Below are 57,671 nucleotides of genomic sequence, written 5' to 3'. Positions count from 1 at the left end.
GATGGTAAATATGGTAAAGACGCTAAGTGTAATGACTTCCTGCATCACCTTCAACTGCCAAAGATTAAAAGGACCTCCGTTTTCCTTAAATCCAATTCTGTTGGCCGGAATCTGAAAACAATATTCAAAAAAAGCGATGCCCCAACTGATTAAAATGATGGACACTAATCCGAGATTATGAAACCAGTCCATTTGTTTGAATTTCAAATGACCATACCAGGCCAATGTCATGAATATGTTTGAAATGACAAGTAGAATGATAGTGATTAGCATCTTGTTCATCGATTTAAAATCTAGATTTTAGCTGAATTTTTGTGAAAATTTTCTTGGTATAAAGCGGAAAATCAGCGCTCTGAAGCCAGCCATAATAGCCAAGATCTTTCTGGAAAACATCTTTAACCTTCTGACCTTTGTACTTTCCAAACGCAAATATCTCCTGATTCTTTTCATCTAAATGAATCATACCGGCCAGATCTGCGAATCTGCTCTGGGAAGAAAAATCACTCAGCTCGGCAATTTCGTTTGGTACATCGTCATATCTTCCGACCTGTGCATCCAGCACTTCGAAAGTGGCCATTACATCAGCTTCCGCAGAATGGGCATTTTCTAAAGTCTTCCCGCAATAGAATTGGTAAGCTGCTCCCAAATTCCTTGGCTCTTTTTTGAAAAAAATAGTTTGTGCGTCCACAAAGTGATGCTTGCTAAGGTCAAAATCTATATCAGACCGCAACATTTCTTCTGCTAGGACAGGAATATCAAACCTGTTGGAATTGAAGCCGCCTAAATCTGCATCTTTGATCATCTCCATTACTTTCGGCGCGATTTCTCGGAAGGTGGGCGAGTCTGCAACATCTGCATCATAAATACCATGAATGGCGGAAGATTCTTTCGGGATTGGCATTTCCGGATTGACTTTCCAGGTTTTGCTTTCTCTTGATCCGTCTGGATTGACTTTCAGGATGCAGATTTCTACTATTCTGTCTTTACCGATATTGATTCCCGTGGTTTCTAAATCGAAAACGCAAAGCGGTTTATATAATTTTAAATTCATTTTTTATGGTTGTGATTTTGAATGACTAATTAAATCATTAATAATTTATCATTCATTATTTATAATTATTTAAGTTGTTTTTGAAATATCAGTGAAATCAAAATGTAATATATAATGACTAACGGAATACCGATTGTTTTGAAAATTAACAAAATCAAGATTCCACCAATCAATAAAGCCAGTTTTGGATAGTTGTCTCTCAGTTGTTTTGATTTGAATTTCATTGCAATCATTTTGATCGGAGAAATTAATAGCCAGGAACTTAGTAGAGTTATGGAAATTAAAATCAAATCACTGTACTCAAAAATCAGTCTTAGAATTTTGGACGTTTCCGAGCTTTTCTCGCCAAAAACAAAAAAAGTATAGTAAAGCCCGAAAATTAAAATCGTGTTACTTGGCGTATTCAGACCTTTGAAATAATATTTTTGATCATCATCCAAATTGAAAATCGCTAATCTCAAACAAGAGAAAAGTGTAATCAGAAATCCAAAATATTTGATTTCAAAAGGTAATTGGACTCCGAAAAATTGGTTGCCAAAAGGTTCAAGCATTTTCATCATCACCACGCCTGGCAAAAATCCAAAGCTCACCATATCTGCCAATGAATCCAATTGTCCACCAAGATTACTGCTGGAGTTCATCGCTCTTGCAATAAAACCGTCGAAAAAATCCAGAACAAGCGAAATGATAATACAAAATGCTGTCGCCTGATAATCGCCATTTATTAAGTGTATGATCCCAACGCAGCCGGAAAAAAGATTGCCGAGTGTCAGAATATTTGCAAGATTATTTTTGAAGAAAGTTGTCATTCTTGTGAGTCAGAAAGTGTCAAATTTAGTTTTCTTAATTGGAATATCACACCAAAAACTGAAAAAAATGCAGTAATAACTGTGAAAAGCAATGATGCGGAAACCGAAATCTGCGGATAAAAATGAAAATATTTTGAGGCCTGCAAAAACAATATTTCGCGGACTCCGATCCCGGAAAAAGAAATGAGGCTGAGAACAGAGCTGCAAAGAAAAACAATGCCGTAAATCAGGAAATCGGATTGTAATCCCAGGCTTTTCAGCAGCAAAACAAAACAGATAACCTGCAAACACTGAATAATCAACGAAATAAAAAATGTCCTGAAGAAAACTCCCCGGAAGTCTGAAAATAATTTTTTCGTAGCAAAAAAAGTGATGAAGATCCCTGCAAGAATTAAGATTAAAATCAAGGGCGAAAATTTGATCCCAAACAGCGGAATTAACAAAGTCAGCGCTAATACACAGATTGCCAAAAGCCCGCTAAGCCGGTCGTTGAAAATGGTAGAAGTCAGCTTTTTTACATTCCAACCGAATTTTTTGTTAAGAAGATAGATCTTATAAGCATCGCCGCCGATGCCGCCTGGAATGAAAAAATTGTAGAACATTCCCAGAAAATACAGCTCAAGATTGCTCCAAAAACTCAACTTAAAATTACAAATATGAAGATAGAGCTCTAACCTTTTGACCGAAATAATTTGAGAAGCAAGGAAGAAAATTGCTGCAGAAAAAAGATACAGGATATTCACATTTTTCCATAATCCGGCGACCTCTCGAAACGGTATTTTTCTGAAAACCAGAACCAGAAGAGCAATGCTTATCAATATCTTCGCGATATTGATTGTGATTTTTCTAAGCCTTTGTTTTTCCAAAATCTGTAATGTTTCTGATGTTGAAAGGCCGTTTGTCCTGGGATTCGTAATAAGTTTTCATCAGCATATCGATAATAATTCCCGTTGTGAAAAACTGGATCCCGATGAAAATCAAAAGAACGCCCAGAATCAAAAGCGGCCGGCCGCCGATATCATAGCCTAATATTTTGACGATCAGCAGATAGATATTGATCAAAACACCGATAGAGAAAGTTATCAGTCCAATGTTCCCGAAAAGATAGATCGGTTTGGAAAGGTATTTCTGATTGAACAGAACCAGCAGCAGGTCATTGATCACTTTGAAGGTCCGGTTCATCCCATATTTTGAAACCCCAAACTGCCTTGCGTGATGCTTTACCGGCATTTCTGCGATCTTTGCACCGTTCAGATGCGCCATCAGACTGATGAAGCGGTGGTTTTCGCCATAGAGATTAAGTTCTTTTGCGGTATCTTTTGTGAAGACTTTCAGTGCGCAGCCCTGGTCGGAGATGTTAAGCTTCGTGGTTTTTTTGATGATGAAATTGGCAATTTTGGAAGGAATCGTCCGTATGCTGGAGTCTTTTCTTTTCTGCCTTTTGCCAACAACAAGGTCATAATTTCCGTTTTCCAAAAGCTCTACCATTGCCGGGATGTCAGTTGGGTCATTCTGCAGATCGCCATCCAGCGTTATCACATAATCGCCGGAAGCATAATCGAAACCGGCCATCATTGCAGAGCTTTGCCCATAATTTTTTTTCAGCTCAATCAAAACAACATTCGGATCATTTTTTTCTTTGATTTCTTTCACTGTTCCGTCAGAAGAAGCATCATCGATCAGAATCAGCTCGTATCGGAAACCGGTCATCGCATTCCGGATTTTGTCGATCAGAAGTCCTGCGTTTCCTTCTTCGTTAAACATCGGGATTACCAAAGAATAAAATTTATTTTGATCCATAGGATTGTTTTGAATTGTTATATTTGCATTGCAAACTTTTGCAAAAATACTAAAAACTCCGCTTTTCCAATGTCCCAGAATCAATTGCTTACGACACGCCAGATTTTATTTTTATATGCCGGATTTCTTGCGGTTTATATTTCGGGATTGTTTGTTCCTTTGATGGAAAACGATTCTGCGCAGCACGCCACAATGGCGATGAGAATGGCGCTCAACAATGATTTTCTCAATATTTATAAATGGCAGGAGCCTTATCTCGACAAGCCTCACATGCATTTTTGGCTGGCTGCAATGTCTATGAAATTATTTGGGATCAATCATGTGGCATACAGGATCCCGGCGCTGCTATGCATTTTTCTCGGTGCTTTTTCTACCAAAAAATTAACGGATCTGCTTTACGAAAATCAAAATTTCGGATATCTGTCTTCATTGATTTTCCTGTCTGCGCAAACCATTATTCTGTCAGCTCATGATGTCAGGACGGATGCGGTTCTTACAGGATTTATTATCTTTTCGGTCTGGCAGCTTGTGAGATTTATCAAAAAGCAAAGCTTAGTTAGCATTGTTTTGGGCGGCTTGGGTGCTGCTTTTGCATTTTCCTCGAAAGGACAAATGGCGATCGTTATTATAGGGTTCTGTATTTTTTCTTATTTGCTTTATTCCAGGGAATGGAAACGCTTTTTTAACTGGAAATTATTTTTGGGCCTGTTATCTTTTATTATAGGAATTGCTCCGGTTTTATTTGCATATTACCATCAGTTTGGAGAAGAAGGCTTGAGGTTCATTTTGTTCAATCAAAGCTTCAATCGTCTTACAGCAAGCGGTTTTGAAGAGACAAGCCCGGATTATTTATTCTTTTTTCATACATTGCTTTGGGTTTTTCTGCCGTTTTCGCTGGCTTTTTATGTTGGTGTTTTTGACCGTTCTTATTTTTTTATTAAAAATAAATTCAGAAAGACAGAAGGCAACGAATTTCTGACATTAGGCGGATTTTGGCTGGTAATGCTTTTATTTTCTGCTTCCAAATTCAAGCTTCCGCATTATCTTAACGGATTGATCGCGGTTCTGTCCATTTTCACAGCCGCTTATTTATTCAAAATTTTCCGGGAAAATCAGAAAATGAAAATCAAGGTTTTATGGATTATTCAATTGGTCGTGATTGCCGGAAGTATGATCGTTGTCGGGTTATTGAGCTATTATTTTACGGGGATCAATAATGTTTGGATGTTTGGCTTATGCGGGATTTTGTTTCTGTTTCTGATCTATCAGGTTCTCAGAAAAGAAAATATTTTTCGCAAGTATGTTGTTGCTTCTTTATTATTGATGATAAGCGTGAATATTTTTCTTAACACACAGTTCTATCCGGTTCTTATTAATAATTACGAATCCGGGATTTGTTTGGCAGATTATGTAAGAAAAAATAAAATTGATGAAGAAAAGATAGTAATGTTGCCGGGAGCAGATGCCTGGTCTTTTGATTTCTATCTTCAGAAGAATATTCCCAGGGTTTCGCCGGATGATCTGAAAAAAGATGATTATGTGGTCGTCCATGAGAGTTTTATGAATCAGCTCAGCAGGCAGTATCGGGTTGTTGTTGCCTGGGATTATTATCCGGTCACAAGATTATCGCTTAAATTCCTGAATCCCAAAACAAGAAACGCTCAGCTCGAAACGTATTATCTGATACAAATTTTGTGATGTTTAATTTTGAAAATGTCCGGAAATGATGATTATTTATGCTTCGGATAATAAAAATGTTTGTTTGTTTAAAATTAATTTATATTTTTATCAATGTTAATTTAACGTTAACAGCGATTTCTTATCAAAAACAAAACAACTTAAAATAAAAGACAATGAACAAAGTATTATTAGCATTTGCCTTATCATTCATCGGTGTTCTTTCGTTTGCACAGATCGAAGGAAAATGGAAAACAATTGATGACGAAAGCGGAAAAGCAAAATCCATCGTAGAAATTTGGAAAAAAGCGGATGGTAAATATTATGGGAAAATCTCACAAGTTTTGATAAAGTCAGAACACGCAAACTGTATTGAATGCAAAGATGACAGGAAAAATAAGCCACTGGTAGGCATGGAAATCATCCGCGGACTGAAAAAAGATGGGGCTGAGTTCACAGGAGGCTCAATTACAGATCCGAAGAACGGAAAATCTTATAAATGTACCATTACCAGAGACGGAGATAAACTGAATGTAAGAGGTTATATGGGGATTTCTATTATCGGTAGAACCCAGACTTGGCAAAAAGTTGATTAATCTAATTTAATGATAAATTACAGGCTTCCATTCGGAAGCCTTTTTTGTTATGCGAATAATAAAAAAATTAATACTTTTGTACTTCAATTTTAAAAGAACAGTTTCAAAATGAAAGAATATACATTTCGTGAAGTGATCGCTCAGGCTATGAGTGAGGAAATGCGCAAAGACGAATCCATATTTCTTGTAGGAGAGGAAGTTGCAGAATATAACGGTGCTTACAAAGCTTCCAAAGGAATGCTGGACGAATTCGGTCCGAAAAGAATCATAGACGCACCAATTGCCGAACTTGGTTTTACAGGTATTGCTGTGGGAGCTGCAATGAATGGTAACCGTCCGATAGTAGAGTTTATGACATTCAACTTCTCGATGGTGGCTATTGATCAGATTATTAATAATGCTGCAAAAATCTATCAGATGAGTGGCGGTCAGTGGAACTGCCCTGCGGTTTTCCGTGGGCCAACAGCTTCTGCCGGTCAGTTGGGAGCAACACACTCTCAGGCTTTCGAAAGCTGGTATGCCAACTGCCCTGGACTGAAAGTAGTAGTGCCTTCCAATCCATACGATGCAAAAGGACTTCTGAAAACAGCAATCCAGGATAATGATCCAGTGATCTTTATGGAATCTGAGCAGATGTATGGAGACAAAATGGAAATCCCAGAAGAAGAATATTACATCCCAATCGGGAAGGCCGATATCAAGAAAGAAGGTAAAGATGTTACTTTGGTTTCTTTCGGCAAGATTATGAAACTTGCACTTCAGGCAGCCGCAGATCTGGAAAAAGAAGGGATCTCTGTAGAAGTAATCGACTTGAGAACCGTTCGCCCATTGGATTATGATACAGTGCTGGAATCTGTGAAGAAAACCAACAGACTGGTAATTCTGGAAGAAGCTTGGCCATTTGCTTCTGTAGCATCAGAGATCACTTATATGGTGCAGCAGAAAGCATTCGATTATCTGGATGCGCCAATCAAAAGAATCACTACGCCAGACGCACCTGCGCCGTATTCAGCACCATTATTTGAAGCGTGGTTCCCGAAGTTGGAAAAAGTAAAAGAAGAAATCAAAAATGCAATGTATATCAAAGCATAAAACTAAAAACTCCCGAACGAATTCGGGAGTTTTTTTTTAGAAATTTTTTGAAGCTTAATCCCGCTATCCACTATATCTTTTTCTTTTTTAGCAAAAAAAGGAAAAGGATGCCGTTCCTATCGGGGCTAGGGCTTTGTCAACCCAACAACATTTGCATAATAATAGAATAGACCTATCTCTTTCACTTATAACAGTTTCTACATTCTGAACCTGACAATGTTAAAGAATTGCGGTTAGTATTCGAGCTGTGTCCCTGAGTTTGTCGAATTGTGGATATTATGCCAACTTTTATGAATGGAAGCTTCCCAAATATTAAGCAAAAGAATAAGTATATATTATAATTTGTCATTCTTCCGAAGTTTCAACAAAATATCGTTAATTTTAATAATCCTTTTTCTGAGCACAATCACGTTTACGAAAACTTAAAGGCTTTTTCTAATGTTTAGAAAATTCTATGCATTTATTATCTGTTCAAAGATGAATTAAAAAATTTCTCTGAAATTCTCTTTTAAAATTTGCATTTTAATAAATAATTACTATTTTTGCACTTCAAAATGAGATGTAAAATATGTTAATAATTCCAGTAAAAGACGGAGAGTCTATCGACAGAGCTTTAAAAAAGTACAAAAGAAAATTTGACAAAACAAGAGTTGTAAAAGAGCTTAGAGCTAGACAGCAATTCATCAAGCCTTCTGTAACTTTCAGACAAGCGAAATTAAAAGCAGCTCACAAGCAAAGAAACTTGAGCAAAGAAGAACAAGCTTAAGGTTCTTTTTAGCAAAACATAATAAGAATCACTTCCGAATTTCTATATTTGGAAGTGATTTTGCATTTGTATACATATGATAGAACGTTTCCTGGATTATATAGAAGTAGAAAAAAGATATTCTCCTCATACCGTTACCAACTACAAAAAAGATTTATCCGATTTTTCAAATTTCGTTTTGAAAACAGAATCGTCAGATGATGTTGTTCACATTCACAAAAAAGTAATTAAAAATTTTATTGCGGAACTCAGCCGTTCAGGAATAAGCAAACGAAGCATTAACCGAAAACTATCATCATTACGTAGTTTTTATATGTTTATGCTCAGATTGGGCGAGATCAGAGTATCACCGATGGAAACGATTGATTCATTAAAATTCTATGCAGAGAAACGCATTCCTTTTTCCGAAGACGAAATGGAATCTATAAAAACCCAAGTAGAAGATAAAGGGCAAATAACACTTCTCGAAAAACTTATCATAGAAACACTTTACCAGACCGGAATCCGTAAATCGGAGCTTTGTAATCTTCTGTACTCAAATGTGGACTTTTCCAAAAAAGAAATTTTTGTCATAGGTAAAGGAAATAAAGCAAGAGTTATCCCAGTATCTGATGATTTGATGGCAGATATGAAAGCATATCTTGATGTTAGAATGCCGGACACAGAAAATCAGAAATATTTTTTCGTTAACAAAAAAGGTAAAAAACTAGGTGAAAAGTTTGTTTATTTGGTAGTTAATAAGTACTTTAGTAAAGTCACTTCTAAGCAGAAAAGAAGTCCGCATATTCTCAGACATACTTTTGCAACGCATGTCTTGAATGGTGGGGCAGAGATCTCCAAGGTTCAGAAAATAATGGGACATTCTAGCCTGGCAAGTACGCAGGTTTATACAAGCGCCAATATAGAGGAACTGAAGAAAGTTTATAAAAACGCTCATCCTAGAATGAAGACACCAGACAAAAAACAATAGTATATGGAATAATTTCTACATTTTTTAATTGTTTAACCATTTAAATTACGCATTATGAAAATTACAATTCAGACTGTAGGTGTTACACCTCACGAACCGTTGAAAGAAAGAATTGAAAAAAAATTGAGCAAACTAGAAACATTTTATGATAAAATAGTTGAGGCTGCAGTGTATCTTAAAGTAGAAAACACGTCCGATAAAAACAATAAAACCATAGAACTCGTAGTGAAGATTCCAGGGAATGATATAGTCGTTAAGAAGACTGGTGCCAGTTTTGAGGAAAGTTTGGATGAAAGTGTTGATACAGCTAAGAAACTGTTAATCAAGAAAAAAGAGTTGGCATAGAAAAATAATTGAAATTTTTTTATAAAAATATTTGTAGGTTTCAAAAAAGTGTCTCATATTTGCACTCGCAAAACGGAAGTAACCGCAGCGCAGAAAGATAGTTCTTTTGAAATCTATTTGCCTCCATAGCTCAGTTGGCCAGAGCACGTGATTTGTAATCTCGGGGTCGTGGGTTCGAATCCCTCTGGAGGCTCTATTATAAAAAGTATCGGGGAGATACCAGAGCGGTCAAATGGGGCTGACTGTAACTCAGCTGCTTCGGCTACGTAGGTTCGAATCCTGCTCTCCCCACTTTTTTTAATATAAATTATTTGCAGATTCAAAAAGTATTTTTAAATTTGCAATCTCGTTTACCAACCTTTTGGAAACAAAATGCGGAAGTAGCTCAGTTGGTAGAGCGTCAGCCTTCCAAGCTGAATGTCGCGGGTTCGACCCCCGTCTTCCGCTCAAAAAAATCACAAACCTTACGGAATGTGATTTTTTTTTACGCCGACTTAGCTCAGCGGTAGAGTGCTTCCTTGGTAAGGAAGAGGTCACGGGTTCAAGTCCCGTAGTTGGCTCAAAGTCCTGAAGCAATTCAGGATTTTTTTATTAAACATTTTATTAACTATTGTAAAGCATAAGAAAGCCCCAGACAGATTTTTGTCTGAGGCTTATTTTTTTTTATTCTCTTAATTAGCTAGAATCCTAATCCTACAGCAAAGCCTTTTACCGCATTAGGATAGTTGGCCATCATAGTAGCTGAACCAGTAGTTGTACTGGCAGTGAAAATTTTCGTTTCATTGCCTACAGTGGCTAGAAGATAAGCTTTCTGGCTTCTACTGCCAATATCAAAACCGTTGGAAGATGTAATATCAATCCCTAATGAACCTCTCTCTACGAGTATTCCATCATTTGGTGGATTTTGAAAATATAATTTGTCAGTATTGTGGTCAATTACAAATAGTGAAGTACTAGTGGTTCCCGCAAAATTATCTGTGTAGGCTGCGGCGCCTATCATCGGCATCCCGGGACTTAGATTCATATCCACAGCTACAACAGCGCCTATCATCGGCATCCCGGGACTTAGATTCATATCCACAGCTACAACAGCGCCGTCATTTGGATTGAGACGAAGATTCTGGCCTGTGTTGCTCACCACACGTATTCTGTCAACAGTCGGGTTGAAATCAAAACCAAAATCAGTTCCCATTAGCGGTGTGGAAAGCGTTCCAGATCCTACCTGAGTTGCAGCACCTGTGCCCAGATTGATGGTGTAGATTCTGCTGCTGCTTCCAAGAGCGTACAATTGGCCATTAACAGGTTTAAAGTCTATACCAAGAATACTTTCATTATTTTGTAGTCCTGTTATTGCTTTAGAAACAGGTTCTGGCTTGTTTGGGTCAAAAATCTGAAGGGCATTGGAATTATCGACGGCATAAGCTACTGGGTTAGTAGGGATAGCCAAATCAATAATTTTTTGTGTCAGACCACCAATGTTGGTGGCTTTGCCCGTATTAAGATCAATGGTGTAGAGATTATTTTTAGATTCTGTAGTAGCGGCAACGAGAGCTGTGGAATTGTCAGGATTGATGTCAAAAGCCACTTGGCCAGACACTGAAACGCCTAGACTTCCTACCTCAACTAAGGTTCCATTATTAGGAGGGTCTTGCTTGAATAGTTTCCCAGCTGTAACATCGATGTCGTAAAGTGTTGTAGTAGTTGCACCTGATTTGCTATTAGTATAAGCAATTCCTGTGATAGATGAAGTGGTTGCAACACTACCGTCCGTTGCGGCGACAGATCCGGTTTCTGGATTCAGTCTCAGATTTTGACCAATGTTAGTAACGAGTCTTATCCTGTCCACAGTAGGATTAAAATCAATTGAAGCAATAGTTCCCGAGATTGCAGGTGAAAAGGCATTGTTACCGACTGCTCTTGCTGTGCCGGAAGCGGTATTCACAATGTAAAACTTACTGGCATTGGACAATGCATATAGTTCACCAGTAGCAGGACGGAAGTCAATACTCAGTAATCTCTCACCAGATGGAATGTTGCTGATGGATGTCTTTGAACTAAATGTGCCTGGACTATTTGCATTGAATGATACTAATTCATTGGACTCTGTCAATCCGTAAGCCATAAGATTTGGACCGACTGCGGGATTATCTTCAATAGGGTTTTCCATCATTGTGTCATCATCGTTGCAGGCTAATGCAGTCATCAGCACTAATGCCAGCGAATAAAGTCTGAAATGTTTTTTCATAAGATTATTTTTATAGTTGATAATTACATCTACGAGATAAAATCAATCTTGGATTTACAATCTTTTATTTATCCAAAATTTTCCTTAAATTTGCAAATCCTAAGAATAAACAGGTTGATCTGTATTTGATATATTGGATATAAGAATTTTATTTTTTTTATAAAATAATTTTTAATATCCAAAAAATCGTTATATTTGCAGACCGAAAAAAACAATAGTTAATAAATAAATATTAAAATCATGGCAAAGGAAACGTTTAATCGTAACAAACCACACTTGAACATTGGTACTATTGGTCACGTTGACCATGGTAAAACAACACTTACTGCAGCTATTTCTGCTGTATTGGCTAGCAAAGGTCTTGCTGAGAAGAAAGATTTCTCTGCTATTGACTCTGCTCCAGAAGAAAAAGAAAGAGGTATTACTATCAATACTGCTCACATCGAGTACGAAACTGAAAAAAGACACTATGCTCACGTTGACTGTCCAGGTCACGCGGATTATGTAAAGAACATGGTAACGGGTGCTGCTCAGATGGACGGTGCTATCGTTGTATGTGCTGCTACAGATGGTCCAATGCCACAAACTAGAGAGCACATCCTACTTTGCCGTCAGGTAAATGTACCTAGAATCGTTGTTTTCATGAACAAAGTGGATATGGTAGATGATCCAGAATTGTTAGAGCTAGTAGAAATGGAATTGAGAGACTTATTGTCTACTTATGATTTCGATGGTGATAACTCTCCAGTAATCCAAGGTTCTGCACTAGGAGCTCTTACTGCTGCTACTGCATCTCCTGCAAACTCTGATGATAAGTGGTTTAAATCAGTTGAAGAATTGATGGACGCTGTTGATAACTGGATCGAGCAACCACCAAGAGATACTGATAAGCCTTTCTTGATGCCAATCGAAGATGTATTCTCTATTACTGGTAGAGGTACTGTAGCAACTGGTAGAATCGAGGCTGGTGTTATCAACACTGGAGATCCAGTTGATATCGTTGGTATGGGTGATGAGAAATTGACTTCTACTATTACAGGAGTTGAGATGTTCAGAAAAATCTTAGACAGAGGTGAAGCTGGTGATAACGTAGGTCTATTGTTGAGAGGTATTGAAAAAACTGACATCAAGAGAGGTATGGTTATCGCTAAGAAAGATTCTGTGAAACCACACAAAAAATTCAAAGCATCTGTTTATATCCTTTCTAAGGAAGAAGGTGGACGTCACACTCCATTCCACAACAAGTACCGTCCTCAGTTCTACGTAAGAACAACTGACGTTACAGGTGAGATCTTCTTGCCAGAAGGAGTTGAGATGGTAATGCCAGGTGATAACTTGGAGATTACTGTAGAACTAATTCAGCCAATCGCTCTTAACGTAGGTCTTAGATTTGCAATTAGAGAAGGTGGTAGAACAGTTGGTTCTGGTCAGGTAACTGAAATCCTAGACTAATTTAATCAAATATAAAAAGTTCCGGAAGGAAGCTTTCGGAACTTTTTAATCTACGGGCATCGTCCAATGGTAGGATACCGGTCTCCAAAACCGTTGATCAGGGTTCGAATCCTTGTGCCCGTGCAAAAATAAAATATGAGCTCATTAATTAGTTTTTTAAAAGGTTCTTATACAGAATTTAAAGATAAGGTAGAATGGCCTAAATGGCCAGATCTGCAGTCTTCTACAATTGTTGTAGCTATTGCGACTGTACTTCTTGCTTTATTTACATTTGGAGTAGATTCTTTATTTAGTGTAACTATCAAGAATTTTATTGCGACGTTTATTAATCTATTCAACTAATCCAAATTACTTTCCATATGAGCGATATGAAATGGTATGTGCTGAAAGCTATTAGCGGACAGGAAAATAAGGTTAAGAACTATATTGAGAACGAGATCCACAGATTAGGTATGGATTCTTATGTTACTCAAGTAGTTATTCCTATGGAAAAAGTAATCCAAATCAGAAACGGTAAAAAAGTTCCGAAAGAGAAACCATATTATCCTGGTTATCTTATGGTAGAAGCGAATCTGATTGGTGAAGTACCTCACGTGATTAAAAATATTCCAGGTGTGATTTCTTTCCTTAGTCTGACAAAAGGAGGTGATCCTGTTCCAATGAGAAAATCTGAGGTTAACAGAATGCTTGGAAGGATGGATGAGCTTTCCGAGTTTGCTACAGATGTAGAAATCCCTTTTACTGTTGGTGAAAATGTAAAAGTTGTGGACGGACCTTTCAACGGTTTCAATGGAACTATCGAAAAGATTCTTGAAGACAAAAAGAAAATCGAAGTTTCTGTTCTTATCTTCGGAAGAAAAACACCGATGGAATTGAGCTTTATGCAAGTAGAAAAAGTGTAATTACTTTTACAAAATATAAAAAACACCTAAGAATTTTCTTAGGTGTTTTTCTATTTTATCATCTCATTATTAAATTCAGTAGGTGTTTCGCCAACATATTTTTTGAAAGCTCTATTGAAATAAGAAATATTATTATATCCAGTACTATAACAGCTTTCTGATACACTTTTACCTTGTAGAATATGATGACAAGCTTTTTCAATTCTGTATTGATTGAGAAAATCTGTAAAAGTGATTTTCATTGTTTTTTTGAAAAGTATCATTGCGCAAGGTAAGACTATTCTGATGATATAAAGAGCGAGATTTCTTACAAAAATTTAGAAGATGAGACTTTGTCTGAGATTACATTAATAGAAAAAGAATTGATAAATCAAGTTTTACCAGAATTAGAAAAAGAATTTTTTCTTGCAAAAAAAGCATCGCAGGTTTGTCAAAAGGCAGCTATCAAGCTTTCAAAATTGGGACAGATTATCCAGAAGTGTTTTCAAAAGTTGAGATGTTTAGTCCTGTGCTATACAGTAATGTAATAGAAGATAAGTTCGCTAAAATAAAAACAGAGAATTTTAGTAAACAAAAATTTTTCTTAAGTATTGGGAGTCTTGAGAATGAGCGTTTTATTAATTTTAAAACTATTTTAGAAAAAGAATTCAGGGAGAGAAAGATTCCATTGAAATCTTACATATCTCCAGAAACATATCACGAATGGTTAACTTGGCATAGAAGTTTGTATAATTTCCTGCTTTGGCAAAAATGAAATTAACTTAAATCAAATTTTTTGAGTGGTTGTATTGCACTATAATACAAGTACTTATTTTTTACTAATTTACAATAAATATATAATTTCTGTTTGCAGATTCAAAAAATATTAATACTTTTGCAAACCGAAAAGTGGGTTTTCTAATGTGAGAATGGATAACCTGCTGAATAATAAATGCTTCCAAACTCATTAATTATTCAAATTTAAAAAACAAAAAATGGCTAAAAAAGTCTTTAAAATGGTAAAACTTCAGGTGAAAGGTGGCGCTGCTAACCCTTCTCCACCAGTAGGTCCAGCTTTGGGTTCTGCAGGTGTGAACATCATGGAGTTTTGTAAACAATTTAACGGAAGAACTCAGGATAAGCCTGGGCAGGTTTTGCCAGTAGTAATTACTGTGTACGAAGACAAATCTTTTGAATTCGTAATCAAAACCCCTCCTGCTGCAATCCAGTTGATGGATGCTGCAAAAATCAAAGGAGGTTCCGGAGAACCAAACAGAAACAAAGTAGGTGCTGTAACTTGGGCTCAGGTTCAAAAGATTGCTGAAGATAAGATGGCAGACCTTAACTGCTTTACTTTGGATTCAGCTCTTTCTATGGTTGCAGGTACTGCTAGATCTATGGGATTGAGAGTAACAGGAACTAAACCAACTAACGCTTAAAACTTAGAGAAATGGCAAAATTAACGAAGAAGCAAAAAGAAGCTTTAAGCAAAGTAGAAAAGAACAAAATTTATAATCTTGACGAAGCATCTGCTTTGGTAAAAGAAGTAAATTTCGCAAAGTTTGACGCGTCTGTAGATATCGCTGTTAGACTAGGTGTAGATCCAAGAAAAGCAAACCAAATGGTAAGAGGTGTAGTATCTCTTCCTCACGGAACTGGTAAGGACGTTAAAGTTCTTGCTCTTGTAACGCCGGATAAAGAAGCAGAAGCTAAAGAAGCTGGTGCTGATTATGTTGGTCTTGATGAGTATTTACAAAAAATCAAAGAAGGTTGGACAGATGTTGACGTTATCGTTACGATGCCAGCTGTAATGGGTAAATTAGGACCATTAGGTAGAGTGTTAGGACCAAGAGGTCTTATGCCAAACCCTAAATCAGGTACTGTAACGATGGAAATCGGGAAAGCAGTTTCAGAAGTAAAGTCTGGTAAAATCGATTTCAAAGTAGATAAATATGGTATCATCCACGCTGGTATCGGTAAAGTGTCTTTTGATGCTGCTAAACTTAAAGAAAATGCTCAGGAATTAATCTCGACATTAATCAAGTTGAAGCCGACTGCTGCAAAAGGTACTTATGTGAAGTCTATCTATTTGTCTTCTACAATGAGCCCTGGAATTGCAATCGATACTAAATCTGTTAACTAATTTTAATCCTAAAGACAATGACAAAAGACCAAAAAGTTGTAGCGATACAAGAGATCAAAGATTTGCTTCAGGATGCAAAAGTAGTTTATGTAGCAGATCTAGAAGGTTTGAACGCTGGTAAATCTTCTGATTTCAGAAGACAGGCTTTCAAGCAAAATATTAAAGTGAAAGTTGTAAAAAATACACTTTTGCAAAAAGCAATGGAACAAATTGAAGGCGTAGATTACTCTGAGATGTTCCAGTCTTTCAAAGGTAACTCTGCGATTATGATTGCTGAAACGGCTAACGCTCCGGCAAAATTAATCAAGGATTTCAGAAAGAAAGAAGAGAAGCCTGCACTTAAGTCAGCTTTCGTTCAAGAGACATTCTACGTTGGAGATAACAACCTTGATACTTTAGTTAATATCAAGTCTAGAGAAGAAATGATCGGTGAAATCATCGGATTGCTTCAGTCTCCAATCCAAAGAGTTGTTTCTGCTCTTCAAAACAAATCTGAAGCTTCTGGAGAAGCGGCGACTGAAGAAGTTGCAACTCCTGCTGAAGAAGAAACTCCAGCTACTGAAACTCCAGAAGCTGCTGCAGAAGGAGAAGCTCCAGCTGCTGAATAATTACACTCAAAAAAATAGATAAATAATCAACAAAAAAACATTACAACAATGTCAGATTTAAAAAATTTAGCTGAAACGCTAGTAAACTTAACAGTAAAAGACGTAAACGAATTAGCTGCTATCCTTAAGGATGAGTACGGAATTGAGCCAGCTGCTGCTGCTGTAGTAGTTGCTGCAGGTGGTGCAGGTGAAGCTGCTGAAGAAAAGACTGAATTCGACGTAATTCTTAAGTCTGCAGGTGCTTCTAAATTGGCTATCGTTAAATTGGTAAAAGATTTAACTGGTGCTGGTCTTAAGGAAGCTAAAGATATCGTAGATGGTGCTCCTGCTCCAATCAAGCAAGGTGTATCTAAAGACGAAGCAGAAGCGCTTAAAAAGCAACTTGAAGAAGCTGGTGCTGAAGTAGAATTGAAATAATTCTTTTACTAGATGAAGATTAGGAGGTTGTTACAATGCAATCTCCTTTTTTTTGCTTAAATTTTTATCTATTAAACCTCCGTAACGTTTTAAATGGAGCGCTGCGCAGATCAGTTGATAAAAGAATTTTTGAAAGTTAAAAACTTTAAGGCGCGGTTACATATATTTTACATTGTTTCTTTTATAAAAATATATTAATTTTGAAGAAAAATTTATGATGAAAAAAACATTAACAATTTCAATTATTTCGCTGTCTGTCCACTTCCTGCAAGGGCAAAGTGGTAATGTTGGAATCAACACTACGACTCCAGTTGCAACTTTAGATGTTAATGGATTTGCTGCTGATACTGCGAAGCTTGATGGTATCATAGCTCCAAGAATTACTGGCAATCAACTGCGCGCTAAAAACTATACCACAGCTCAAACCGGAAGCATTGTGTATGCCACATTACCGGATACTTCTCCAGCTGGACAAACTATTAATGTTACTTCTGCAGGATATTATTATTTCGACGGGACTATTTGGCAAAAATTATCTTCTACCGCTAATTATGTGGAGCCTTGGTATAACCAGAAAACCGGACAGCCGGCTACGGCCAATAATCAGGATATTTATCAAAGGGGAAGGGTGAGCGTCAACGGCAACGCTACCAATGGAATTTTATCAGTCTACGACGCTGTGGGATCCACAAACGGGATGATGATTTACGGCTCTTACCGCAATATTGTTAATGGTGTTAACCCCTGGTTCGGATTTGCAGAAAATTTAGGTGGTGGTTCTTTCAGTTCCATTTCTAATGGTGGTGATATGGGTCTAATTTTTAGCGTTGATAATAATCCCAACGTGTTCACGAGTAATTCCTTTAATATCATTCCGCATTCCGGAGCCGGCGGAGCTACATATTATGGGTTTAAAATAACAGATCAGGGCCTTTTCGGATTTAATGTTAAAAATCCTTCAGAAACATTAGATATTGGCGGAGCACTCAGAATTAGAAATTTACCAGTTTCCGGTGCCACTAACAGTATCTATACCACTCCTGGCGGAGCATCTTCCCTGCTCGCTACTACGACGGTAGTTCCTCAACCAACACAAACATTTACAGCTACTAAAACGGTAGTAGTAGATGATAATGGAGTACTTGGCAGTTTTAGAGGTTTGCCAGGTTCTTATAACAATATAGCGTCTAAAAATGGAATGCTTTTATCTACAGACTACACTATTTTAGCAACTGGCAACATCAGTCTGCCTCCCGCTGCTAATACACCTGGAAAAATCTACCATATTGTTTATGACGGAATTCCAATGTCCATCAATTCTCCAATTTTTTTGAACGGTGCCAGCATTACAAATTATCCTTTAAACGGTGCAGCTGGAAACAGTGGAATAACCGTGCAGAGTAATGGAACAAACTGGTATATTATCTCTAAATATTAAATAAAGACGAACAAAGCATTGATAAAAAATTCTTATCACAATAAAATTATTTGCTATGTTTCAGTAAAAACGAAAGCGAAGTTAAATGATTGTTTAGCAAAAATTAGTTAATTTTTTAAAAATTGATTGTCAGCACTGATGTTAGCGCTATTATGAAGCATACAAATTTAGACCGCAATCTGTAGTAATTACTTAATGTTATAATAGTTACAAATACTTATTTGCATATAATTAAAAGGTCCATCATAACTTAATTAGATGGATTTATATTTAAAAAAAATTAAGTTTTTTTGGGCAAATAATCTTAACAGTAAGCCTAAACTTTATAACAGACCATCTCTCCGGAGATGGTTTTTTACTTGTGAAAGCGAATTAATTTTCCTAAATTTGCACTCGTTTTGGCGCTAATAATTATTAATACATCAATAAAATATTGAATATCAACTCTTTCAGTTTTGAAAGAGGTTTCGTGTTTTATAGATGTTGATTCTCATTATCGTCAAAATAAATAAAAATATTTTGCATTACGCCGTGAAAAGATATACCGGCGTTGCAGTTAGAAATTAGATCAAGAATCAAGAATCAAGAACCAAGACTAATTCTGATAGCGCCAAACATCATAGTCTTTCTTTTTTCTCTTTCTCTTTCTTCTTTCTGATATTTTTTTAATCAAAATATTTTTTAACCCATTTTTCTTATAATTTTATGAGTAAAACACAGGCCGCTCCTAAAGTTCAAGGTACTCCGAGAATTAACTTTTCTTCTGCAAAAGGTAAAATCGAAACTCCTGACTTTTTGGACATCCAAATCCAGTCTTTCAAGGAATTTTTCCAGCTAGACACACTTCCTGAAGAGCGACAAAAAGAATCGCTTTACAAAACATTTCAGGAAAATTTTCCAATTACAGATTCCAGAAACCAATTCGTATTGGAGTTTTTGGATTATCTTGTAGATTCTCCACGTTACTCTATTGATGAGTGTGTGGAAAGAGGTTTGACTTATTCAGTTCCTCTTAAAGCTAGACTTAAACTATATTGTACAGATCCGGAACATGAAGATTTCCAGACTGTTGTGCAAGATGTTTACCTAGGTCCAGTTCCTTATATGACGCCAAGCGGATCTTTCATCATTAATGGTGCTGAAAGGGTAATCGTAACGCAGCTTCACCGTTCACCTGGTGTATTCTTCGGACAGACTTACCACGCCAACGGAACTAAACTTTACTATTCAAGAATTATCCCTTTCAAAGGATCTTGGATGGAATTTACAACCGATATCAACAGCGTAATGTACGCCTATATCGACCGTAAGAAAAAATTACCTTTAACAACTTTACTTAGAGCAATCGGTTATGAATCTGATAAGGAAATCCTTCAGATCTTCGATCTTGCTGAGGAAGTGAAAGTTTCCAAAGCTGCCCTTAAGAAAGTAGAAGGCCGAACTCTTGCTGCGAGAGTACTGAACACTTGGTTCGAGGATTTCGTAGACGAAGATACGGGTGAAGTAGTTTCTATCGAAAGAAACGAAATCATCTTGGATAGAGAAACTGTTCTTGAAAAAGAACACCTTGATATTATTTTGGATTCAGGCGTTAAGTCTATCCTGATTCACAAAGAAAATTCTAATGAATTCTCTATCATCCAAAATACACTACAAAAAGACCCGACTAACTCTGAAAAAGAAGCAGTGGAGTACATCTACCGTCAGCTGAGAAACGCTGATGCACCGGATGAGGAAACTGCAAGAGGAATCATTGAAAAATTATTCTTCTCTGAGCAGCGTTATTCTTTGGGTGAAGTTGGTCGTTACAGATTAAATAAAAAATTAGGTCTTAATATTCCGGAAACGACGGAAGTACTGACCAAGGAAGATATCATCGCAATCGTAAAACACCTAATTGAATTGGTTAATTCCAAAGCTGAGGTAGATGATATTGACCACCTTTCTAACAGACGTATCAAAACTGTGGGCGAGCAATTGTCTGGTCAGTTTGGTGTTGGTCTTTCCAGAATCGCAAGAACTATTAAGGAAAGAATGAATGTTAGAGATAACGAAATCTTTACACCGGTAGATTTGGTTAATGCCAAGACTTTGACGTCTGTTATTAACTCGTTCTTCGGAACTAACCAGCTTTCTCAGTTTATGGATCAGACCAATCCATTGTCAGAAATCACGCACAAGCGTAGATTATCTGCGCTAGGACCTGGTGGTTTATCAAGAGAAAGAGCAGGTTTCGAGGTTCGTGACGTTCACCATACACACTACGGACGTATCTGTCCGATTGAAACGCCGGAAGGACCAAACATCGGTTTGATCTCTTCTCTTGGGATGTATGCGAAAATCAACAACCTTGGTTTCATCGAAACACCTTATAGAAAAGTAGAGGATGGAAAAGTAGATCTTCAGGCTAAGCCAATTTATCTTAATGCGGAGGATGAAGAAAACCGAGTAATTGCTCAGGCTAACGTTGCTTTGAGTGATGATGGTAACTTCGAAACGGATAGAATTATCGCTCGTTTGGATGGGGATTATCCTGTAGTAGAGCCTCAGCAAGTAGATTTGATTGACGTTGCCCCAAACCAGATTTCCGGTATTTCCGCTTCATTGATTCCTTTCTTGGAACATGATGATGCGAACCGTGCTTTGATGGGTTCTAACATGATGCGTCAGGCCGTTCCATTATTGAAGCCACAAGCGCCAATCGTGGGTACAGGTCTGGAAAAGCAAGTTGCGAAAGATTCTAGAATCCTTATCAATGCAGAAGGAAATGGAGTAGTGGAATATGTAGATGCTGAAAGAATTGTTATTAAGTATGAAAGAAGCGAAGAAGATGATTTGGTAAACTTCGATTCTGCAACTAAGACTTATAAATTAACTAAGTTCAGAAAAACAAACCAGAGTACAACTATTACACTGAGACCTAACGTAAGAGTGGGGGACACAGTGGAAAAAGGACAGGTGCTTTGTGACGGTTATGCAACTGAAAACGGAGAATTAGCTCTTGGTAGAAACTTAGTAGTTGCTTTCATGCCTTGGAAAGGGTATAACTTCGAGGATGCGATTGTAATCAATGAAAAAGTAGTTCGTGAGGACTGGTTTACTTCAATCCACGTAGATGAGTATTCTCTTGAAGTTCGTGATACCAAACTAGGTATGGAAGAACTGACAGCAGATATTCCTAACGTTTCTGAAGAAGCCACTAAAGATCTTGATGAGAACGGTATGATCCGTATCGGAGCAGAAGTGAAGCCTGGCGATATCCTTATCGGGAAAATCACACCAAAAGGTGAATCTGATCCTACTCCGGAAGAAAAACTTCTTAGAGCGATTTTCGGGGATAAAGCGGGTGATGTAAAAGATGCTTCTCTTAAAGCAGATTCTTCTCTTAGAGGTGTTGTAATCAACAAAAAATTGTTCTCCAGAAACATCAAGGACAAAAAGAAAAGAAGCGAAGAGAAAATCAAACTGGAAGAAATCGAAAATACTTATAAAGCTAAGTTCGATGACTTAAGAAACACTTTGATTGACAAACTAAACACGTTGGTTTCCGGTAAAACGTCTCAAGGGGTGAAAAATGACCTTCAAGAAGAAATGATCGGAAAAGGAACTAAGTTTACTTTGAAGTTGCTTCAGTCTGTTGAGGATTATGTAAACATCAGTGGCGCAGACTGGACTGTTGATGCAGACAAGAATGAATTGATCAAGCAATTGATTCACAACTATAAAATTAAATACAATGATCTTTCCGGGGTTAAAAACCGTGAGAAATTTGCATTATCTATCGGAGACGAGCTTCCGGCTGGTATCATCAAATTAGCTAAAGTTTACATCGCTAAGAAACGTAAACTGAATGTGGGTGATAAAATGGCTGGTCGTCACGGTAACAAAGGTATTGTGTCAAGAATCGTTCGTGAAGAAGATATGCCGTTCCTAGAGGATGGAACACCGGTAGATATCGTATTGAATCCACTTGGGGTACCTTCCCGTATGAATATTGGTCAGATCTACGAAACTGTTCTTGGATGGGCAGGTAAGCAGCTTGGACTAAAATTCGCAACACCGATCTTCGATGGAGCTAGTTTAGATCAAATTACCGAATACACCGAGCAGGCAGCACTTCCTAAATTCGGAAACACACACCTTTACGATGGTGGAACAGGGGAGAGATTTACTCAGCCAGCTACTGTTGGTGTGATTTATATGCTGAAGTTAGGACACATGGTAGATGATAAGATGCACGCACGTTCTATCGGACCGTACTCATTGATTACGCAGCAGCCATTAGGAGGTAAAGCGCAATTCGGAGGTCAGAGATTCGGAGAGATGGAGGTTTGGGCTCTTGAAGCATTTGGAGCATCCAATATCTTGAGAGAGATCCTGACTGTTAAGTCGGATGACGTGATTGGTAGAGCAAAAACTTATGAAGCAATCGCAAAAGGTGAAGCAATGCCAGAACCTGGTATTCCAGAATCTTTCAACGTATTACTTCACGAGTTACAAGGTCTTGGACTTGATGTAAGACTTGAAGAATAATTTTAAATTTTAAATGATGAATTTTAGATGGTCTTAGTTTTTGTGCAGTAGCATTTAATCTAAAATCTAAAATCTAAAATCTAAAATCTGATCAAAAAATGTCAAATAAAAATAAAACAAGTCGATTTAATAAAATCACTATTGGTTTGGCTTCACCGGAATCTATTCTTCAGGAATCGAGAGGAGAAGTTCTAAAACCGGAAACGATCAACTACCGTACGCACAAGCCGGAAAGAGACGGGTTGTTCTGCGAGAAGATATTTGGTCCTGTAAAAGACTACGAATGTGCTTGTGGAAAATACAAAAGAATCCGATACAAAGGAATCGTTTGTGACAGATGTGGGGTGGAAGTTACAGAGAAAAAAGTACGTAGAGAGAGAATCGGACACATCAACCTTGTGGTGCCTGTGGCTCACATCTGGTATTTCCGTTCTTTACCGAACAAAATTGGTTATCTTTTAGGTATTCCTTCCAAGAAATTGGATATGATTATCTATTACGAAAGATATGTAGTAATCCAGCAGGGTATTGCCAAGAAAGCAGATGGTTCTGATTTCGATGATAAGGAATTTTTGACTGAAGAAGAATATCTGGATGTTTTGGAAACACTTCCTGTAGAAAATCAATATCTTGATGACTCTGACCCGAATAAATTCGTAGCGAAAATGGGAGCAGAAGCTGTCGAGGAATTGCTGAAAAGAATCGACCTAGATTCTTTGTCATTCGACCTAAGACACAAAGCTCACAACGAATCTTCTAAACAAAGAAGAACTGAAGCGCTTAAGAGATTGAACGTTGTAGAAGCACTTAGAGCTGCCAATACAAGAATGATCAATAAGCCTGAGTGGATGATTATGAGAGTTCTTCCGATCATTCCACCGGAATTGAGACCATTGGTTCCATTGGATGGAGGACGTTTTGCAACGTCGGATCTTAATGATCTTTACAGAAGGGTTATCATCAGAAACAACCGTCTTAAGAGACTATTGGAGATCAAAGCTCCGGAAGTAATCTTGAGAAACGAGAAGCGTATGCTTCAGGAATCGGTAGATTCATTGTTCGATAATACAAGAAAATCTTCTGCTGTTAAGTCGGAATCCAACAGACCATTGAAATCCCTTTCTGATTCATTGAAAGGTAAACAAGGTCGTTTCCGTCAGAACTTATTAGGAAAAAGGGTAGATTACTCTGCACGTTCGGTTATCGTCGTAGGACCTAGCCTTCAGTTGCACGAGTGTGGTCTTCCAAAAGATATGGCTGCGGAACTTTACAAACCGTTTATCATTAGAAAACTAATCGAAAGAGGAATTGTAAAAACTGTAAAATCAGCTAAGAGAATTATCGACAGAAAAGAGCCTGTAGTTTATGATATCCTAGAAAATGTGATGAAAGGTCACCCGGTTCTTCTGAACAGAGCACCTACGCTTCACAGATTGGGTATCCAAGCGTTCCAGCCGAAGATGATCGAAGGTAAAGCTATTCAGCTGCACCCGTTGGTAACTACGGCCTTCAACGCCGATTTCGATGGTGACCAGATGGCGGTACACTTGCCACTTGGACCAGAAGCAATCTTGGAAGCTCAGTTATTGATGCTAGGTTCACAAAATATCCTAAACCCTGCGAATGGTTCGCCAATTACGGTACCTTCTCAGGACATGGTTTTGGGTCTTTATTTTATGACCAAAGAAGCGCATTCTACCGATGATTATAAAGTAAAAGGAGAAGGCCTGGCTTTCTATTCTCCGGAAGAAGTGGAAATTGCTTATGCTGAAGGACAAGTGTCTCTTAATGCTAAAGTAAGATGTCGTCTTCCAATCAAAGAAAACGGAGAGATTGTTACAAGATTAACAAACACAACGGTTGGTAGAATCCTTTTCAACCAGATTGTACCGAAAGAAGTGGGTTATATCGATGAATTATTGACTAAGAAATCTCTTAGAAATGTTATCGGTCAGATCCTTGCAGATACGGATTTCCCAACTACCGTTAAATTCTTGGATGATATGAAAAACCTTGGATACTCTAATGCATTCAAAGGAGGGCTTTCTTTCTCTCTTGGCGATATCGTAATCCCTGCAGAGAAAAAAGCAATGATTGCTCAGGCTGTTGAGAATGTAGATGAAATCAAGGCTAACTATAACATGGGTCTTATCACAGATACAGAACGTTATAATCAGGTAATCGACGTTTGGACTAATACCAACGCCGGACTTACCGAAATGATTATGAGCAGAATGAAATCTGACCAAGGCGGATTCAACTCTGTATTTATGATGCTTGATTCTGGTGCGAGGGGTTCTAAGGAACAGATTCGTCAGTTATCCGGTATGAGAGGTTTGATGGCAAAACCACAAAAAGCAGGTTCTGTAGGCGCAGAGATTATCGAAAACCCGATTGTTGCAAACTTTAAAGAAGGTTTGTCCATCTTAGAATACTTTATCTCTACCCACGGTGCTCGTAAAGGTCTTGCGGATACCGCTCTTAAAACGGCCGATGCTGGTTACTTAACCAGACGATTGGTGGACGTTGCACAAGACGTTATCATTACAGAAGATGACTGTGGAACATTGAGAGGTACAGAAGTGACTGCACTTAAGAAAAATGATGAAATCGTAGAACGAATCTCAGACCGAATTCTTGGTAGAGTTTCTCTTCACAACGTTTACCACCCAGAAACGGATGAATTATTGGCAAACGCTGATGAGTTAATCGTGGAAGCTGTAGCTAAGCAAATCGAGGAAGCGGGAATCGAAGCTGTAGAAGTTCGTTCTCCATTGACTTGTGAAGCTAAGAAAGGTATCTGTGCGAAGTGTTACGGACGTAACCTTGCAACAGGTAAAGGCATCCATATGGGAGAAGCTGTGGGCGTGATCGCTGCACAGTCTATTGGTGAACCAGGAACTCAGTTAACACTGAGAACTTTCCACCAAGGGGGTACTGCTGGTAACATCTCAGAAAATCCAAGTATTGTTGCAAAACGTGACGGTATTGTAGAGATGGATGAGGTTAGAACAATTAAGTCTGAAGATGAAGAAGGAAACTCTGCAGACATCGTTGTTTCTCGTTCTACAGAATTCAGATTGGTTGCGGATAACGAAGCGAGAACACCAATTATGGTGGCTAACGTTCCTTACGGTTCCGTTCTATCTGTAAAACCAGGTGACAAAGTGAAAAAAGGAGACCTTATCGCAAGATGGGATCCATATAATGCGGTTATCATTGCAGAAACTGCAGGTAAAGTAGAGTACGAAGATATCATCCAAGGGGTTTCTTTCCAATTGGAAATCGATGAACAGACTGGTTTCGAAGAGAAAGTAATTTCTGAATCTAGAAATAAGAAAGCTGTTCCAACATTGAAGGTTGTAGACTCTAAAGGTGTGGAGCAGAAAGCTTATAACTTACCAGTAGGAGCCCACTTAATGGTCAATGATGGTGAGAAAATTAAGGCTGGTAAAATATTAATCAAGATCCCGAGAAAATCTGCAAAAGCAGGGGATATCACCGGAGGTCTTCCGAGAGTAACCGAATTGTTCGAAGCGAGAAATCCTTCTAACCCTGCGGTAGTGACGGAAATTGACGGTGTAGTATCTTACGGTAAAATCAAGAGAGGTAACCGTGAATTGATCGTGGAAGCTAAAACAGGAGAAATCAAAAAATATCTTGTGAAATTATCTAACCAGATTTTGGTACAAGAAAATGACTTCGTTTACGCTGGTGATCCGCTTTCCGATGGTTCTATCACACCAGATGATATCTTGAGAATCAAAGGTCCAACTGCGGTTCAGGAATATTTGGTTAACGAGATTCAGGAGGTTTACCGTCTTCAAGGGGTAAAAATCGATGACAAACACTTCGAGATTATTGTTCGTCAGATGATGACCAAAGTATCGATTGTGGATGGTGGAGATACTCAGTTCCTAGAAGGTGCTTTAGAACATAAATATGATTTCTTGGAAGAGAACAACAGAGTTTTCGGACTTAAAGTGGTTGTAGAACCAGGAGATTCTAAAGAGTTCAAAGCAGGACAGATGATTACTGCAAGAGAATTGAGAGATGAGAACTCCAAGCTTAAGAGAGAAGACCAGGCATTGGTAGAAGTGAGAGAAGCGCTTCCTGCAACTGCAACTCCTGTATTACAAGGTATTACAAGAGCAGCATTACAGACCAAATCATTCATGTCTGCTGCATCGTTCCAGGAAACAACCAAGGTTCTTAATGAAGCGGCAGTTTCTGGAAAAATCGACTTCTTGAATGGTCTAAAAGAAAACGTAATTGTAGGACACAGAATTCCTGCAGGTACAGGTCTTAAGGAGTATCAAAACGTTATCGTGGGTTCTAGAAAAGAATTTGAAGATATTAACTAGTAAAGACTTTTAGGTAATAGACTGATAGATAATTGATTTTAATTTAATAATAATTTCTCTTGTCTATTAGTCTATCATCTATTATCTTGCAATCTGTAATTTAAAATATTAAAAAAACATGGACAACAATCAAAATCAAGATCCAAACAACATCAATATCGAGCTTAACGAAATGGTAGCAGCTGGTGTTTATGCTAACTTAGCTTTAGTAAACCATTCACCTTCAGAATTCGTGGTAGATTTTATCCAACTTATGCCAGGCGTTCAGCAGGCTAAAGTTAGATCAAGAGTAATCTTGGCTCCCCTTCATGCAAAAAGAGTTTTAGCTGCATTGCAACAAAACATCACTAATTACGAGCAACAATTTGGCGAAATTAAAGAAGTTGAGCCTTTCGTATTAGGAGGTAACAACGTTCAAGCTTAAGATTTTTCGCTTAACATACAAATCCCGATTCATTTATTTGAATCGGGATTTTTGTTTAGGTTTAATATTTTATTAACTCAACATTTTTTCCAGTTGGAATCTCAGAAACTACCTTTGTCAAAATTTTTTATAATGAAGAAGATATTAATTTTTCTGCAGCTATTCTTATCATTAATGATATTCTCTCAGAAAGGAATTGTAGATACAACTCAAATCGTCATCTCAAATCGATTCAATAGTGAAGAAGCAATGCAGAAACCTTACGTTATTATGATTTCTACAGACGGTTTCCGATATGATTATGCCAAGAAATATAATGCTGAAAATCTTCTAAAACTATCAAATCAAGGTGTTCAGGCAAAAGCAATGTTGCCAAGTTATCCAAGTATTACTTTCCCCAATCATTGGACTTTGATTACGGGTTTATATCCATCTCACCACGGTTTAATTGATAACTTTTTCTACGATTATAAAAGAAAACAACCTTACGCAATGAGCAATCGCAAGAATGCAGAAGATGGCTCTTGGTACGGCGGAGTTCCTTTATGGAGTTTGGCAGAAAAACAAAATATGGTAAGTGCTTCTTTGCAATGGGTAGGTTCTGCCAGTGATGCAGGCGGCATTAGACCGACATACTATTATCCTTATCATGAAAAATTTTCGCCTTCAGAAAAAGTCAATAAAGTGATTAATTGGTTGAAGCTTCCGGAAGAGATACGTCCGCATTTTATCTCTCTATATTTTCCTGAAGTGGATGGTGCCGGACATCATTACGGTCCAGATGCAAAAGAGACAGAGTCGGCTGTTCATTTGGTTGATGATGCGATTGGAGAGTTAGTTCAAAAAGTAGATGATTTAGGTTTGAGGAATGTCAATTTCATCTTCGTTTCAGACCACGGAATGATACAAGTTGATGGAGGAAATCCGCTTGACATTCCTTCAATTTTATTGGATAAAAACAGATTTGATTATTATAATTCTCAAACTTTGCTGAGAGTTTATGTTAAAAATGCTAATGAGGTAAAAGCTGTTTATAAGGAATTGAAAGCCAATAAACCCGACGATTATGAAGTTTATTTGGATAAAAGATTACCAAAATACCTTCACTTCGCGACAAGAGATGATAAGTACAATAGAATCGGACAAATTATATTAATCCCAAAAGCGCCGAAGATATTCTTAGAAAAAGGAAGAAAAACATCAGTTGGGAAACACGGATACGACCCACGAGCTGTCCCAGAAATGAAAGCGACTTTCTTCGCTTGGGGACCAGCGTTCAAGAATGATTTGATAATTGATGAGTTTGACAATATTAATGTTTATCCTTTGGTTGCTGACATTCTAGGATTGAAAATCGATGAGAAGATTGATGGGAAATTGAAAGTTTTGAAATCAACGCTAAAAAGATAAAATAGTTTTAACAAAAAAGAGAGAACACCAACCGATGTTCTCTCTTTTTATTATTTGTATTGAAATTAATTCTTCAAACTTTTCATATCGATGACGAATCTGTATTTCACATCACTTTTCAACATTCTTTCGTAAGCATCATTGATATCTTGGATGTTGATAATTTCGATGTCAGAAACGATATTCTTCTCTCCACAGAAATCCAACATCTCCTGAGTTTCTTTGATGCCTCCAATCAATGAACCTGCCACAGAACGTCTTTTGGAAATCATCGGCCTTGTACTAACAGCATTATTTTCAAATTCTCCAATAAGACCTACCAGGACTAATGTTCCGTCTAGGGTCAAAGTATTCATATAAGGATTGATATCGTGCTCATAAGGAACTGTATCGATAATCAAATCAAACTTATTGAAAACAGATTTCATTTGATCCTCATCTGTAGAGATAACCACGTGGTCTGCACCCAGTTGTTTGGCATCGTCTGTTTTCCCTGGAGTTCTGGAGAACAAAGTAACTTCTGCACCCAAACCTTTTGCTAATTTGATTGCCATGTGACCTAAGCCTCCCAAACCTACAACAGCAACTTTAGAGTTCTCTGTCACATTCCAATGCTTAAGCGGTGACCAAGTCGTGATTCCAGCACAAAGAAGTGGTGCAGCAGCAGCCATATCAAGATTCTCCTGAAGGCTTAACACAAAATGCTCATCTACAACCACAGACTCAGAGTAACCACCGAAGGTTCTGGTTTCTTTAAAGTATTTATCTTTCCCATTGTAAGTTCCAGTGAATCCATTTTCGCAGAATTGTTCCAAATCCTTTTCACAACTATGACAAGTTCGGCAAGAATCTACCATACAACCTACGGCGACTAGATCTCCAACTTTGAATTTGGTAACATCGCTTCCTACTTGCAACACTTTTCCCACAATCTCATGTCCTGGAACTGCTGGGTAAACCGTTCCACCCCAATCATTCCTTGCTGTATGAAGGTCAGAATGGCAAACGCCACAGTAATAGATGTCGATTTCGATGTCTTTTGGCTGAACTTCTCTTCTTTCTATGGTTAATAATTCCAGATCATTTTCGGCAGCTTGTGTTCCGAATGCTTTTATTGTACTTGTTTTCATTTTTTTTGAATAATTTTATAGGGTCAAATTTATTTTTAATGAGGTTGTTTGTTAATAGGTATTATCCTGTTTTTATTAATGTTTATACAATTTGGATTTTATACCTGTTGTTTTTTGCATCTTTTCGATATTCTCCAACGATACTTTTCGAAATAAAAACTGTACCGTTTGAAACTATCAATGATTATACAACAAATGTCATCAAATGGAATAAGATAGAGTTTATCAAAAATATTTTTGGAAACATCATTCTTTTTATTCCTTATGGTTTTTTAGGCATACTTTATCCAAAATTAAATCAATTCAGATGGATGGTCATCTCTTTTTTTATAATCATAAATATCTTAGAATTTTCTCAGTTCTACTTTAATCGCGGCATGGCAGATATAGATGATGTGATTCTCAATACTTTTGGTGCAATAATAGGTTTTTTCATCTACAAAAAATACTTTTTTATCAAGGACAGATAACTTTCATTTCTGTTCTTCTATTGGTTTGATGTTGTTCTTCTGAACAATCTATGCCATTAGTGCATCGATTCAGAAGCCGAGTTTCTCCATATCCGATTGGCTTTAGTCTCGTGTTACTTATTCCTTTGGAAACTAAATAATCCACTGCTGCATTGGCGCGATTCTGCGAAAGTGTTTTATTATAATCATCAGAAGCTCGCGAGTCAGTATGAGAAGATAATTCTACGCTAATTTTGGGATTATCTTTCATAAACTGAACCAATTTATTAAGCTCGGCTTTTGCATCTTCACGGATAAAATATTTATCCAAGTCGTAATGAATATTCTTCAGGTTAATTTGCTTTCCACACGTAGTTTCTTCCATACAAACTTGGAGATTTAGAAAAAGTGTATTCGTTCTATCTACTTTTTTAGAAGTCACCATTTCTGTTTGGGAAAAGTAATTTCCTTTTTTACCATAAATGGTGTACGTTGAATTCTTGTCTGCTTTGAAATGAAATTTTCCATCAGCATCTGTTTTTATTTCTTGATAGATTTCAGTTTCATTATTTTTTACGACAACAGTTACATCTCGTAAAGGATTTTTGGAATTACAGATAGTCACCTGACCTTTCACAAAGAACATTTCAGCATCGGTTGATATCTCTTTTTTGATGGTGGAATTTCTTACAAATTCATCTTTGTCTGCTTTATTGGAGATGAGGTCTATATTATAAAGACTTCCTTTGATTTCGTAATTATCTGGTTTGATATTTTTGAAAAAAGCGACACCCTGCGAATTGGTTCTTGCAAAATAAATACGTTTCCCGTTTTTAAAAAGTTCTACAAAGGTATCAGGCAAAATTAAACCCGTTTCTTTATCTCGGGCAATAACTGATAAACCATAATTGGGTTCAGAACCACCGGTCGGAATTCTGAAAGTCAAGCCAGCAAAAACTCCAGCTGAATGAATCTCATGTTCAAGACTTTTATTTCTGATTTCAAGAGCTGAAGGATTAATATTATAACGATTGTTGTTTTCCGTAAAAGGAATATATCCCGCAACAGAATTATTTTTAATTTGATCATTAGCTTTAAAATGCTGAATATAATAACCACCAATATTCAGCCCAACATATTCTGAAAAAAACCAATTTAATTCAATCTGACCTTTTCCCGTTAGAATGTTTTTTCCGTTGTATCCATTATGAAAATTAAGATTGTAATTATTTGCCATTAATGATGTTTCGCCACCTTTGATATTAGAAATTCCACCTTTTAATTTGAAAGCTAGACTCAGATTATCATTCATCACATATCGGAAGTTGGGACCAATTCCAAGAAATAACCTTTCAACATTATTCTCATTTAAATGGATATTAGAAAGTGGAGTAGTTCCGTTGTATACATTTTCTGTTGGATAAGTGTTCTTCGGTTTGTTTTTAAGATAATCGAAATCAATTCCAAGTCCAATCCAGTTGAAATAATAGTCAAAAGAGGTTCCTAGATTTAGATTGTACTTGTAATCTATGAATTTGGATTGATTGTCATAAGAAGGAAAATCCAAGCCGCCTTTTAAAGAAATATTTAGCTGTTGGTTATCGTACAAAGAATTCCTGAATTGACCGTTGATAGCTTGGAATAAAATGATAAAAACTAAAGTAATTAATTTTCCCATAATTTAATTTTCTTGGTTACGGCAAATTTACGCAACTGAAAGATGAATTAAAAAATGCCGGCTAAAAAACCGGCAATATATTTTAAAAACTAAACTTACTGTTTGATGATCTGTGTGATTTTCTGTGTGTTATCATCCAAAAGATATCTCATTAGATATTTTCCCGGACGTAATTTGTCCAGCCTCAACTCGGCATTGTTACTGTTTATTGCATATTCTGCAACCTGTGCACCCAAAATCGAAAAGAAAGTGACGGTTTTGATTTTAGCAGAATCATCTTTTGATTTTAGGATTAGGACATCTTTTGTAGGATTTGGATAAGCTACAAGAATACCGTCATCCGATCTTTGTCCTCCGATGATACGAGTAGACTGAGCCTTCATTTCTCCCGAAAATCCAATTGAAACTACCGTAAATATAATAAAGAATAGAAATTTTTTCATTCGCTTTGGCGTGTATCTAAACAATTAATACAAATATATTTTAAATAAAATTTATATGCAATAGTCTATCCGCGAAAGTATAAGTAAATTTGCATAAAATTTTAAAAAATGATTTCAAGAAACAGAAGACTAAGAGCCAACGATTCTATCAGAAGTCTAGTTCGTGAAACTAACCTTACAACAAACGATTTGGTGTTGCCAATGTTTGTTATGGAAGGTAATAACAAAAAAGAAGCCATTTCCTCGATGCCTGGTGTTTTTAGGCAAAGTTTAGATTTAACCGTACAAACTGTTAAAGAAAATTATAATTTGGGAATCAAGGCGGTCAATCTTTATATGAAGGTTTCAGATAACTTGAAAGATAATACAGGAAAAGAAGCTTGGAATCCAAACGGATTGATGCAAACCACTATCAAAGCTATCAAAGATGCAGTTCCTGGAGTTGTAATAATGCCCGATGTAGCGCTGGATCCATATTCAATGTATGGTCACGACGGGATTATCAAAAACGGAAAAATTGATAACGATTCTACGGTAGAAGCACTCACAAAAATGGGAATTTCTTTAGCAGAAGCCGGAGCAGACATTTTAGCACCAAGCGATATGATGGACGGCCGCGTTTTGGCAATGCGAGAAGGTTTGGAAGAGAACGGATTTACAGATGTTGGAATTTTATCTTACGCAGCCAAATATGCAAGTGCTTTTTATGGACCTTTCAGAAGTGCTTTGGACAGTGCGCCTGTTGATGCCCAAGAAATTCCTGCTGACAAAAAAACTTACCAGATGGATTTCCATAATTCCCGTGAAGCGATTGATGAAGCTTTGAGAGATGTAGAAGAAGGTGCAGATATTATTATGATAAAACCCGGAATGCCTTATCTGGATATCGTTTCAAAAATCCGTGAACTCATCACGCAACCAATCGCTGTTTATCAAGTCAGTGGAGAATATGCAATGCTGAAAGCGGCTGCCCAAAACGGTTGGTTAGATAATGATAAAGTATTGATAGAAAGTTTAACCAGCATCAAACGCGCTGGAGCAGATATGATTTTCACTTATGCAGCACCAGAAGTTGCCAAACTTTTGAACAGATAAAAAACAAAAACTTTCCGTTAGTCCGACAAGACGCTGTTAACTTAACGGAAAGTTTATATTCTAGATTGTAAATTTATTTTCTTCTTCTGAGTAATAAAACGGCGTTCAGAAAAATCAGAAGCAGATCCAAAGTTACCCAGATGCTCAGCTTTATATTATCGTATTTAAGTTTTGATACATTATCTGCCGCAATGGCTGACAGTTTCAGACTGTGATTGATGTAATTTCTTACCTCCACTATTTTATCCTCATTTTTATTGGGAACAGCAATCTGCGAAAAATAAACCATCTTTTCTTTTCCGATATATCCAGCGACCCAAAATTCGTCGGATTTTTGCATATTAAGATATTCTATTCGGAAATATTCCGGACGGATCTGCCCTAGGTGTTTAGAACTGTAACTTTGGACACCATTATCATCCTGAACCCGAATAATATAAAAATCAATAGGCTGGGGAAGATAATTAATGACCTGTACGGCAAGCGAGTTTTCCAAAAACTGGGACACGCTTTTTTCTACAAACCAAAATGTAAAATAAGCAGCAGCAGAAATTGTAATTATAATTCTGGCGACCTTGCTCCACAGATTCCACTTTTCTGAACGAATCCCGGACAGAAAAAGCGCAATAATCAGAAAAATTAGTATGAGGAATATTATCATCCCCGCAAAGATAATAGTTTATCTCCAATTATAAATTGACATTCCACTCATTATAAAATTCTTCCAGAAATTGCAGCATAAACTGATGTCTATGATCTGCAATATTTTTTGCAGTATCTGTATTGAGAAGATCTTTCAGAAGGAGTAGCTTTTCGTAAAAATGGTTGATGGTAGTTCCGTTCGATTTTTTATATTCTTCCTTTGTTTGATTAAGTTTGGGTTTGATGTCAGGATGGTACATCAGATTGTTTTTATAGCCACCAAAATTGAAAGTCCTAGCAATGCCAATAGCGCCGATTGCATCCAGCCTATCGGCATCCTGCACTATTTTCAGTTCTAGAGGCAGGTTTTCCGGTGCGTCATTTCTGTTTTTGAAAGACATATTTTCTATGATAAAAATAACCTTCTCCATAACACTAGGATCTAGATTCTGTTCTGTAAGAAAATTACGAACAATTTTTGAAGCCAAAGTTTCATCACCATTATGGAATTTGGCGTCTGCGATATCGTGAAGAAGTGCAGCTAACTCAATTATCAGTTTATCTCCACCTTCCTTTTCCTGGATTTTAAGACTTAATTTCCATACACGTTCGATGTGAAACCAATCGTGTCCGGATTCTGTCCCTTCCAGTTTTTCTTTAACCAAGTTAATTGTTTTGTGTATTAACTCCATTTTAAATTATTAGATTAAATTACAAATGTGGAGAATCCTTTTTGTACTAAATAATTGAAAAGTGTTTAATGATATTTTTTCAAATCTAGGTCATTGATGTTAAAATTGATGCCTAAGTTTTAATATCTGGTGTCTACTTCTAATCTTTCTAGAAGGATTTTCCAGAGTTTCCTGTTGTAGCTTCTGAAAAAGTTGACATGTCCTATTTCACCTTTCTCAGACTCCGAGGTATAAATGTGTCTGTAAGTAGGGCGGAGATTTGCGTAAGTATTTTCGAGAAGAGATTTTACTCCCTTTTCGGTGAGCCACGCATCATCTTCTGCCCAGATGACCAAAACCTTTTGTTTCAATTTTTTTGAAAAATCCGCAGATTTTTCCAACAGATTGTTCGTTGATTTTTTATTCAGGATCAGGATTCTCCAATCAAAAGCGCTTCCGGAAGGCAAGCTTTCACCTAAGCCAAACCAACTGGCGGGAAAATAGCCTAACAATACTGTAAACAGAGGTTGTACGATTCCGAAACCCAAATAAGCTTCTATTTTTGTTTTTAATCTGAGATTTCCTACAAAAGCATTTTGGGTACCGACAAAAATAAATTCTTCAAATATTTCCGAGTCTGGATTCATGCCTAAGATCAGTGCACCCACGGAATGTCCGAGACAGTATTTTTTATAATCCTCAAAATTACTCTTGATATAATCGGTCAAAGCTTGGTAATCTGTAGTTCCCCACACTCTCATAGATGCTTCGAAACCACGCATCTTGTGAGGCTTGGAAAGCCCGATGCCTCGATAATCATATGTAATTACAGTAAAACCGTGATCTGCAAAAAACTGCGCCACTGAAAAATAAATCTGCTGTTTAACACCAGTGGCCGAATTGATCAGTAAAACTTTTTGATTTGAAATCTGCGGTTCGAAAAGATGCGCTGCTAAGCTGTAATGGTCTTTTGTTATAATGTCAATACGTTTCATCTAAAATGATATGAGCTAATCATTTTATAAAAGTAAAAAATATGATTGGCTAACAGGTTAGAATTTGATATGCAGGCAATATCAGTTTTGGAAATCTTCCAAGTATGGCAATCCTTTTTGAGAGCCTCTGTAATCTGCTGCCTTTAGCGCAACATCGTTCCCAAACTTTACGCAGTCTTCGATTGAGTTTCCGTGAAGTAGTGCAATAGAAAATCCCGATGTAAAAGCATCTCCCAATCCCATATTATGAGCTTCGGTGCTTGGATTTTTGCGGAAGTATTTCATTTCTTTGCCATCAAAATAGCTGGTGCTGTTGGCACCGTCTCTTACAAAAAGTTTATTTGGCAGATGTTTGATGATGTCCTCCCGGTTACCTTCTCCGAAAATTATTTCCAGATCCGTACTTTTGGCTACGATAAAACTTGCATACTGAATGATTTCGTCAGAAAGGCGGCTTGCAGGAGCTGCATATATTCCTATTTTTTTATTTAGAGTCTCCGCTTTTTTGAATAAAAATTCAACAGTTTGCATGGGTATTTCCAGCTGAGTCAAAATCAGATCTGCGGCTAGTAAATATTTTTCTGCTTCCGCTATATCTTTGGGAGATAATTTATAATTAGCAGCAGGCACTACTGTTATAGCATTCCCTTCGTCAGATGCTGTGACATATGCTGTACCTGTGTCCTCATCTTCATCTTCTACCACATAAGCTACATTTACCGCTTCGTCATTCAGGTTTCTGAGTACCTGTTGCCCGAACGGATCCATGCCGACACGGCTTATAAAGTAAGTCTGAGCTCCTAAACGTGAAGTCGCAATGGCCTGGTTTGCACCTTTGCCACCTAAAAAACTTTTTAGACTCTCTGCCAGAACCGTATTATTGGCGGTCGGGATTTTTGAAGTCTTCAGAACAAGATCTATAGAAGAACTCCCGACAACTACTATATTTGGTTTTATGTTACTTAGTTTCATTTGTAATTGGCATTATTATCATCAGAACGCAATATTTGCAATTTCATCTTGGCTAATGTAATCAATTAATCTGCTTTGATTTCTATAAATTCTGAAATTAATTTAACTGGCTGATTATCTTTAGAATAACCAATATACGTTGCATAAAATCCTTCACCATAACCCGTTTCAAATGCGACAATATTTTCCGGTTTGTTATCATAAGGTTTCAAAACCGCAAACTGATCTATAGCACCTTTTTCATCAAAAAAATGAGAATGGAAAAATTCTTCATAAATTCCCATAAAATCAGCGCCTTTTTTATGAAAAAGATCTTGCTCTAAAGCATTCAGAGAAACTTGAGCTTCCTTATCCATAAAAGTTCCCATTCCGGACTCTACAAGGAAACCGTAGATTTCTTCGTCTTTCAGATCGTTTATATTTTGATTATCACAAAGAGCCAAAGCCCAATTTTCAGCCAATTGATTTTTATCAAATACAATTTCTGCGTAAGCAATACAATTGGATTCTCTTTCTTTATGAACCAAAACCGTAAAATCACCTTTTGGAAATTCCTGATTAAAAGCCGAATGATCAGGCGAAATCAAAGCATCACTAGCTACAATTTTCCCTGATGATATATGAATTTTCCCGGCTTCGTAGGTTTCCAACAATGGATTTTCTACGAAGTCGCGGGAGAATAATTTTTTAATGTTTTCTATGTGAGTCATTTTATAAAATCGGAAGTCAAAAATTAATGTCCGAAGTTTTTTTAAATTTATAAAAAGAAGTCTATTCTACCTCAACGATTATTGTGTTCCTGACAACAACATCAGCGCCTTTTCTATATTCAAAAACAATCGAATCTTTTCCAATTTTAAAGGCTTTAAAATTCCATATTTCTGAGCAATTTTGATTTTGTTGAATTTTTTCTAAAAATCTGATATTGTTAAATGCTTTTTCATTTTTAATACTCCAACTATATCCATTAACAGAACAATTTAAAACTTTGTTAAAGTCTTCATTCAATTTGACTATCAAATAAGAATTATATTTAGGATAATTATTCCATCCTCGGTAATCATAACCTTTGCAAGAATGTAAAAAACTACATACTATAAAACTTATAATGGAGAGTGATAATCTATTTTTCATTATAAGTTTTATAAGGTTATTCTAATTTTTACAAATTAGGTATTAATAAAAATTACAAACTTTTCAGTTTTTCTTCAAGAAGCGCAATTTTATCCAGCGCATCTTTTTGTTTTTTACGCTCGATTTCTACCACTTCTGGTTTTGCGTTCGCAACGAATTTTTCATTCGATAATTTCTTATCAACAGAGATCAAGAAACCTTTCAGATATTTGATTTCTTCTTCAGTTTTTTCTTTTTCTTCGCCCAGATCAAGATTTTCACTCAATGGAATAGAGAATTCATTCGCTCCAACTAAAAATGTAAAACTTGGTTTATCTGTTTTTTGATTGAAATTAATTTCTGAAATATTAGCCAATTTCTGAATTACCTCAGCATTTGCCAATTCGGAAACATTCGTAAAAACTTCAACAGTTTCTCTTGGCGAAATTCCTTTGGATTGACGATAATTTCTAACGCCAGAAATTACTTCTTTAGCAAAATCAAAATCCTTAATTTTATCTTCATTATAAGGTTCTGATTTTTTCTGTTGCGCAATGACCAATGCTTCGGAAACACTTCTTTCTGAGATATTTTGCCACAATTCTTCTGATAAGAAAGGCATAAATGGATGCAACAGTTTCATCAATTCTTCGAAATAAGCAATCGTTTTTTGATAAACTTCTTCGCTGATTGCTTCCCCGAAATTTGGTTTGATTGCTTCCAAATACCAAGCACAGAAATCGTCCCAAATCAGTTTATAAACCAAATGCAATGCATCGGAAATCCTGAATTTTGAGAACTGATCTTCAATTTCGCCAATTGTTTTGTTCAATTGTTCTCCAAACCAATTAATCGTCTGTTTATCAAACTCTTTTGCTTTGATATTTTCGTTACGCTTCCAACCTTGGATTAATTTGTAAGCATTCCAGATTTTCGTAGCGAAATTTCTTCCTTGCGACATCAAATCTTCATCAAACAAAAGATCATTTCCTGCTGCAGAACTCAACAAACTTCCTACACGAACGCCATCTGCTCCATATTTTTCAATCAAATCGATTGGATCTGGCGAATTTCCTAGTTGCTTAGACATTTTTCTTCTTTGCTTATCTCTCACGATTCCGGTGAAATAAACATTCTTGAACGGAACGTCTTTTCTATATTCCAATCCAGCCATAATCATTCTGGCAACCCAGAAGAAAATAATATCCGGACCTGTTACCAAATCTGAAGTTGGATAATAATAGTTGATGTCTTTATTTTCTGGATCTAAAATACCTTTAAAAACCGAAAGCGGCCACAACCAAGATGAGAACCAAGTGTCTAATGCATCCTCGTCTTGCTTCAGGTCAGAAGCCTGAAGTTGGAAGTTGGAAGTTTTTTCTTGAGCTAATTTTACAGCGTCGTCAATATTTTCAGCGACTACGAAATCATTTTCGCCAGTTCCATAATAGAACGCCGGAATCTGTTGTCCCCACCAAAGCTGACGAGAAATGTTCCAATCGTGAACATTTTCCATCCAATGACGGTATGTATTTTTGAATTTGTCAGGATGGAATTTGATGGTATCATCCATCACAACATCCAAAGCAGGCTTTGCCATTTCGGACATTTTCAGGAACCATTGGACAGAGATTTTCGGTTCGATAACAGCGCCTGTTCTTTCAGAAGTTCCAACTTTATTCACATAATCTTCGGCTTTTAGCAGAAGTTCATTTTTTTCTAGTTCTTTAGCTATTTCTTTTCTTACTGTGAATCTTCCCATTCCCTGATAATGCATTCCGTGTTCGTTAAGAACTGCGTCATTATCCATAGAATCGATGATTGGCAAATTATGCCTTTGTCCGATTTCGTAATCATTAATATCGTGAGCCGGAGTAATTTTCAAAGCTCCAGTTCCGAATTCGATATCAACATAATCATCCTCGATAATTGGAATTACACGATTTACAATTGGAACAATTACGTTTTTACCTTTCAAATGCTGGTATCTTTCGTCATTTGGATTAACACAAACTGCAACATCGCCAAAAATAGTTTCGGGACGAGTCGTTGCAACAGTTAAGAAATCTTCTGTGCCTTCGATTTTATATTTGAGATAAAATAATTTTCCATTTTGCTCTTTGAAAATTACTTCTTCGTCAGAAATATTCGTTTGAGCTTCTGGATCCCAATTAACGACTTTGTAACCACGATAAATTAATCCTTTGTTATAAAGATCAACAAAAACCTTGATTACAGATTTGGACAGATTATCTTCCAAAGTAAATCTGGTTCTGTCCCAATCACAAGAACAACCTAATTTTTTCAGTTGCTCAAGAATAGTTCCTCCGTATTTATCAGTCCATTCCCAAGCATGCTTTAGAAATTCTTCTCTTGTAATATCTTTCTTATTGATTCCTTCAGCTTTCAGCTTCGCTACAACTTTTGCTTCTGTTGCAATAGATGCGTGATCTGTTCCCGGAACCCAACAAGCATTGAAACCCTGCATTCTTGCTCTTCTGACCAATACATCCTGAATGGTGTTGTTCAACATATGTCCCATATGAAGAATCCCCGTCACATTTGGTGGTGGAATTACAATCGTATAAGGAGGTCTGTCATCTGGCTCCGAGTGGAAAAATTTATTTTCTAACCAGAAGTCATACCACTTTTGTTCAGTTTCCTGTGGATTGTATTTGTCAGCAATCTGCATTTTAAAAATATTTTTAAGCTTGTAATTTGCAAAAATAAGACAATGTGAAAAAATTAACATCACATATTCAAATTATTTATAACTTTGTTATTCAAAAATTTAATTATTTAAATCAAAAAAATATGAAAAAGATTCTTGCAGGATTGTTTATGACAGGAGCTATCGCTTTTGCATCTGCTCAAACAATCTCATTTGATAAAACAACTTTTGACTACGGAAATGTAAAAGCTGGATCAGACGGTCACAGATTCTTTACCGTAAAAAATACAGGAGATAAACCATTAATTATTAGTGAAGTAAAACCTTCTTGCGGATGTACAACGCCAGAATGGAGCAAAGATCCTATCTTGCCAGGTAAATCTTCTCAAATCAAAGTTGGATATAATACTGGAATCAAAGGAGCTTTCAATAAATTGATTGAAGTTTATTCTAATGATCCGCAGAACAGCAGATCTGTTCTTTATATCAAAGGAAATGTAGAAGATGTTGCAAATGCACAAGCTGTTTCTGTTGCACAAGAAGCTAAATTGGTTGCAGCTCCTGTCGCTACAGCAAAAGCTCAGCCAGCGGCAGCGGCTAAGAGAGTTGCAAAAAAGAAAGCTGATGTTCAGAAAGTTGAGTCAGTTGCTAAATAATTAAGGAATTTCTAAAAATAATTTCGCCGTCCCGTTCGCAAACGAGGCGGTTTTTTTTATCTTTACAATAAATCAATTTTTATGGATTACAATTTTTCAGACGACTTTTTGATTAAAGAAAATTCAAAATTCGAAATCAAAAAACATAATACCAGTTATAAAGGAAAAATCAATAAAGATGAAGCGAAAGAACTTCTCGAAATTGAAAAAGAAAAACTCCGTTTGCTACAGGAAAAACTATATGCAGATGGAAGTCAGTCCTTGTTAATTGTTCTTCAAGCGATGGATGCAGCAGGAAAAGATAGTTTGATAAAACACGTTTTCGGGGGCGTGAATCCGCAAGGTTGTGAGGTAACAAGCTTCAAAGGTCCGAGCACAAAAGAATATTCTCATGACTTTATATGGCGACATTATTTAGCTCTTCCAGCTAAGGGAAAAATCGGAATTTTCAACCGTTCGCATTACGAAAGTGTTTTGGTATGTAAAGTTCACCCGGAATATAATCTGAGCGAAAAAGTATGGAAAGATGTAAAACAATTTGACAAAAAATTCTGGGGAAACCGATATGAAAGTATCCAGAATTTTGAAAAGCATTTGGCCAACAACGGAACCAAAATTGTCAAAATTTTCCTAAATGTTTCTAAAGAAGAACAAAAGCAACGTTTTCTGGACAGAATCAATGAGGATGATAAAAATTGGAAATTTTCTTCTGCAGATGTTACAGAGAGAGGATTTTGGAACGATTATATGAAAGCGTATGAATCGGCCATTAATAAAACTTCTACTGAATATGCACCGTGGTATGTGATTCCTGCAGATCAAAAGTGGTTTTCTAGAGTTGCAGCTATCCAGATTATTATTGATAAGCTGGAAGAAATGAATCTGCAATATCCTGAAGTTTCTGCGAAAGAAAAGAGCGCTCTTGAAGATTTAAAAATTAAATTAGAAAGTGAAAAATAAAGCAGTTTTATAATATGATGGTATAATTACTGCAAAGAGATACGTCAAATATAAAAATAATGGATATTACAAAACATATTAATTCAGCTCATAAAGCCTTTGAAGACTGGAAAAAAGTACCGTTTGAAGAACGACAAAAGTTATTGCTGAAACTGGCAAAAGTTCTTGAGAAAAACAAAGAACAATATGCGGAAACTATCACCAGAGAAATGCATAAACCAATCACCCAGTCTTCGGCAGAGATTGAAAAAAGTGCTGGTATGATTACATATTATGCCGAGGCTGAAAATGTTCTGAAACCAGAAAATATCAAAACCGAGTATGATGTTAGTGAAGTGCATTATGATCCGATGGGAATTATTCTCGGAGTGATGCCTTGGAATTTTCCGTTCTGGCAGGTTCTAAGATTTGCAATACCTACACTCCTAGCAGGCAATGTGGTGATTCTGAAGCACGCATCTATCTGTTTTGAAAGCGGTGATGAAATAGAAAATGCTTTCTCCGAGGCTGGTTTCCCAGAATATATTTTCAAGAATCTAAGAATCGGACACAATGAAATCCAAGATATCTTGGAAAATCCGTTGGTGAGAGGGGTAAGCCTTACAGGTAGTGAAAAAGCTGGCGGAACTGTGGCCGCACTGGCAGGGAAAAATATCAAAAAGTCGGTTTTGGAACTTGGTGGCAGCGATGCTTTCATAGTTCTGGAAGATTCCGACTTCGAAAAAGCGGCAAAAGAAGGACCTTGGGCAAAGTTACAGAATACAGGACAGATATGTAATGCGGCAAAACGCTTCATTGTACATAAAAAAATTGAGAAGGAATTTGTTCCGAAATTTATTGAAGAGTATAGTTCCTACCAACCTGCTGATCCTATGAAAAAAGAAACTAGATTGGGTAAAATGGCAAGACCTGATTTGGCTGATGATCTAGAAAATCAGTATAAAAAAGCTTTGAAGAATGGAGCAGAAGTAGTTCTACCACTTGAGAGAATTTCAGAAAACGAATTTCGTCCGGGAATTATCTTGGTAGAAGAGGGAAATCCAATTCTGCAGGAAGAGTTATTTGGACCGCTTGCAATGCTGATGATTGGAAAGGATGATGAGCATATTTTGAAACTTGCCAATGATATTCCTTTTGGATTGGGAAATGCAGTTTGGACAAAGGATAAAAAAAGAGCTCAATTCTTTATTGATAATTTACAATCCGGGACAGTGTCTATTAATAAAGCAACAAGTTCCGATACAAGACTGCCATTTGGTGGTGCAAAATCCTCTGGATATGGCGTGGAATTATCTCTGCACGCGTTGAAAGAGTTTACACAAGTCAAAACCGTAGTAGGAAATATTTAAACAAAATCGGGTAAGAAAACTTACCCGATTTTTTATTTTATTTAATTCAGATTCGACGAATCTTTTGTTTTTAAGGCTAGTAAAGAGTCTGCTTTCGCTTTTTTCTCTTGTTCAATCTGCTGAACAACATTGTCCCTGATTTCCTGTTCCTCCATAATAGTTGCGAGCTGAGGTTCAATAATTTTATTCATCTCATCTTCAGAAATATTATTAGCATCAGGGGAGTCGAGCAGTTTTTTCCACGGCCTGCGTTTTCCCCACGGATAGTCTCCGTACACAATCACTGGTGTTCCTTTGGCTCTGGTAGTTTGTCCGCCTTTATTCAGAATCCAAGTATCTACCCAGCTATACATCCATTTGGCATCTTCTTCCAACATTCTTAAACAAGAGTGAGAAGCAGGATAGCCGGGCATTGCATACTGGTGCCAACCTATACCGTCAAAATTGGCAACATTAACATTCCAACGCAGTTTCCACTCATCACTGACTGTGGAAATGGCAACTTCTTTTTTCCAATTTGCAAACATTAGACCTCGTTTTGTCTGCGTAGCCTTTTTACCCATACTGGTTGGTCCCCATTTTACAAGATTACCATATTCATAGACGCCAAAAGCCTGGATTGGATATGAGAAGAAAACAAATTTCTTTACATTTTCCAATGTGCTTACGTGACCAGGAAAAGGGGAATAAATAAGAAAATCCTCCTCTATTTTGGCAGGCACTACAAGCGTGTCCGCTGCTCCGATATTAGCTTTGTCTAGTCTATTAAGCGCCAGAATTGTGTATAGAGCTTTGCCTGTAAATTCTTTCTTATTACGGATTGAAACAGAATCTGTGTTTTTATATATCCAAGGATAGAAACCAAAATCTTTTCTCGGGATAACAACATCTGGAACTTTTGGTTTTTCATCCTCTACTATTTCTTCATAATCTTCATCTTTTGCATTAGAAGAGATTTCGGCTGTAGGATTGTTTTTTCTATCAGTGAGTGGACCTGATTCATCTTTTTTGCAATAGATTAAAGATGCAGATAGAATAATTAATGTAAATAAATTTTTGATTTTAAATAGGGTCATGGTTTCTTATTAACATTCAAAAAATTACAAAAAGAATACCATTTTACAATTATTCTATTCAGGAATTTTTTCTGATTCTTTTTTCTGAATAATATTGCTGATAATTTGCTTGGCGTGAATCCTAGAATTTTCTATAAACCAAAGATGTGTATCTCTTCCTCCGCATACAACACCAGCCAGATAAATACCAGTAATATTGGTTTCCATGGTGTCGGTATCGTAATGCGGGTTTTGGCAATTGTTTTTCAGATCGATTCCGATAGCATTGAGAAAATCAAAATCCGGCAGATAACCAGTCATTGCCAGAACAAAATCATTTTCAATTTCTTTGATTTCGCCGACATTGGTTTTCAAAATTACAGAATATGGTTTTACTTCCAAAAGTTCAGCCTCAAAAAAAGCTTTGATGCTTCCTTCTTTGATTCTGTTCTCTATGTCGGGCTTTACCCAGTATTTTACACTCTGCGAGATTTGGCTGCTGCGAATTACCATGGTAACCTTTCCGCCTTTTCTACAGATTTCCAAAGCAGCATCTACAGCAGAATTACTGGATCCAACCACCAGCACCTTTTGAAAAGAATAGGGATAAGGCTCTGTGTAATAATGGCTAACCTTGGGCAAATCTTCTCCTGGGATATCCATCAAATTAGGAATGTCATAAAATCCAGTAGCGACAATAATATTTTTAGCTAAATATATCTGCTTACTGGTTTCAACCTGGAAAACTGTAGATTTTTGAATGTTGATGACCTTTTCGTAAGTCTTAATATTGATCTCTTTTGATTTTGCAATACCTTGGTAATATTCCAAAGCATCTTGTCTCCCCGGTTTTGGACTGGTTGTAATAAATGGAATATCATCAATTTCCAAGCGGTCGGCCGTTGAAAAAAAAGTCATGTATAAAGGATAATTGTAGATGCTGTTTGCAACAGTTCCTTTTTCTATAACGATATACTTCAGATTATTTTTCCGGGCTTCCAGAGCACAAGCTAAACCAATTGGACCACCACCAACAATAAGAACATCAAATAATTCCATACCACAAATTTACAAAAATATTATCTACAGATCGGCATCTTCCCAATCCTCGTATTTTAGTACATTCTGAAGCAGGCGTCTGTTTTCATTTCGTAATTCTTCCATTTGATTCAGAAGTTTATGGATGATTTCAATGCCAGGGAGATTGACGTCTAGATCATAATGCCAGTTAGCGAAGCGTTCGAGATGTGGCAATTCTTCGTAAATAATGTAGCGGATGCTGTTTTCAGTTTGCGGATGCAGCAGTTCCGAATCGATCAGCTGATCCAGAAACGTGTAATCTATTTTGTATAACCGGATAATTTCTTCTAATGAGATTCTTTCGTTCATAGCTAAGAATTTTTGAGTTGCTGAAACAGTTCTTTTTGTTTTTCTGTAAGGTGAGTTGGGATTTTTACGTTGTACGTCACATAAAGATCGCCAAATTCATTTTCTTTTTTATAAATAGGAAACCCTTTGCCTTTCAATCGCACTGTAGTTCCGTTTTGTGTTCCCGGTTTCACTTTTAGTTTCACGGAGCCGTCCAGTGTCTGGATATTTACATCTCCACCTAAAACTGCGGTATAAAGGTCAATGTCAACAGAAGCCCTGAGATTGTCACCTTCGCGCTTAAAATCTTTGTCTTCCGTTATGTTGAATGTAATGTAAAGATCACCGTTTGGACCACCATTCATTCCCGGATTTCCGTGACCTTTCAGTTTGATCTGTTGCCCGTCGTAAACGCCTGCTGGAATTGTAATTCTAATCTTTTTGCCATTAATTTCGAAAGTCTGCTGATGCGTTTTGTAGGCATCTCTCAGATTCAGGTTCAGCTCTGCCGAAATATCCTGACCTTTGAATTTCCCACTGGCACTTCCGCGTGAACTTCGGCCAAAACCACCACCAGCACCACCAAACATAGACTGGAAGAAGTCTGACAAATCCTCACCACCACCGCCAAAATCTCCTCCCGAGAATCCGCCACCGGAGTACTGTTGGCGTTGTTGTTGCTGTGCACGCTCATACTCCTCGCCATGTTTCCAGTTTTCGCCGTATTTGTCATACTTAGCGCGGTTTTCAGCATTGCTTAGGACTTCGTTAGCTTCATTAATTTCCTTGAATTTCTTTTCTGCCTCTTTATCGTCCGGATTCATATCAGGATGATATTTCCGCGCCAGCTTTCTGTACGCTTTTTTGATGTCGTCGGCAGACGCATTTCTTTCAATCCCAAGGATTTTATAATAGTCTATAAATGCCATAGTAAGAGATGTTTTTTAACAGTTTTATTTCCCGAAGTTAGTTAAATCATTTGTGAAATAAGAAAAGTTTTCAATTTAAAAGTATAAAGTTTCTTTCTATTACCAAACTTTTGGTCTACTTTTCAATTTAACTTTTTTTGGTTCGACTTGGAATAAGCTCGTTTCCTAGCTCAAAACAATTGCAAGCCGATACAATGGAGCTATATATGGTTTTGTCTTTTTTCTTATCAATGAGGATTAATGACTAATTTATTTCTGTTCTACCCAGATCAATTGGGAAGTATTATATCCGATTTCTTTGGCTTTGTCCAGGAATTTATTTTTAACATTTTCTGGGATTTTTTTATCTCTGGAAAGAATCCAAAGGTATTTCAGATTATTGCCAACAACCAACGCATGTTTATAATCATCTTCTAATGCGATGACGTTGTAGCCCGCCCAGAAGGGTTTGAAAAAAGAAACTTTCAATCTTGCTTCGTTTTCAGAATTTACAAATCTTGCTTCGCCTATGCTCTGCTTCCATTCTTTTTTCACATAATCGTATCCTTTATTATCCACTTTGATTGTGCCATCAGGATTTTTAGAATACGTTGCGGTAACCTGATTCAGATTGCGTTCAAACTTGAAATCGAACCTTGCAATCTCGTACCATTTCCCTAGATACTTATCAGAGTCAAAGTTTTTTACTGCAACAGCCTTGTCAGGAATGCCTACCGAACAGGAGTTAAGAACCAAAATGCCTATGATACCTATAGAAATAGGAAGTAAAATTTTTGCAAATGTCTTTTTCATTGTGAAGTTTATTTAGAACATTGAAGCAAAAATAATTCCAACAAAATTAATTTAGTTTAGATTTTATGACAGAAATATGGAAGATTTTTACCTTAGAATATTGAACTAAATAAGAAGAGAAGATGTATACTCGTCTTCTCTTTTTTTATAAATATTTAACGATTTTAATATTCAGGTGCCAATTCTACAATTAGTCCTTCTAATTCCTGCGTTACAGGAATCTGACATCCTAATCTGCTATTAGGCTTCACATTAAATGCTTCAGAAAGCATTGCTTCTTCATCCGGAAGCATTTCCGGTAAAGGCACATTTTCACTTAAAACATAACATTGGCAGGATGCGCACATTGCCATGCCGCCACAGATACCAATTGTTCCTTCTTCTGCCAGCTCATAGGCCCGAACTATTTCCATAAGGCTCATTGCCATATCGGTGGGTGCTGCAATGGTGTGAGAAACGCCTTCTCTGTCTATGATTGTAATATTAACGTCTGTCATACTGCAAAGATAAGAAGTAGATTTTAGATAAGAGGTTTTAGACCATAGATTTTCAAAAATAGCTATAAAAAAAAGAGAATTTTCATAATCCCCTTTTAATTTATTTAATCCATCAGAAATGTTCTAATCAATAGATTTTACAACTGCTTTTTCAGCTTCCTTTCTGGTTCCGTCGAATCCGTCTACACCGCTTACTGTTGTGTATTTTAAAACGAATTTTTTACCAGGATTTAGTCTATTGTAAACGCTTTGCACCATTAAAGTAGCTTCGTGAAAACCGCAAAGAATTAATTTTAATTTTCCTGGGTATGTATTGATGTCACCAATGGCGTAGATGCCGTTAATATTGGTCTGATAATCCAAAGCATTATTGACTTTTATTGCATTTTTTTCAATTTCCAATCCCCATTCTGCCAAAGGCCCCAATTTCGGAGTTAGTCCGAATAATGGAATAAGATAATCTGTTTCAATGATTGATTTCTCCCCATCTTTTTCTATTTCAATCGCGGTGAGTGTTTCTTCTCCGATTAGTCCAGTGACTTCAGCTGGAGTAATCAGATTGATTTTTCCCTGACGTTTCAGTTCAGTCACTTTTTCAACAGAGTCCAGTGCGCCACGGAATTCATTTCTTCTATGAATCAAAGTGACTTCAGAAGCTACATCTGCTAAAAAAACAGACCAGTCTAGAGCAGAGTCTCCTCCGCCTGCAATCACAATTTTTTTATTGCGGAACATTTCAGGTTCTCTTACAAAATATTCAACGCCTTTCTCCTCAAACTTTTCGATATTGTCGAGTTCAGGCTTTCGCGGGTCAAAGCTTCCAAGACCTCCGGCAATGGCAATGGCTTTACCTTTAACTTTTACACCTCGGCTAGTTGTAACTATAAAATCTCCTTCTTCTGTTTTCTCATAACTCACAGCCTTTTGAGCCAGCGAAAATTGAGGTTCAAACTGTTTGATCTGCTCCATCAGATTATCCACCAAAACACCTGCATCCACGCTTGGAAATCCTGGAATATCAAAAATTGGTTTTTTAGGATATAGTTCAGTCAATTGACCTCCTGGTTGTGGAAGTGCATCTATAAGATGGCATCTTAATTTGAGTAATCCGGCTTCGAATACTGCGAAAAGTCCTGTGGGACCTGCACCTATAATTATAATATCGGTTTCGAACATCTATAAAAATTTTGGAGTAACAAAAATATGCATTAAATATGATTTTAGAATGATTCTAAAGTATGATATTTATGGGCTTCTCAATTAATTCTAAAAAATATCGTTTTAAATCCGTGGACACTTATTTATCTCTGGGATTTTTTTCTTAGGCATTTCTTTTTATAAGCGCCATGTAAAAACCATCGTAACCTTCGCTAGGCATAATTTTCTCATCTTTAATCAAAGAAAAATCTGGATTATTGCTTAAGAATGTCTTTACCTGCTCATTGTTTTCTGAAGGCAGAATAGAACACGTTGCATAAATCATTTGCCCGCCTTTTTTTAGAATTTTAGAATAATCTTGCAGGATTTGTTGCTGTTCTCCTTTGATTCTATCAATAAAATCTTGGTCAATTTTCCATTTAGAATCAGGGTTTCTCTTCAAAACTCCCAATCCGGAACAAGGTGCGTCTATCAATAGTCTATCAGCCTTTTCATGAAGTCTTTTGATGACTTTATTATCCGATATAAGCCTTGTCTCGATATTGTGCGCACCAGCTCTTTTTGCCCGTCTTTTAAGCTCGGCTAATTTCCATTCGTAGATGTCAAGGGCAATGATTTGACCTTTGTTTTTCATCAACGCCGCAAGATGTAACGTTTTTCCACCAGCACCGGCACAAGCATCTACAACACGCATTCCTTCTTTAACATCCAATAATTCTCCTATTTTTTGGGAACTCGCATCCTGAACTTCGAATAAACCATCTTTGAACGCTGAGGTTAAAAAGACATTTTTCTTCTCCTCCAACTGTACAGCATCCGGGTAATTTTTGATCGTGAAACATTCTACATTCTCATCTCTTAGATCGGCAACCAGTTCCCTCGGCGTTGTTTTCAACGTGTTGGTCCGTAAAACGGTTGGTGCCTGCTCATTTAGAGCCAGCATCTCTCTTTCCCAGTTTTTTCCCAGTTCTTTTTCAAGAGTTTCTGCCAACCAATCAGGGATTGAATATTCGATGGCTTTTGTCGGAACGGTTCCTTTTTTAAGTTTTGTTAAAATGTCCGCAACTTTGATTCCGTCAAATTCTTCAAATTTTTTGTAATGGGTTTTGCTCCATAAAAGGTATGCGAGGATTAGTTTATAAATATTATTTGGTTTCACGCCTTCACCCATATAATATTCAAGACGTTTTTTCCAACGGATAATATTATAAAAGATTTCGGAAACAACTTTTCTGTCTTCACTTCCCCATTTTTTATGTGATTTCAGCAGTCTTTCTATGACTTTATCTGCATATTTTCTGTCTTCGAAAAAAGTTTCCTGAAGTGAATCGTGAATCCCAATAAGGAGGTTTCTATGAATTAATTCCATCAAATTTAATTAAATTTTAACTGATAAAAAACTTCCATTTTTTGAATTTGATATTTTTTTGAAAGCAATTTTATCGATTCTGCAAAGTTACTGAATTTAATTATACTTCTCACAGTATTTCTTACCTCATCAAAAGTCCCTTTAGGTATACCAAATAATAATTTTATATTAAATTTTTCAAAATTGTTTAATTTTATTGTTTAACAATTTTGTCAAAAATAAAATTCGTTATAGATTTGCACAAAATTGTTTAACAAAAATGTCAAAACAAGAAAAAAAAGATCAAACGCAAGAGTTAATCAAAGAAACAACGAAGAATCTGTTCTTTGTTAAAGGGAGATTTGATGCCACCACTCAGGAGATTGCGGATGAGGCTGGAGTAAACAGAACATTGATAAATTACTATTTCAGGTCTAGAGATAACCTGGTTCAAATTGTCTTTGATGAAGCTCATAGAGTAGAAAAAGAAAAGTCCGAAGTGATTATGAGATCTGATCTTAATTTTAAAGAAAAAATCTCAAAATTTATTGAAGAAAGTCTTCAAACCAGTTTGAAGTATCCTTATCTAGAGACCTATATCGTTTCCCAGATTAACAACGGAAGCTGTCATAAGAGAGATGTGGAGGAAGAAGACTTCAAAAATTTTTATAAAGATATCGAAAAAGAAATGGAATTGGGAAATTTGGCAAAAATGGAACCGATGCAATTCATTTTTAATATGATTTCGCTTTTGGTTTTTCCAAGTGCTATAAGACCATTGTTTATGGAGAATATGATGATAACTGATGAAGAATTTGATCGGTTGATTTCTCAAAGAAAAGATATAATCCTTAATCTACTTTTTAAGAATTAATTAAAAACTGTTAAAGTATTTTTCAATTTCAATCGTCCCAAATAAGTAAAAGATTTTAAGAAAATAAAAGAACTATGAAAATTAACGATTCAATAAATTATGATAAATAACAAAATGATAAAGTGGAGAAAATTGGCTTTAGGCGTTTTGACTGTTACAGGATCCTTACTGTATTCTCAGCAGTCCATTACTCTGAAACAAGCCATAGAATATGCTTTGCAAAATAAGTCAGACGCACTGAAGGCAAAGTTAGATATTAGTGATGCAGATGCAAAAATCATAGAAGCGAAAGCAGGAGCACTTCCGAAAGTTAATGGAACAGCTAACCTTACATATAACCCGATTATCCAAGAGGTTTCGCTTGATGGAAGGACAATTAAAATGGGACAACCTTGGGTTGCAGTTGCTGGAGTTCAGGTTACTCAGGCTCTTTTCAATCAACAGGTTTTTATCGGGCTGAAAGCTGCAAAATCTACCAAGGAGTTTTATCAGCTGAATGCCGAGCTTACGGATGAGCAGATCATTGAAAGAGTTTCCAACGCTTATTTCCAAGTTTTTACTGTGGAACAAAACCAGCAAACTCTGGAAAGCAGCTACGCAAGCACGGAAAAAGTCAGAAATATTATTAAAAGTTTGTTTGACAACGGACTGGCAAAGAAAATCGATCTGGACAGAACTAATGTGAATCTTACCAATATCGAAACTAATATAAAACAGACTAAAAACGGAGTAGCCCAGGCAAAAAATGCCCTTAAGTTTTATATGGGAATGCCAATTGAAAAAGATATACAGCTTGTAAAAGAGGATATGGAAATCACACCACATCTTCTTGAGAATACAATGAGTTCCGATAACAGAACCGAAGTCAAAGTTTTGCTTAAAAATAAAGAACTCCTGGAGTATAATAAAAAAGCAACCGAGGCTGCTTATTATCCTACAGTTAATCTTACAGCGAATTATAACTGGCAGGGAATGGGTCCCAAGTTTCCACTCACAAATGGTACCTCTAACGGGGTTTATTGGTCCGATTTTTCCGCAATTGGCTTAGGAATCAATGTTCCTATTTTCAATGGATTTGCCACAAAGTCAAAAGTTCAACAGGCGCAGATCGATCTGGATAAACTAAATCTAGATATTCAGGAAACCAAGCTTAGTTTAGATCTGGCTTATCAGAATGCCAAGTCACAAATAGAAAACAGCCTTAATACTTTAGAAAATCAAAAGGCTAATGTAGCACTCGCTGAAGATGTTCTTGCCAATACAAAAAGTAACTACCAATACGGGCTAGCAACACTGACAGATTTGCTTGATGCCGAAAACTCCTTAGTTCAGGCGAAGAATAATTATACCAATGCCATTCTGGATTATAAAATTGCTGAGGTTCAGTATTACAAATCAAAAGGTGAACTTAAAACTTATTTAAAATAAACTATCAAAAATAACAGTTATAAAATGAAATCTTTGATTCCATTTGACATTAAAAAAAAATAATTATTTCAAATGAAAAAAACTTTAATATATATCATCGTAGCGGCTGTCCTAATTGGTTTAGCAGCTTGGAAAATTGCCGACAATAAGAAGAAACAGGAAACTGAAGTAAAAGAAGTAGCAAAGAAGGTTGACAAAATTAATGTTAACGTGATTACCGCTTCTCGTGAAAATATCGATACAGATTATTCTGCAAACGGAACATTTATCCCAAAACAAGAGTCCAAGCAATCTTCAGAAATTTCTGGTCGTATTGTGAACGTTTTGGTAAAAGAAGGTTCTAGAGTTGGAGCAGGACAAGTTTTGGCAACGATTAAAAGAGATGCAATAGAAGTGGATGTGACCCAGGCTCAGAATAATTTGCAGAATGCCATTATTGATAACCAGCGTTATGAAAACGCATATAAAACAGGTGGTGTTACAAAACAACAGCTTGATAATTCAAGATTACAACTGAAAAACGCTCAGGCTGCATTGAGAGCACAAGGCGTAAGAGTAAATGATACCAGCGTAAGAGCAGGAATCAGTGGAACGATTAACAAAAAAATGGTGGAGCCGGGAATGGTGGTTTCTCCTGGAACAGCGCTGTTTGAAATCGTTAATATCAATTCTTTGAAATTGTCTGTTTTGGTTGATGAGAGCCAGGTTGGTAGAATTCAATTAGGTCAAGAAGTTAAGATTAATGTGAATGTTTTACCGGAAGATTCTTTCTCAGGTAGAATTACCTTCATTGCGCCAAAAAGTGATGCTTCTCTTAATTTCCCGGTTGAAATCGAAGTTCAAAACAGAGGAAACCTAAAAGCTGGTATGTACGCTACTGCCGTTTTCAAAACCAATCACGGTGCTGAAACTCAAAATATGTTAACTGTTCCTGCAGAAGCTTTCGTAAATGGTGTTAGTTCAGGTCAATTATTTGTTGTTAGCAATGGAACTGCAAAATTAATTAAAGTTACAACCGGAAAAGTTTACGGTGATAAAGTCCAGATCCTAAGCGGGCTTAACGGTGGTGAGCAAGTGATTACCAGTGGACAAATCAACCTGGATAACGGTTCAAAAATCAATATCGTAAAGTAAGAGAAGATGAAGTTAGCAGAAATATCCATTAAAAGACCATCGCTCGTTATCGTATTATTTACGATTCTGACATTGGGTGGTTTGTTGAGTTACTCTATGATGGGGTACGAATTGATTCCGAAGTTTGAAACCAATATGGTAACGATTTCTACGGTTTATCCAGGAGCTTCGCCAAGTGAGGTGGAAACGTCGGTAACCAGAAAAATTGAAGATGCCGTTGGTTCTTTGGAAAACGTGAAGAAAGTAGAATCATCTTCCTACGAGAGTTTATCGGTTATTATGGTTCAGCTGAATACTGGTGCCGATGTAAACTATGCTTTGAATGATGCACAAAGAAAAGTGAATGCCATCTTGGCAGACCTTCCAGAAGATGCAGATCCGCCTTCTTTACAGAAATTCTCATTGGATGATTTACCAATTATGACCTTGAGTATCACTAGTGATAAACTGAATAATAAAGAACTCTATGACCTTCTTGACAAGAAAATCGAGCCTATTTTTTCCCGTGTAAACGGTGTGGCTCAGGTTGACCTTGTTGGTGGACAGGAAAGAGAAATCCAAGTGAGTTTGGATGAAAAGAAAATGCAGGGTTATGGTCTTGCGATTGCAGATGTACAACAAGCGATTCTTTCTTCGAACTTAGATTTCCCGACGGGAGCTTTGAAGACCAGAACTTCGCGTTCTACCATCAGACTTTCTGGGAAATATAGAGATGTGGCAGAAATGAACAATTTGGTGGTTTCCAACAAAAATGGAGCACAGGTTCGTTTGTCTGATATTGCAACTGTTTTCGATACTCAAAAAGATGTAGAGAAAATAGCCAGATATAATCAGAATTCTACCATTTTGATGCAAATCAAAAAGCAATCTGATGCCAACGCAGTTTCGGTTTCAGAATTGGTTCAGAAGACGATTGCTCAGGTTCAGGACAATTATAAAACCCAGGGAGTTAAAGTCAATATCGTAGATGACACCACAGATTTTACTCTGGAAGCAGCAGATCACGTAATTTTCGATTTATTCTTAGCGATTATTTTGGTGGCTGTGGTAATGTTATTGTTCCTCCATAACATCAGAAACGCATTCATCGTGATGGTTTCTATCCCGGTTTCGTTGATAGCAACAGTGATTGGGATGTACTTGATGGGATATACCTTGAACTTGATGAGTTTATTAGGACTTTCACTCGTTGTAGGTATTCTTGTGGATGATGCGATTGTGGTTTTGGAAAACGTTTACCGTCATATGGAGATGGGGAAAAGCAGAATCCGTGCAGCATACGACGGAGCTTCAGAAATTGGATTTACCGTAACTGCAATTACATTGGTAATCGTGGTGGTATTCTTACCGATTGCGATGAGTTCAGGATTAGTATCTAATATCTTGGCGCAGTTCTGTGTTACTGTGGTTATTGCGACGATGTTATCATTGTTGGCTTCCTTTACGATTATTCCTTGGTTATCATCAAGATTCGGTAAGTTGGTACATTTGACCGGGAAAAATCCATTTGAGAAATTTATCCTTTGGTTCGAAAAACAATTGGAGAAATTTACACACTGGATTAGTGGAATCTTAGAATGGTGTTTGAAATCGACATTAAGAAGAGTAATGACTGTTATCGTAACATTCCTTATATTGATTTCTTCCTTTATGTTGGTGGCATTTGGATTTATCGGAGGTGAATTCTTCCCGAAAATGGACAGAGGACAGTTTCTTGTTCAGATGGAATTACCAAAAGATGCTTCTGTAGAAAAAACCAACCAGGTAACATTGGCAGTTGAAAAATACCTTAGAAATGATAAGGATGTAGTGGATATGATTACAACAGTTGGTCAGCAGTCCACAGGTTTTGGTGGTGCGCAGGCTACTTTGTATCAATCCGAGATTCAGGTAATTTTAGTGGATAAATCTGAACGTAACGAAAGTACAGATATCAAATCGGCTAAAATCAAGAGAGCTTTAGAAGAGAAATTCACTGGTGTAGAATTTAAAACAGCACCTATTGGATTAATGGGAGCAGACAACGCGCCAATCGAAATGGTGGTAACGGCTCAGGATAACGAAACGGCAAACAAAGAAGCAAACAGAATCCTAGAATTACTTAAAAAAGTGCCTGGTTCTGTAGATGCAGAATTGTCAACTGACTCTGGAAGCCCAGAAGTTCAGGTAAATATCGACAGAGATAAAATGGCTTCTTTAGGCTTAAATCTTTCTAGTGTAGGACAAACGATGCAAACTGCATTCAGTGGAAATACAGACGGAAAATTCAGAGCCGGAGAATATGAATATGATATCAACATCCGTTTTGGTGATGCCAACAGACAGTCTATTGATGATGTTAGAAACCTGATGTTTACCAATCCTAAAGGTGAACAAATCAGATTAAGCCAATTCGCTGAAGTGAAAATGGGATCTGGACCAAGTTTGTTGGAACGTAGAGATAAAGCACCTTCTGTAAAAGTAAAATCTAAAGTTGTAGGTCGCCCAGTTGGGGACGTTGCCAACGAATGGGCAGCGCAGTTTATGGATAACGAAAAAACAAAACCTGCAGGTGTAACTTACATCTGGAGTGGAGATATGGAAAATCAGACGGAAGGTTTCGGTACTTTAGGAATCGCATTATTGGCGGCTATCGTATTGGTTTATTTGGTAATGGTTTCCTTGTATGACTCGTTTGTTTATCCGTTTGTGGTATTATTCTCGATTCCGTTGGCATTGATTGGAGTAATGGTAATTCTTGCAATCACAGGAAACTCATTGAACATCTTCACAATGCTCGGTATGATTATGTTGATTGGTTTGGTGGCGAAGAACGCGATTATGATTGTCGATTTTGCGAATATGAGAAAAGCGGCTGGAGCTAATACACACGACGCTTTGATACAGGCAAACCACGCTCGTCTTCGTCCGATTTTGATGACAACCATTGCGATGATTTTTGGTATGATTCCAATTGCGATTGCAAAAGGAGCAGGAGCGGAGATGAACAACGGATTGGCTTGGGTAATCATCGGTGGTTTGACATCATCATTATTCCTGACTTTGATTATCGTACCGGTGGTGTATTCATTATTCGATTCATTATTAAGAAGAATGGGAAAACACGAAACAGTAGATTATGACGCTGAAATGAAAGCAGATTATGAACACAGAGAACTAAGTGAAGACGGATACACTCCGAAACATGTAGATTAATCTCAATTAAATTAACCTTGAAACCGTATCAATTTTTTGATGCGGTTT

General features: G+C 36.9%; 53 protein-coding genes and 5 tRNA genes (1 of these 58 running past the window's edge). 33 read left to right on the top strand and 25 right to left on the bottom strand.

The window, feature by feature from the left end:
• From EGH73_RS08085 to EGH73_RS08065, 5 genes are all read right to left on the bottom strand, one after another.
• A protein-coding gene (locus EGH73_RS08085; protein ID WP_262605870.1) for a DMT family protein crosses the window boundary here: on the bottom strand, positions 1 to 273 show its 5' portion. It extends 90 nt beyond the left edge of the window; 273 of the gene's 363 nt are visible here — the first part of the coding sequence; its start codon is at positions 271 to 273; the stop codon falls past the left edge of the window.
• Between the two features lie 13 nt (positions 274 to 286).
• Positions 287 to 1,051: a 3'-5' exonuclease gene (locus EGH73_RS08080; protein WP_123281408.1), complete on the bottom strand. Its 765-nt coding sequence runs from the start codon at positions 1,049 to 1,051 to the stop codon at positions 287 to 289.
• A 65-nt stretch (positions 1,052 to 1,116) separates the two neighbouring features.
• Positions 1,117 to 1,860, bottom strand: coding sequence for a CDP-alcohol phosphatidyltransferase family protein (locus EGH73_RS08075; protein ID WP_089769854.1), 744 nt, complete (start codon positions 1,858 to 1,860; stop codon positions 1,117 to 1,119).
• On the bottom strand, positions 1,857 to 2,726 hold the full coding sequence (locus EGH73_RS08070) for a lysylphosphatidylglycerol synthase transmembrane domain-containing protein (protein ID WP_123281407.1): 870 nt from the start codon (positions 2,724 to 2,726) through the stop codon (positions 1,857 to 1,859). Before EGH73_RS08070 ends, EGH73_RS08075 begins: the two co-directional genes overlap by 4 nt.
• A complete protein-coding gene (locus tag EGH73_RS08065) occupies positions 2,707 to 3,660 on the bottom strand; it encodes a glycosyltransferase family 2 protein (RefSeq protein ID WP_089769879.1) in 954 nt (317 codons plus the stop codon). Before EGH73_RS08065 ends, EGH73_RS08070 begins: the two co-directional genes overlap by 20 nt.
• A gap of 69 nt (positions 3,661 to 3,729) precedes the next feature.
• Between EGH73_RS08065 and EGH73_RS08060 the strand changes: the two genes are divergently transcribed.
• From EGH73_RS08060 to EGH73_RS08015, 10 genes are all read left to right on the top strand, one after another.
• Complete coding sequence (locus EGH73_RS08060) at positions 3,730 to 5,358, top strand: ArnT family glycosyltransferase (RefSeq protein ID WP_089769850.1); 1,629 nt, start codon at positions 3,730 to 3,732, stop codon at positions 5,356 to 5,358.
• 155 nt (positions 5,359 to 5,513) lie between these two features.
• A complete protein-coding gene (locus EGH73_RS08055; RefSeq protein WP_123281406.1) occupies positions 5,514 to 5,933 on the top strand; it encodes a DUF2147 domain-containing protein in 420 nt (139 codons plus the stop codon).
• 108 nt (positions 5,934 to 6,041) lie between these two features.
• Positions 6,042 to 7,025, top strand: a complete 984-nt coding sequence (locus EGH73_RS08050) for a pyruvate dehydrogenase complex E1 component subunit beta (RefSeq protein WP_123281405.1) — start codon at positions 6,042 to 6,044, stop codon at positions 7,023 to 7,025.
• A gap of 568 nt (positions 7,026 to 7,593) precedes the next feature.
• Positions 7,594 to 7,791, top strand: coding sequence for a 30S ribosomal protein S21 (gene rpsU, locus EGH73_RS08045; protein ID WP_089769845.1), 198 nt, complete (start codon positions 7,594 to 7,596; stop codon positions 7,789 to 7,791).
• 76 nt (positions 7,792 to 7,867) lie between these two features.
• On the top strand, positions 7,868 to 8,761 hold the full coding sequence (locus tag EGH73_RS08040) for a tyrosine-type recombinase/integrase (protein WP_089769843.1): 894 nt from the start codon (positions 7,868 to 7,870) through the stop codon (positions 8,759 to 8,761).
• Positions 8,762 to 8,815: 54 nt separating this feature from the next.
• Positions 8,816 to 9,106, top strand: a complete 291-nt coding sequence (gene hpf / locus EGH73_RS08035; protein ID WP_089769841.1) for a ribosome hibernation-promoting factor, HPF/YfiA family — start codon at positions 8,816 to 8,818, stop codon at positions 9,104 to 9,106.
• A 119-nt stretch (positions 9,107 to 9,225) separates the two neighbouring features.
• Positions 9,226 to 9,299 (top strand) — tRNA-Thr (locus EGH73_RS08030).
• Positions 9,300 to 9,316: 17 nt separating this feature from the next.
• Positions 9,317 to 9,397 (top strand) — tRNA-Tyr (locus EGH73_RS08025).
• 83 nt (positions 9,398 to 9,480) lie between these two features.
• Positions 9,481 to 9,553, top strand: a tRNA-Gly gene (locus tag EGH73_RS08020).
• A 41-nt stretch (positions 9,554 to 9,594) separates the two neighbouring features.
• Positions 9,595 to 9,666: transfer RNA gene (locus tag EGH73_RS08015), tRNA-Thr, on the top strand.
• 119 nt (positions 9,667 to 9,785) lie between these two features.
• Here the strand turns inward: EGH73_RS08015 and EGH73_RS08010 are convergent.
• Positions 9,786 to 11,351 carry a DUF4394 domain-containing protein gene (locus EGH73_RS08010; protein ID WP_123281404.1) on the bottom strand — a complete coding sequence of 522 codons (1,566 nt, stop codon included), beginning with the start codon at positions 11,349 to 11,351 and terminating at the stop codon, positions 9,786 to 9,788.
• A 240-nt stretch (positions 11,352 to 11,591) separates the two neighbouring features.
• Between EGH73_RS08010 and tuf the strand changes: the two genes are divergently transcribed.
• The 4 genes from tuf (at position 11,592) to nusG (ending at position 13,705) form a co-directional block, all read left to right on the top strand.
• The gene (tuf, locus tag EGH73_RS08005; RefSeq protein WP_089769837.1) at positions 11,592 to 12,803 is read left to right on the top strand and encodes an elongation factor Tu; all 1,212 of its coding nucleotides are present in this window, start codon (positions 11,592 to 11,594) and stop codon (positions 12,801 to 12,803) included.
• Between the two features lie 52 nt (positions 12,804 to 12,855).
• A tRNA-Trp gene (locus tag EGH73_RS08000) sits at positions 12,856 to 12,926 on the top strand.
• 12 nt (positions 12,927 to 12,938) lie between these two features.
• On the top strand, positions 12,939 to 13,145 hold the full coding sequence (secE, locus tag EGH73_RS07995) for a preprotein translocase subunit SecE (protein WP_089769835.1): 207 nt from the start codon (positions 12,939 to 12,941) through the stop codon (positions 13,143 to 13,145).
• 17 nt (positions 13,146 to 13,162) lie between these two features.
• On the top strand, positions 13,163 to 13,705 hold the full coding sequence (nusG, locus tag EGH73_RS07990; protein WP_089769833.1) for a transcription termination/antitermination protein NusG: 543 nt from the start codon (positions 13,163 to 13,165) through the stop codon (positions 13,703 to 13,705).
• A gap of 50 nt (positions 13,706 to 13,755) precedes the next feature.
• On the opposite strand, the gene EGH73_RS07985 is transcribed toward nusG, so the two are convergent.
• Positions 13,756 to 13,968 (bottom strand): helix-turn-helix domain-containing protein, encoded by a 213-nt coding sequence (locus EGH73_RS07985; protein ID WP_123281403.1) that lies wholly within the window; start codon positions 13,966 to 13,968, stop codon positions 13,756 to 13,758.
• Positions 13,969 to 14,051: 83 nt separating this feature from the next.
• On the opposite strand from EGH73_RS07985, the gene EGH73_RS07980 reads away from it, so the two are divergent.
• The 10 genes from EGH73_RS07980 (at position 14,052) to EGH73_RS07935 (ending at position 29,021) form a co-directional block, all read left to right on the top strand.
• Positions 14,052 to 14,459 (top strand): alpha/beta hydrolase-fold protein, encoded by a 408-nt coding sequence (locus tag EGH73_RS07980; protein WP_123281402.1) that lies wholly within the window; start codon positions 14,052 to 14,054, stop codon positions 14,457 to 14,459.
• 220 nt (positions 14,460 to 14,679) lie between these two features.
• Positions 14,680 to 15,123 carry a 50S ribosomal protein L11 gene (gene rplK / locus EGH73_RS07975; protein ID WP_089769829.1) on the top strand — a complete coding sequence of 148 codons (444 nt, stop codon included), beginning with the start codon at positions 14,680 to 14,682 and terminating at the stop codon, positions 15,121 to 15,123.
• Between the two features lie 11 nt (positions 15,124 to 15,134).
• Entirely contained in the window at positions 15,135 to 15,827 is a 693-nt protein-coding gene (gene rplA, locus EGH73_RS07970) for a 50S ribosomal protein L1 (RefSeq protein ID WP_089769827.1), read from the top strand.
• Between the two features lie 17 nt (positions 15,828 to 15,844).
• On the top strand, positions 15,845 to 16,435 hold the full coding sequence (rplJ, locus tag EGH73_RS07965; RefSeq protein WP_089769826.1) for a 50S ribosomal protein L10: 591 nt from the start codon (positions 15,845 to 15,847) through the stop codon (positions 16,433 to 16,435).
• 48 nt (positions 16,436 to 16,483) lie between these two features.
• Positions 16,484 to 16,852, top strand: coding sequence for a 50S ribosomal protein L7/L12 (gene rplL, locus EGH73_RS07960; RefSeq protein WP_076781873.1), 369 nt, complete (start codon positions 16,484 to 16,486; stop codon positions 16,850 to 16,852).
• Positions 16,853 to 17,069: 217 nt separating this feature from the next.
• On the top strand, positions 17,070 to 18,290 hold the full coding sequence (locus EGH73_RS07955) for a hypothetical protein (RefSeq protein ID WP_148041689.1): 1,221 nt from the start codon (positions 17,070 to 17,072) through the stop codon (positions 18,288 to 18,290).
• 705 nt (positions 18,291 to 18,995) lie between these two features.
• Positions 18,996 to 22,823, top strand: coding sequence for a DNA-directed RNA polymerase subunit beta (rpoB, locus tag EGH73_RS07950; protein ID WP_123281400.1), 3,828 nt, complete (start codon positions 18,996 to 18,998; stop codon positions 22,821 to 22,823).
• A 98-nt stretch (positions 22,824 to 22,921) separates the two neighbouring features.
• Positions 22,922 to 27,187, top strand: coding sequence for a DNA-directed RNA polymerase subunit beta' (rpoC, locus tag EGH73_RS07945; RefSeq protein ID WP_123281399.1), 4,266 nt, complete (start codon positions 22,922 to 22,924; stop codon positions 27,185 to 27,187).
• A gap of 118 nt (positions 27,188 to 27,305) precedes the next feature.
• Positions 27,306 to 27,611, top strand: coding sequence for a DUF3467 domain-containing protein (locus EGH73_RS07940; RefSeq protein ID WP_072996379.1), 306 nt, complete (start codon positions 27,306 to 27,308; stop codon positions 27,609 to 27,611).
• Positions 27,612 to 27,743: 132 nt separating this feature from the next.
• Positions 27,744 to 29,021, top strand: a complete 1,278-nt coding sequence (locus EGH73_RS07935) for an alkaline phosphatase family protein (RefSeq protein ID WP_123281398.1) — start codon at positions 27,744 to 27,746, stop codon at positions 29,019 to 29,021.
• A gap of 65 nt (positions 29,022 to 29,086) precedes the next feature.
• Here EGH73_RS07935 and EGH73_RS07930 read toward each other — a convergent pair whose 3' ends face one another.
• Positions 29,087 to 30,151, bottom strand: a complete 1,065-nt coding sequence (locus tag EGH73_RS07930; protein WP_123281397.1) for an NAD(P)-dependent alcohol dehydrogenase — start codon at positions 30,149 to 30,151, stop codon at positions 29,087 to 29,089.
• A gap of 38 nt (positions 30,152 to 30,189) precedes the next feature.
• Between EGH73_RS07930 and EGH73_RS07925 the strand changes: the two genes are divergently transcribed.
• Positions 30,190 to 30,621, top strand: coding sequence for a VanZ family protein (locus EGH73_RS07925; RefSeq protein ID WP_184808084.1), 432 nt, complete (start codon positions 30,190 to 30,192; stop codon positions 30,619 to 30,621).
• On the opposite strand, the gene EGH73_RS07920 is transcribed toward EGH73_RS07925, so the two are convergent.
• A complete protein-coding gene (locus tag EGH73_RS07920; protein ID WP_123281395.1) occupies positions 30,608 to 32,278 on the bottom strand; it encodes an OmpA family protein in 1,671 nt (556 codons plus the stop codon). The two genes, EGH73_RS07925 and EGH73_RS07920, sit on opposite strands and share 14 nt — an antisense overlap.
• Positions 32,279 to 32,373: 95 nt before the next feature.
• Entirely contained in the window at positions 32,374 to 32,721 is a 348-nt protein-coding gene (locus tag EGH73_RS07915; protein WP_123281394.1) for a T9SS type A sorting domain-containing protein, read from the bottom strand.
• 108 nt (positions 32,722 to 32,829) lie between these two features.
• Here EGH73_RS07915 and hemB point away from each other — a divergent pair, with 108 nt between their 5' ends.
• Positions 32,830 to 33,816 (top strand): porphobilinogen synthase, encoded by a 987-nt coding sequence (gene hemB / locus EGH73_RS07910; protein WP_123281393.1) that lies wholly within the window; start codon positions 32,830 to 32,832, stop codon positions 33,814 to 33,816.
• A gap of 73 nt (positions 33,817 to 33,889) precedes the next feature.
• Here the strand turns inward: hemB and EGH73_RS07905 are convergent, their stop codons facing one another.
• The 7 genes from EGH73_RS07905 to EGH73_RS07875 form a co-directional block, all read right to left on the bottom strand.
• Positions 33,890 to 34,477, bottom strand: a complete 588-nt coding sequence (locus tag EGH73_RS07905) for a hypothetical protein (RefSeq protein WP_228411429.1) — start codon at positions 34,475 to 34,477, stop codon at positions 33,890 to 33,892.
• A 28-nt stretch (positions 34,478 to 34,505) separates the two neighbouring features.
• Positions 34,506 to 35,150, bottom strand: a complete 645-nt coding sequence (locus EGH73_RS07900; protein WP_123281392.1) for an HD domain-containing protein — start codon at positions 35,148 to 35,150, stop codon at positions 34,506 to 34,508.
• 119 nt (positions 35,151 to 35,269) lie between these two features.
• Positions 35,270 to 36,124, bottom strand: a complete 855-nt coding sequence (locus EGH73_RS07895) for an alpha/beta hydrolase family protein (protein WP_123281391.1) — start codon at positions 36,122 to 36,124, stop codon at positions 35,270 to 35,272.
• 81 nt (positions 36,125 to 36,205) lie between these two features.
• Positions 36,206 to 37,096 carry a ribokinase gene (locus EGH73_RS07890; RefSeq protein WP_123281390.1) on the bottom strand — a complete coding sequence of 297 codons (891 nt, stop codon included), beginning with the start codon at positions 37,094 to 37,096 and terminating at the stop codon, positions 36,206 to 36,208.
• A gap of 65 nt (positions 37,097 to 37,161) precedes the next feature.
• Complete coding sequence (locus EGH73_RS07885) at positions 37,162 to 37,806, bottom strand: DUF4241 domain-containing protein (RefSeq protein ID WP_123281389.1); 645 nt, start codon at positions 37,804 to 37,806, stop codon at positions 37,162 to 37,164.
• A gap of 61 nt (positions 37,807 to 37,867) precedes the next feature.
• Complete coding sequence (locus EGH73_RS07880; RefSeq protein ID WP_123281388.1) at positions 37,868 to 38,230, bottom strand: hypothetical protein; 363 nt, start codon at positions 38,228 to 38,230, stop codon at positions 37,868 to 37,870.
• 52 nt (positions 38,231 to 38,282) lie between these two features.
• Positions 38,283 to 40,901, bottom strand: a complete 2,619-nt coding sequence (locus EGH73_RS07875) for a valine--tRNA ligase (RefSeq protein ID WP_123281436.1) — start codon at positions 40,899 to 40,901, stop codon at positions 38,283 to 38,285.
• A gap of 122 nt (positions 40,902 to 41,023) precedes the next feature.
• Between EGH73_RS07875 and EGH73_RS07870 the strand changes: the two genes are divergently transcribed.
• The 3 genes from EGH73_RS07870 (at position 41,024) to EGH73_RS07860 (ending at position 43,845) form a co-directional block, all read left to right on the top strand.
• Positions 41,024 to 41,536, top strand: coding sequence for a DUF1573 domain-containing protein (locus EGH73_RS07870; protein ID WP_089769873.1), 513 nt, complete (start codon positions 41,024 to 41,026; stop codon positions 41,534 to 41,536).
• 81 nt (positions 41,537 to 41,617) lie between these two features.
• Positions 41,618 to 42,496, top strand: a complete 879-nt coding sequence (locus EGH73_RS07865) for a polyphosphate kinase 2 family protein (RefSeq protein WP_089769795.1) — start codon at positions 41,618 to 41,620, stop codon at positions 42,494 to 42,496.
• A 59-nt stretch (positions 42,497 to 42,555) separates the two neighbouring features.
• Positions 42,556 to 43,845, top strand: coding sequence for an aldehyde dehydrogenase family protein (locus tag EGH73_RS07860; RefSeq protein WP_089769870.1), 1,290 nt, complete (start codon positions 42,556 to 42,558; stop codon positions 43,843 to 43,845).
• A 41-nt stretch (positions 43,846 to 43,886) separates the two neighbouring features.
• Here EGH73_RS07860 and EGH73_RS07855 read toward each other — a convergent pair whose 3' ends face one another.
• The 8 genes from EGH73_RS07855 to EGH73_RS07820 all read right to left on the bottom strand — a co-directional run bounded on the left by EGH73_RS07855 (position 43,887) and on the right by EGH73_RS07820 (position 51,013).
• Complete coding sequence (locus EGH73_RS07855; RefSeq protein WP_123281387.1) at positions 43,887 to 44,921, bottom strand: L,D-transpeptidase; 1,035 nt, start codon at positions 44,919 to 44,921, stop codon at positions 43,887 to 43,889.
• A 54-nt stretch (positions 44,922 to 44,975) separates the two neighbouring features.
• The gene (locus EGH73_RS07850) at positions 44,976 to 45,959 is read right to left on the bottom strand and encodes a YpdA family putative bacillithiol disulfide reductase (protein ID WP_123281386.1); all 984 of its coding nucleotides are present in this window, start codon (positions 45,957 to 45,959) and stop codon (positions 44,976 to 44,978) included.
• Between the two features lie 24 nt (positions 45,960 to 45,983).
• A complete protein-coding gene (locus tag EGH73_RS07845; RefSeq protein WP_089769788.1) occupies positions 45,984 to 46,289 on the bottom strand; it encodes a chaperone modulator CbpM in 306 nt (101 codons plus the stop codon).
• A gap of 2 nt (positions 46,290 to 46,291) precedes the next feature.
• Positions 46,292 to 47,197 (bottom strand): DnaJ C-terminal domain-containing protein, encoded by a 906-nt coding sequence (locus tag EGH73_RS07840; RefSeq protein WP_123281385.1) that lies wholly within the window; start codon positions 47,195 to 47,197, stop codon positions 46,292 to 46,294.
• A 249-nt stretch (positions 47,198 to 47,446) separates the two neighbouring features.
• A complete protein-coding gene (locus tag EGH73_RS07835) occupies positions 47,447 to 47,989 on the bottom strand; it encodes a lipocalin family protein (protein ID WP_123281384.1) in 543 nt (180 codons plus the stop codon).
• 164 nt (positions 47,990 to 48,153) lie between these two features.
• Complete coding sequence (locus tag EGH73_RS07830; RefSeq protein ID WP_123281383.1) at positions 48,154 to 48,486, bottom strand: 2Fe-2S iron-sulfur cluster-binding protein; 333 nt, start codon at positions 48,484 to 48,486, stop codon at positions 48,154 to 48,156.
• 123 nt (positions 48,487 to 48,609) lie between these two features.
• Positions 48,610 to 49,662 carry an NAD(P)/FAD-dependent oxidoreductase gene (locus EGH73_RS07825; RefSeq protein WP_123281382.1) on the bottom strand — a complete coding sequence of 351 codons (1,053 nt, stop codon included), beginning with the start codon at positions 49,660 to 49,662 and terminating at the stop codon, positions 48,610 to 48,612.
• 145 nt (positions 49,663 to 49,807) lie between these two features.
• On the bottom strand, positions 49,808 to 51,013 hold the full coding sequence (locus EGH73_RS07820; RefSeq protein ID WP_123281381.1) for an RsmB/NOP family class I SAM-dependent RNA methyltransferase: 1,206 nt from the start codon (positions 51,011 to 51,013) through the stop codon (positions 49,808 to 49,810).
• Positions 51,014 to 51,272: 259 nt separating this feature from the next.
• Between EGH73_RS07820 and EGH73_RS07815 the strand changes: the two genes are divergently transcribed.
• From EGH73_RS07815 to EGH73_RS07800, 4 genes are all read left to right on the top strand, one after another.
• On the top strand, positions 51,273 to 51,866 hold the full coding sequence (locus tag EGH73_RS07815; RefSeq protein WP_123281380.1) for a TetR/AcrR family transcriptional regulator: 594 nt from the start codon (positions 51,273 to 51,275) through the stop codon (positions 51,864 to 51,866).
• A gap of 114 nt (positions 51,867 to 51,980) precedes the next feature.
• Positions 51,981 to 53,294: a TolC family protein gene (locus EGH73_RS07810; protein WP_123281435.1), complete on the top strand. Its 1,314-nt coding sequence runs from the start codon at positions 51,981 to 51,983 to the stop codon at positions 53,292 to 53,294.
• A gap of 72 nt (positions 53,295 to 53,366) precedes the next feature.
• Positions 53,367 to 54,428, top strand: a complete 1,062-nt coding sequence (locus tag EGH73_RS07805) for an efflux RND transporter periplasmic adaptor subunit (protein ID WP_123281379.1) — start codon at positions 53,367 to 53,369, stop codon at positions 54,426 to 54,428.
• 6 nt (positions 54,429 to 54,434) lie between these two features.
• Positions 54,435 to 57,623: an efflux RND transporter permease subunit gene (locus tag EGH73_RS07800; RefSeq protein WP_123281378.1), complete on the top strand. Its 3,189-nt coding sequence runs from the start codon at positions 54,435 to 54,437 to the stop codon at positions 57,621 to 57,623.
• Positions 57,624 to 57,671 lie beyond the last annotated feature (48 nt).

This window comes from Epilithonimonas hominis (assembly GCF_003730015.1).
Taxonomy (GTDB): domain Bacteria; phylum Bacteroidota; class Bacteroidia; order Flavobacteriales; family Weeksellaceae; genus Epilithonimonas; species Epilithonimonas hominis.
Note: the sequence above shows the minus strand (reverse complement) of the source record. Positions and strands in the feature narration are given on the sequence as shown.

What these genes read in the sequence shown, in the direction of transcription:
- EGH73_RS07935 (WP_123281398.1), top strand. Translation starts at nt 27,744, where the DNA reads ATGAAGAAGATATTAATTTTTCTGCAGCTATTCTTATCATTAATGATA.
- EGH73_RS07900 (WP_123281392.1), bottom strand. Translation starts at nt 35,150, where the DNA reads ATGGAGTTAATACACAAAACAATTAACTTGGTTAAAGAAAAACTGGAA.
- EGH73_RS08055 (WP_123281406.1), top strand. Translation starts at nt 5,514, where the DNA reads ATGAACAAAGTATTATTAGCATTTGCCTTATCATTCATCGGTGTTCTT.
- EGH73_RS08010 (WP_123281404.1), bottom strand. Translation starts at nt 11,351, where the DNA reads ATGAAAAAACATTTCAGACTTTATTCGCTGGCATTAGTGCTGATGACT.
- EGH73_RS07920 (WP_123281395.1), bottom strand. Translation starts at nt 32,278, where the DNA reads ATGGGAAAATTAATTACTTTAGTTTTTATCATTTTATTCCAAGCTATC.
- EGH73_RS07870 (WP_089769873.1), top strand. Translation starts at nt 41,024, where the DNA reads ATGAAAAAGATTCTTGCAGGATTGTTTATGACAGGAGCTATCGCTTTT.
- EGH73_RS07815 (WP_123281380.1), top strand. Translation starts at nt 51,273, where the DNA reads ATGTCAAAACAAGAAAAAAAAGATCAAACGCAAGAGTTAATCAAAGAA.
- EGH73_RS07860 (WP_089769870.1), top strand. Translation starts at nt 42,556, where the DNA reads ATGGATATTACAAAACATATTAATTCAGCTCATAAAGCCTTTGAAGAC.
- EGH73_RS07885 (WP_123281389.1), bottom strand. Translation starts at nt 37,806, where the DNA reads ATGACTCACATAGAAAACATTAAAAAATTATTCTCCCGCGACTTCGTA.
- EGH73_RS07905 (WP_228411429.1), bottom strand. Translation starts at nt 34,477, where the DNA reads ATGATAATATTCCTCATACTAATTTTTCTGATTATTGCGCTTTTTCTG.
- EGH73_RS07940 (WP_072996379.1), top strand. Translation starts at nt 27,306, where the DNA reads ATGGACAACAATCAAAATCAAGATCCAAACAACATCAATATCGAGCTT.
- EGH73_RS07955 (WP_148041689.1), top strand. Translation starts at nt 17,070, where the DNA reads ATGAAAAAAACATTAACAATTTCAATTATTTCGCTGTCTGTCCACTTC.
- EGH73_RS07925 (WP_184808084.1), top strand. Translation starts at nt 30,190, where the DNA reads ATGAGGTTGTTTGTTAATAGGTATTATCCTGTTTTTATTAATGTTTAT.
- EGH73_RS07830 (WP_123281383.1), bottom strand. Translation starts at nt 48,486, where the DNA reads ATGACAGACGTTAATATTACAATCATAGACAGAGAAGGCGTTTCTCAC.
- EGH73_RS07820 (WP_123281381.1), bottom strand. Translation starts at nt 51,013, where the DNA reads ATGGAATTAATTCATAGAAACCTCCTTATTGGGATTCACGATTCACTT.
- EGH73_RS08040 (WP_089769843.1), top strand. Translation starts at nt 7,868, where the DNA reads ATGATAGAACGTTTCCTGGATTATATAGAAGTAGAAAAAAGATATTCT.
- rpoC (WP_123281399.1), top strand. Translation starts at nt 22,922, where the DNA reads ATGTCAAATAAAAATAAAACAAGTCGATTTAATAAAATCACTATTGGT.
- rpsU (WP_089769845.1), top strand. Translation starts at nt 7,594, where the DNA reads ATGTTAATAATTCCAGTAAAAGACGGAGAGTCTATCGACAGAGCTTTA.
- EGH73_RS07875 (WP_123281436.1), bottom strand. Translation starts at nt 40,901, where the DNA reads ATGCAGATTGCTGACAAATACAATCCACAGGAAACTGAACAAAAGTGG.
- EGH73_RS07855 (WP_123281387.1), bottom strand. Translation starts at nt 44,921, where the DNA reads ATGACCCTATTTAAAATCAAAAATTTATTTACATTAATTATTCTATCT.
- EGH73_RS07825 (WP_123281382.1), bottom strand. Translation starts at nt 49,662, where the DNA reads ATGTTCGAAACCGATATTATAATTATAGGTGCAGGTCCCACAGGACTT.
- tuf (WP_089769837.1), top strand. Translation starts at nt 11,592, where the DNA reads ATGGCAAAGGAAACGTTTAATCGTAACAAACCACACTTGAACATTGGT.
- rplL (WP_076781873.1), top strand. Translation starts at nt 16,484, where the DNA reads ATGTCAGATTTAAAAAATTTAGCTGAAACGCTAGTAAACTTAACAGTA.
- EGH73_RS07840 (WP_123281385.1), bottom strand. Translation starts at nt 47,197, where the DNA reads ATGGCATTTATAGACTATTATAAAATCCTTGGGATTGAAAGAAATGCG.
- secE (WP_089769835.1), top strand. Translation starts at nt 12,939, where the DNA reads ATGAGCTCATTAATTAGTTTTTTAAAAGGTTCTTATACAGAATTTAAA.
- EGH73_RS07880 (WP_123281388.1), bottom strand. Translation starts at nt 38,230, where the DNA reads ATGAAAAATAGATTATCACTCTCCATTATAAGTTTTATAGTATGTAGT.
- EGH73_RS07890 (WP_123281390.1), bottom strand. Translation starts at nt 37,096, where the DNA reads ATGAAACTAAGTAACATAAAACCAAATATAGTAGTTGTCGGGAGTTCT.
- hpf (WP_089769841.1), top strand. Translation starts at nt 8,816, where the DNA reads ATGAAAATTACAATTCAGACTGTAGGTGTTACACCTCACGAACCGTTG.
- EGH73_RS07845 (WP_089769788.1), bottom strand. Translation starts at nt 46,289, where the DNA reads ATGAACGAAAGAATCTCATTAGAAGAAATTATCCGGTTATACAAAATA.
- EGH73_RS07835 (WP_123281384.1), bottom strand. Translation starts at nt 47,989, where the DNA reads ATGAAAAAGACATTTGCAAAAATTTTACTTCCTATTTCTATAGGTATC.
- EGH73_RS08050 (WP_123281405.1), top strand. Translation starts at nt 6,042, where the DNA reads ATGAAAGAATATACATTTCGTGAAGTGATCGCTCAGGCTATGAGTGAG.
- rplA (WP_089769827.1), top strand. Translation starts at nt 15,135, where the DNA reads ATGGCAAAATTAACGAAGAAGCAAAAAGAAGCTTTAAGCAAAGTAGAA.
- rplK (WP_089769829.1), top strand. Translation starts at nt 14,680, where the DNA reads ATGGCTAAAAAAGTCTTTAAAATGGTAAAACTTCAGGTGAAAGGTGGC.
- EGH73_RS07810 (WP_123281435.1), top strand. Translation starts at nt 51,981, where the DNA reads ATGATAAAGTGGAGAAAATTGGCTTTAGGCGTTTTGACTGTTACAGGA.
- EGH73_RS07930 (WP_123281397.1), bottom strand. Translation starts at nt 30,151, where the DNA reads ATGAAAACAAGTACAATAAAAGCATTCGGAACACAAGCTGCCGAAAAT.
- EGH73_RS07865 (WP_089769795.1), top strand. Translation starts at nt 41,618, where the DNA reads ATGGATTACAATTTTTCAGACGACTTTTTGATTAAAGAAAATTCAAAA.
- hemB (WP_123281393.1), top strand. Translation starts at nt 32,830, where the DNA reads ATGATTTCAAGAAACAGAAGACTAAGAGCCAACGATTCTATCAGAAGT.
- EGH73_RS08060 (WP_089769850.1), top strand. Translation starts at nt 3,730, where the DNA reads ATGTCCCAGAATCAATTGCTTACGACACGCCAGATTTTATTTTTATAT.
- EGH73_RS07805 (WP_123281379.1), top strand. Translation starts at nt 53,367, where the DNA reads ATGAAAAAAACTTTAATATATATCATCGTAGCGGCTGTCCTAATTGGT.
- EGH73_RS07895 (WP_123281391.1), bottom strand. Translation starts at nt 36,124, where the DNA reads ATGAAACGTATTGACATTATAACAAAAGACCATTACAGCTTAGCAGCG.
- EGH73_RS08075 (WP_089769854.1), bottom strand. Translation starts at nt 1,860, where the DNA reads ATGACAACTTTCTTCAAAAATAATCTTGCAAATATTCTGACACTCGGC.
- nusG (WP_089769833.1), top strand. Translation starts at nt 13,163, where the DNA reads ATGAGCGATATGAAATGGTATGTGCTGAAAGCTATTAGCGGACAGGAA.
- EGH73_RS07985 (WP_123281403.1), bottom strand. Translation starts at nt 13,968, where the DNA reads ATGATACTTTTCAAAAAAACAATGAAAATCACTTTTACAGATTTTCTC.
- EGH73_RS07800 (WP_123281378.1), top strand. Translation starts at nt 54,435, where the DNA reads ATGAAGTTAGCAGAAATATCCATTAAAAGACCATCGCTCGTTATCGTA.
- rpoB (WP_123281400.1), top strand. Translation starts at nt 18,996, where the DNA reads ATGAGTAAAACACAGGCCGCTCCTAAAGTTCAAGGTACTCCGAGAATT.
- rplJ (WP_089769826.1), top strand. Translation starts at nt 15,845, where the DNA reads ATGACAAAAGACCAAAAAGTTGTAGCGATACAAGAGATCAAAGATTTG.
- EGH73_RS08080 (WP_123281408.1), bottom strand. Translation starts at nt 1,051, where the DNA reads ATGAATTTAAAATTATATAAACCGCTTTGCGTTTTCGATTTAGAAACC.
- EGH73_RS08065 (WP_089769879.1), bottom strand. Translation starts at nt 3,660, where the DNA reads ATGGATCAAAATAAATTTTATTCTTTGGTAATCCCGATGTTTAACGAA.
- EGH73_RS07915 (WP_123281394.1), bottom strand. Translation starts at nt 32,721, where the DNA reads ATGAAAAAATTTCTATTCTTTATTATATTTACGGTAGTTTCAATTGGA.
- EGH73_RS07850 (WP_123281386.1), bottom strand. Translation starts at nt 45,959, where the DNA reads ATGGAATTATTTGATGTTCTTATTGTTGGTGGTGGTCCAATTGGTTTA.